The 57,671-nt window shown below is 40.3% G+C and carries 48 protein-coding genes and 1 rRNA gene (1 of these 49 running past the window's edge); 24 read left to right on the top strand and 25 right to left on the bottom strand.

From position 1 onward, the window contains the following. Nucleotides 1-403: the 5' portion of a DUF2721 domain-containing protein gene (locus AAEZ22_RS10080; RefSeq protein WP_011326794.1), read on the bottom strand. 68 nt of this gene lie to the left of the window's left edge; 403 of the gene's 471 nt are visible here — the first part of the coding sequence; the start codon lies at nt 401-403; the stop codon falls past the left edge of the window. Nucleotides 404-627: 224 nt separating this feature from the next. Between AAEZ22_RS10080 and AAEZ22_RS10075 the strand changes: the two genes are divergently transcribed. From AAEZ22_RS10075 to AAEZ22_RS10060, 4 genes are all read left to right on the top strand, one after another. Further along, nucleotides 628-4,089: a S8 family serine peptidase gene (locus AAEZ22_RS10075; RefSeq protein WP_352297146.1), complete on the top strand. Its 3,462-nt coding sequence runs from the start codon at nt 628-630 to the stop codon at nt 4,087-4,089. A 78-nt stretch (nt 4,090-4,167) separates the two neighbouring features. Next, the gene (locus tag AAEZ22_RS10070; RefSeq protein ID WP_352297143.1) at nt 4,168-6,342 is read left to right on the top strand and encodes a S9 family peptidase; all 2,175 of its coding nucleotides are present in this window, start codon (nt 4,168-4,170) and stop codon (nt 6,340-6,342) included. A gap of 155 nt (nt 6,343-6,497) precedes the next feature. Beyond that, nucleotides 6,498-6,863: a DUF4870 domain-containing protein gene (locus AAEZ22_RS10065; protein ID WP_011326797.1), complete on the top strand. Its 366-nt coding sequence runs from the start codon at nt 6,498-6,500 to the stop codon at nt 6,861-6,863. A gap of 83 nt (nt 6,864-6,946) precedes the next feature. Beyond that, complete coding sequence (locus tag AAEZ22_RS10060; RefSeq protein WP_089367541.1) at nt 6,947-7,381, top strand: YqaA family protein; 435 nt, start codon at nt 6,947-6,949, stop codon at nt 7,379-7,381. A 38-nt stretch (nt 7,382-7,419) separates the two neighbouring features. Here the strand turns inward: AAEZ22_RS10060 and folX are convergent, their stop codons facing one another. The 7 genes from folX to ycaO all read right to left on the bottom strand — a co-directional run bounded on the left by folX (nt 7,420) and on the right by ycaO (nt 16,025). Beyond that, the gene (gene folX, locus AAEZ22_RS10055; RefSeq protein WP_352297140.1) at nt 7,420-7,776 is read right to left on the bottom strand and encodes a dihydroneopterin triphosphate 2'-epimerase; all 357 of its coding nucleotides are present in this window, start codon (nt 7,774-7,776) and stop codon (nt 7,420-7,422) included. Nucleotides 7,777-7,779: 3 nt separating this feature from the next. After that, nucleotides 7,780-8,334, bottom strand: a complete 555-nt coding sequence (folE, locus tag AAEZ22_RS10050) for a GTP cyclohydrolase I FolE (protein WP_058372272.1) — start codon at nt 8,332-8,334, stop codon at nt 7,780-7,782. Between the two features lie 26 nt (nt 8,335-8,360). Beyond that, nucleotides 8,361-9,080: a dihydromonapterin reductase gene (gene folM, locus AAEZ22_RS10045; protein ID WP_011326801.1), complete on the bottom strand. Its 720-nt coding sequence runs from the start codon at nt 9,078-9,080 to the stop codon at nt 8,361-8,363. A 123-nt stretch (nt 9,081-9,203) separates the two neighbouring features. Then, complete coding sequence (gene nadE, locus AAEZ22_RS10040; RefSeq protein ID WP_011326802.1) at nt 9,204-10,040, bottom strand: NAD(+) synthase; 837 nt, start codon at nt 10,038-10,040, stop codon at nt 9,204-9,206. A 73-nt stretch (nt 10,041-10,113) separates the two neighbouring features. Then, the gene (locus AAEZ22_RS10035) at nt 10,114-10,743 is read right to left on the bottom strand and encodes a YceH family protein (RefSeq protein WP_193038736.1); all 630 of its coding nucleotides are present in this window, start codon (nt 10,741-10,743) and stop codon (nt 10,114-10,116) included. A 41-nt stretch (nt 10,744-10,784) separates the two neighbouring features. Next, the gene (locus AAEZ22_RS10030) at nt 10,785-14,147 is read right to left on the bottom strand and encodes an ATP-binding protein (RefSeq protein WP_352297137.1); all 3,363 of its coding nucleotides are present in this window, start codon (nt 14,145-14,147) and stop codon (nt 10,785-10,787) included. A 120-nt stretch (nt 14,148-14,267) separates the two neighbouring features. Continuing rightward, nucleotides 14,268-16,025, bottom strand: a complete 1,758-nt coding sequence (gene ycaO, locus AAEZ22_RS10025) for a 30S ribosomal protein S12 methylthiotransferase accessory factor YcaO (protein ID WP_193038738.1) — start codon at nt 16,023-16,025, stop codon at nt 14,268-14,270. A 156-nt stretch (nt 16,026-16,181) separates the two neighbouring features. On the opposite strand from ycaO, the gene AAEZ22_RS10020 reads away from it, so the two are divergent. The 4 genes from AAEZ22_RS10020 (at nt 16,182) to AAEZ22_RS10005 (ending at nt 21,620) form a co-directional block, all read left to right on the top strand. Beyond that, the gene (locus AAEZ22_RS10020; RefSeq protein WP_352297134.1) at nt 16,182-18,515 is read left to right on the top strand and encodes a penicillin acylase family protein; all 2,334 of its coding nucleotides are present in this window, start codon (nt 16,182-16,184) and stop codon (nt 18,513-18,515) included. Nucleotides 18,516-18,664: 149 nt separating this feature from the next. Further along, nucleotides 18,665-19,516, top strand: coding sequence for an MBL fold metallo-hydrolase (locus tag AAEZ22_RS10015; protein WP_352297132.1), 852 nt, complete (start codon nt 18,665-18,667; stop codon nt 19,514-19,516). A gap of 88 nt (nt 19,517-19,604) precedes the next feature. Beyond that, the gene (locus tag AAEZ22_RS10010) at nt 19,605-21,176 is read left to right on the top strand and encodes a bifunctional GNAT family N-acetyltransferase/carbon-nitrogen hydrolase family protein (protein WP_011326808.1); all 1,572 of its coding nucleotides are present in this window, start codon (nt 19,605-19,607) and stop codon (nt 21,174-21,176) included. 126 nt (nt 21,177-21,302) lie between these two features. Further along, complete coding sequence (locus AAEZ22_RS10005) at nt 21,303-21,620, top strand: DMT family transporter (protein WP_041454308.1); 318 nt, start codon at nt 21,303-21,305, stop codon at nt 21,618-21,620. Nucleotides 21,621-21,689: 69 nt separating this feature from the next. Here the strand turns inward: AAEZ22_RS10005 and AAEZ22_RS10000 are convergent, their stop codons facing one another. Further along, on the bottom strand, nt 21,690-22,568 hold the full coding sequence (locus AAEZ22_RS10000; protein ID WP_179807257.1) for an EamA family transporter: 879 nt from the start codon (nt 22,566-22,568) through the stop codon (nt 21,690-21,692). A gap of 221 nt (nt 22,569-22,789) precedes the next feature. Between AAEZ22_RS10000 and AAEZ22_RS09995 the strand changes: the two genes are divergently transcribed. Then, entirely contained in the window at nt 22,790-23,173 is a 384-nt protein-coding gene (locus AAEZ22_RS09995; protein WP_352297129.1) for an MAPEG family protein, read from the top strand. A gap of 36 nt (nt 23,174-23,209) precedes the next feature. On the opposite strand, the gene AAEZ22_RS09990 is transcribed toward AAEZ22_RS09995, so the two are convergent. Further along, nucleotides 23,210-23,899, bottom strand: a complete 690-nt coding sequence (locus AAEZ22_RS09990) for a pseudouridine synthase (protein WP_011326812.1) — start codon at nt 23,897-23,899, stop codon at nt 23,210-23,212. Between the two features lie 179 nt (nt 23,900-24,078). Between AAEZ22_RS09990 and AAEZ22_RS09985 the strand changes: the two genes are divergently transcribed. Further along, on the top strand, nt 24,079-24,507 hold the full coding sequence (locus AAEZ22_RS09985; RefSeq protein WP_089367548.1) for a GNAT family N-acetyltransferase: 429 nt from the start codon (nt 24,079-24,081) through the stop codon (nt 24,505-24,507). Here the strand turns inward: AAEZ22_RS09985 and AAEZ22_RS09980 are convergent. From AAEZ22_RS09980 to lptM, 7 genes are all read right to left on the bottom strand, one after another. Next, complete coding sequence (locus AAEZ22_RS09980; protein ID WP_011326815.1) at nt 24,504-24,860, bottom strand: HopJ type III effector protein; 357 nt, start codon at nt 24,858-24,860, stop codon at nt 24,504-24,506. The two genes, AAEZ22_RS09985 and AAEZ22_RS09980, sit on opposite strands and share 4 nt — an antisense overlap. Before the next feature lie 79 nt (nt 24,861-24,939). After that, nucleotides 24,940-25,644: an HAD-IA family hydrolase gene (locus AAEZ22_RS09975; RefSeq protein WP_350551275.1), complete on the bottom strand. Its 705-nt coding sequence runs from the start codon at nt 25,642-25,644 to the stop codon at nt 24,940-24,942. A gap of 11 nt (nt 25,645-25,655) precedes the next feature. Further along, complete coding sequence (locus tag AAEZ22_RS09970; RefSeq protein WP_011326817.1) at nt 25,656-26,603, bottom strand: tyrosine recombinase XerC; 948 nt, start codon at nt 26,601-26,603, stop codon at nt 25,656-25,658. Next, nucleotides 26,600-27,211 carry a DUF484 family protein gene (locus tag AAEZ22_RS09965; protein WP_179807254.1) on the bottom strand — a complete coding sequence of 204 codons (612 nt, stop codon included), beginning with the start codon at nt 27,209-27,211 and terminating at the stop codon, nt 26,600-26,602. Before AAEZ22_RS09965 ends, AAEZ22_RS09970 begins: the two co-directional genes overlap by 4 nt. Then, nucleotides 27,208-28,038: a diaminopimelate epimerase gene (gene dapF, locus AAEZ22_RS09960; RefSeq protein WP_011326819.1), complete on the bottom strand. Its 831-nt coding sequence runs from the start codon at nt 28,036-28,038 to the stop codon at nt 27,208-27,210. Before dapF ends, AAEZ22_RS09965 begins: the two co-directional genes overlap by 4 nt. A gap of 63 nt (nt 28,039-28,101) precedes the next feature. Further along, entirely contained in the window at nt 28,102-29,355 is a 1,254-nt protein-coding gene (gene lysA, locus AAEZ22_RS09955; protein ID WP_011326820.1) for a diaminopimelate decarboxylase, read from the bottom strand. Then, nucleotides 29,356-29,550 carry an LPS translocon maturation chaperone LptM gene (lptM, locus tag AAEZ22_RS09950; RefSeq protein ID WP_352297123.1) on the bottom strand — a complete coding sequence of 65 codons (195 nt, stop codon included), beginning with the start codon at nt 29,548-29,550 and terminating at the stop codon, nt 29,356-29,358. 147 nt (nt 29,551-29,697) lie between these two features. Between lptM and cyaY the strand changes: the two genes are divergently transcribed. The 8 genes from cyaY to add all read left to right on the top strand — a co-directional run bounded on the left by cyaY (nt 29,698) and on the right by add (nt 39,399). Then, a complete protein-coding gene (gene cyaY / locus AAEZ22_RS09945) occupies nt 29,698-30,021 on the top strand; it encodes an iron donor protein CyaY (RefSeq protein WP_011326822.1) in 324 nt (107 codons plus the stop codon). Next, nucleotides 30,018-30,674, top strand: a complete 657-nt coding sequence (locus AAEZ22_RS09940) for an alpha/beta hydrolase (protein ID WP_041454309.1) — start codon at nt 30,018-30,020, stop codon at nt 30,672-30,674. Before cyaY ends, AAEZ22_RS09940 begins: the two co-directional genes overlap by 4 nt. Before the next feature lie 22 nt (nt 30,675-30,696). Further along, complete coding sequence (locus AAEZ22_RS09935; protein ID WP_352297121.1) at nt 30,697-31,602, top strand: DUF2914 domain-containing protein; 906 nt, start codon at nt 30,697-30,699, stop codon at nt 31,600-31,602. 36 nt (nt 31,603-31,638) lie between these two features. Continuing rightward, nucleotides 31,639-32,577, top strand: a complete 939-nt coding sequence (hemC, locus tag AAEZ22_RS09930) for a hydroxymethylbilane synthase (RefSeq protein ID WP_011326825.1) — start codon at nt 31,639-31,641, stop codon at nt 32,575-32,577. Continuing rightward, nucleotides 32,577-34,427: a uroporphyrinogen-III C-methyltransferase gene (locus AAEZ22_RS09925; protein ID WP_306287655.1), complete on the top strand. Its 1,851-nt coding sequence runs from the start codon at nt 32,577-32,579 to the stop codon at nt 34,425-34,427. The genes hemC and AAEZ22_RS09925 overlap by 1 nt, the downstream gene beginning before the upstream one ends. Beyond that, nucleotides 34,424-35,530, top strand: a complete 1,107-nt coding sequence (locus tag AAEZ22_RS09920; RefSeq protein ID WP_339684903.1) for a heme biosynthesis HemY N-terminal domain-containing protein — start codon at nt 34,424-34,426, stop codon at nt 35,528-35,530. Before AAEZ22_RS09925 ends, AAEZ22_RS09920 begins: the two co-directional genes overlap by 4 nt. A 49-nt stretch (nt 35,531-35,579) precedes the next feature. Next, entirely contained in the window at nt 35,580-38,270 is a 2,691-nt protein-coding gene (locus tag AAEZ22_RS09915) for a CHASE domain-containing protein (protein ID WP_352297118.1), read from the top strand. Between the two features lie 127 nt (nt 38,271-38,397). Further along, nucleotides 38,398-39,399 (top strand): adenosine deaminase, encoded by a 1,002-nt coding sequence (gene add / locus AAEZ22_RS09910; RefSeq protein WP_352297116.1) that lies wholly within the window; start codon nt 38,398-38,400, stop codon nt 39,397-39,399. A gap of 96 nt (nt 39,400-39,495) precedes the next feature. On the opposite strand, the gene AAEZ22_RS09905 is transcribed toward add, so the two are convergent. From AAEZ22_RS09905 to AAEZ22_RS09890, 4 genes are all read right to left on the bottom strand, one after another. Beyond that, entirely contained in the window at nt 39,496-39,906 is a 411-nt protein-coding gene (locus AAEZ22_RS09905; RefSeq protein ID WP_352297114.1) for a CBS domain-containing protein, read from the bottom strand. Between the two features lie 175 nt (nt 39,907-40,081). Next, nucleotides 40,082-40,795: an NAD(P)H-flavin reductase gene (gene fre, locus AAEZ22_RS09900; protein ID WP_179807250.1), complete on the bottom strand. Its 714-nt coding sequence runs from the start codon at nt 40,793-40,795 to the stop codon at nt 40,082-40,084. A gap of 100 nt (nt 40,796-40,895) precedes the next feature. Next, a complete protein-coding gene (gene ubiD, locus AAEZ22_RS09895; RefSeq protein ID WP_011326832.1) occupies nt 40,896-42,362 on the bottom strand; it encodes a 4-hydroxy-3-polyprenylbenzoate decarboxylase in 1,467 nt (488 codons plus the stop codon). Between the two features lie 160 nt (nt 42,363-42,522). Next, nucleotides 42,523-42,804, bottom strand: coding sequence for an MliC family protein (locus AAEZ22_RS09890; RefSeq protein ID WP_011326833.1), 282 nt, complete (start codon nt 42,802-42,804; stop codon nt 42,523-42,525). 140 nt (nt 42,805-42,944) lie between these two features. On the opposite strand from AAEZ22_RS09890, the gene AAEZ22_RS09885 reads away from it, so the two are divergent. Beyond that, nucleotides 42,945-43,850: a DUF808 domain-containing protein gene (locus tag AAEZ22_RS09885; RefSeq protein WP_086997087.1), complete on the top strand. Its 906-nt coding sequence runs from the start codon at nt 42,945-42,947 to the stop codon at nt 43,848-43,850. A gap of 88 nt (nt 43,851-43,938) precedes the next feature. On the opposite strand, the gene AAEZ22_RS09880 is transcribed toward AAEZ22_RS09885, so the two are convergent. Next, entirely contained in the window at nt 43,939-46,014 is a 2,076-nt protein-coding gene (locus AAEZ22_RS09880) for a TonB-dependent siderophore receptor (protein WP_011326835.1), read from the bottom strand. 184 nt (nt 46,015-46,198) lie between these two features. Between AAEZ22_RS09880 and dbpA the strand changes: the two genes are divergently transcribed. After that, nucleotides 46,199-47,587: an ATP-dependent RNA helicase DbpA gene (gene dbpA / locus AAEZ22_RS09875; RefSeq protein ID WP_011326836.1), complete on the top strand. Its 1,389-nt coding sequence runs from the start codon at nt 46,199-46,201 to the stop codon at nt 47,585-47,587. A gap of 30 nt (nt 47,588-47,617) precedes the next feature. Here the strand turns inward: dbpA and AAEZ22_RS09870 are convergent, their stop codons facing one another. Further along, nucleotides 47,618-48,202 (bottom strand): DNA-J related domain-containing protein, encoded by a 585-nt coding sequence (locus tag AAEZ22_RS09870; protein ID WP_352297111.1) that lies wholly within the window; start codon nt 48,200-48,202, stop codon nt 47,618-47,620. Between the two features lie 73 nt (nt 48,203-48,275). Here AAEZ22_RS09870 and AAEZ22_RS09865 point away from each other — a divergent pair, with 73 nt between their 5' ends. Continuing rightward, on the top strand, nt 48,276-51,104 hold the full coding sequence (locus AAEZ22_RS09865) for a tetratricopeptide repeat protein (RefSeq protein WP_352297108.1): 2,829 nt from the start codon (nt 48,276-48,278) through the stop codon (nt 51,102-51,104). Nucleotides 51,105-51,204: 100 nt separating this feature from the next. Here the strand turns inward: AAEZ22_RS09865 and rho are convergent, their stop codons facing one another. Both rho and trxA read right to left on the bottom strand, forming a co-directional pair. After that, complete coding sequence (rho, locus tag AAEZ22_RS09860) at nt 51,205-52,464, bottom strand: transcription termination factor Rho (protein WP_011326839.1); 1,260 nt, start codon at nt 52,462-52,464, stop codon at nt 51,205-51,207. A 184-nt stretch (nt 52,465-52,648) separates the two neighbouring features. After that, nucleotides 52,649-52,975, bottom strand: a complete 327-nt coding sequence (trxA, locus tag AAEZ22_RS09855; RefSeq protein WP_011326840.1) for a thioredoxin TrxA — start codon at nt 52,973-52,975, stop codon at nt 52,649-52,651. 91 nt (nt 52,976-53,066) lie between these two features. Here trxA and rhlB point away from each other — a divergent pair, with 91 nt between their 5' ends. The 3 genes from rhlB to AAEZ22_RS09840 all read left to right on the top strand — a co-directional run. Then, a complete protein-coding gene (gene rhlB / locus AAEZ22_RS09850) occupies nt 53,067-54,344 on the top strand; it encodes an ATP-dependent RNA helicase RhlB (protein ID WP_041454311.1) in 1,278 nt (425 codons plus the stop codon). Nucleotides 54,345-54,389: 45 nt separating this feature from the next. After that, nucleotides 54,390-55,883 carry a guanosine-5'-triphosphate,3'-diphosphate diphosphatase gene (gene gppA / locus AAEZ22_RS09845; protein WP_089367558.1) on the top strand — a complete coding sequence of 498 codons (1,494 nt, stop codon included), beginning with the start codon at nt 54,390-54,392 and terminating at the stop codon, nt 55,881-55,883. Between the two features lie 531 nt (nt 55,884-56,414). Next, nucleotides 56,415-57,671 (top strand): 16S ribosomal RNA (locus AAEZ22_RS09840); the annotation flags it as partial.

Below are 57,671 nucleotides of genomic sequence, written 5' to 3'. Positions count from 1 at the left end.
CGCAAAGTAGCGACATAAAAGCAAATATAAGCAAAGCCATAGCAGCTACAAAACAGCTACCTATCGTTACGCCTAAGTTAACTGATTGAATATGCGATAAAAATAATAACATAACAACCGCACAAACCAACAATGCACTTAACACACTCAAGCTAAATGCAAGGTGTATACAACGAGAGCGCTTTAGCAGCGCTCTTAGCTCGGTGGTTAACGACAGATTAAAGTCATCATCAGTGCTTACTTTTAACCTGCGTTCAAGCAAACGAGCTCTATCTGTTATACGCGCTAAACGGTTTGATAAAACCCCTAAAGTGGCAGCAATACCTGTAATTAAAAAGACGGGAGCAACCGCGGTTTGAATCACTTTGGCCATGCTTAAAATATTAATTACTTCGTTATCCATTTACATCTCAAAATAAGTGTTGGTTGTTTACAATCATTCACAAACTTAATTTCTTTCTTTTCCCTTTGGAATCAGTTTGTTGCTAGTGTTTTCTCTGTTTTTATGCGTTGCTTGTAACTTAAATGTAACTAAGGTGTTGCTCACGTATGGGTTTAAGTTTTATATTTAAGCCCATGGTTGAATATAGTAAATACAATAATACATAACCTATCCTAGGGGAAATGATGTCTAAAAATATAATAAAGAAAACAGCAATTGCCACTGCTGTCTCAAGCGCATTTATTGCAACACTTGCAAGTGCAAGTAACTTACCTACGGCTAATATTACTTATCAAAAAGCTGAAGCAGTAAAAGAACAAGTTGCAGATAAAAAAGAACCATCGGCACATATGATTGTATTACGCGCTACAACATCAGTAGACGCCTATGTTGCAGGTACTTACCAGCAATCAAATAATCGTGAAATTACAGCTAATATAGAGCAACTTCAAGACACTATGACTCTTGAGTTAAATAGCTTAGATTTTGATGCGAAAATAATTGGTAAAACCAAAATATTAGCACCTACGTTAATCGTTCAAGCTTCAGCTGAAGCACTTGCTAAAATTGCTAAAGATTCACGAGTAGCAAAAGTATTACCTATGTTCGATAGCGAACTGCATGTTGCAGCAAGCTCTGACTATATTAATGCAAAACCACTTATTGTAGACGGTATTGCAAGCGGTAAAGGTCAGCGTGTTGCGGTATTAGATACAGGTATTGATTACACTCACCAAGCATTTGGTGGGGCAGGTACAGTTGAAGCATATTTAGCGGCGCAAGCCGATCCTACTACAGTGGCTTGGCCTCAAGGTGTTGTTAAAGGTGGTTACGACTTTATTAATGAAGACGCTGATCCGATAGAGAACGATCCTGCTAATTCTCCAGCAACAGGGGCTCCAACAAACCATGGTACTTCATCTTCAAACTCAGTAAATGGTATTGCGCCAGACGTTGAACTTTATGTTTACTCTGTATGTGGTGGCGGTTGTCCAAGTGCCGCACAGGCTGCAGCACTAGAAGCCGCAATGGATCCTAATGGCGATGGTGATATTTCTGACCGTGTAGATGTAATGAATATGTCTCTTGGTGGCGAGTTTGGCGACACATATACTGGCGGCGGTACACAATACTTAATTCAGCGTGCTGTTGAATTAGGCGTTAATATGGTTATTTCTGCGGGTAACGATGGTGATAACCCATTCCGTATAGGCGGCCCAAGTACTACACCTAATGCCTTATCTGTAGGTGCAATGACACACCCTACAACTGAAATAGGTGTTGCTACAGGCACTATTGCTGGTGTTGAAGGTGATATTCAGCCATCAGGTTTTGGTCCTCAAGAAGCTTATACAATAACAGGCGCAGATATTGAGTTAGTTTATCCAGATACCAATCAAGATGGCTGTGTTGCATTTGGGGCCGATGTTGATTTTACCGGTAAAGCTGTATTAATAGACCGTGGTGCTTGTGCATTTACCGACAAAGTATTAAACGCACAAATAAATGGTGCAGAGTTTGTGATGATTGCAAACAATACTGATGATGGTACACCAGCTCCTATGGGTGGTTTTGATGCTGCTGTAACAATTAAAAACGTAGGCATTAATTTTGCTGCAGGTGCGGCTTTAAAAGCACAGTTAGCAGCAGGTGGTCCGGCAACATTTGATATTAGCATTGACATTAAAACTACATCTGGCGCTGTAGCTACGTTCTCATCTCGTGGTCCTTCAATGGATGGTTTATTAAAACCAGAAATTACTGCACCAGGTACTAGTATTGATGTTGCAGCAGCAGGTACTCAAACTGGTACTAACCCAGTTTCAGGTACATCTTTTTCAGGTCCAATTACTGCTGGTGCTGTTGCGATGATTCGTGAAGCACATCCAGATCGTAATGCCTTTGAAATTAAAGCAACAATAATGAATGCGGCTAATTTAAATGTAACAAACGAGCCGTTAGCAATTAATCCTGCTTCAGAATTAGCACCTATTAGTATGATTGGCGCAGGTTTAGTTGATGTAGCTAAAGCGGTTAATTTACCGGTTGCTGCATGGGTAAATAACGCTAAGTTTAATACCAAGCAAGCAGCGCTTTCATTTGGCTTAGAAAGCATGACAGAAACTGCATCGTTAACTAAAACGGTAACAGTTAAGAACTTCTCAGCTGACGCTAAAACTTATAACTTACGTACAGAAGCGCGTTACCAGAGCGATATAGATACTGCGGCTATTAGTTGGGATTTCCCTGCATCTATTACTGTTCCTGCAGGCCAAGCTATTAATTTTGACGTAATATTAACCGTTGATCCAGCTAAGTTACCAGAGTGGAATTTAAATAACCCATTTAGCGCAGAGGATATTGCAGCAAGAAGTGCAGCATTAACCTCAGTAGAGTTTGATGGTGCTTTGGTGTTTGATGATGCCAGCACAGATACTGACCATGATTTACACCTTGTTTATCATGCAATGCCTAAAGCAGCTACTGAGCTAAGCGTTTCATCGCAAATCATCGATAGTGAAATGGCTCTTGTTGTTACAAATAGTGGCCTAACTGAAATTATGCCACAAGCAGAAAGCATTGTTGCTGTGGGTGTTGAGAAAACATTTGCAGAAGCTGAATTTAATATTCTAGCAACTACTTTCTCAGCGTTTGCTTTAGACGGATGTGATTCAGGCATATTTGTTACTTCATCGATTCAACTACGTGACCCACTAACGCATACCTTCCAAGCGGGTTATAGGTTGGAAGTTGATACCGATAATGACGGTGTGTATGACCACGTCATGCAAAACTATAATGACCGCGGCCGTGATACAGCGTTCCCTGGACGTAGCCGTACAGTAATAGGTGAGACAGATGGCGCAGGTAATGATTCACTCATGTGGGTAACTCCGCTATATCATTCAGCGGGAGAGGACACCATTACCTTCTCGGGTTGTTCTGAACTACTTAATATAGATGGGGCATTACTAGGCGAGCAGATGAACTTTAAAGCATCTGTGGGTTATGCTGCATATCAAAGTGGTGTATTTACAGAAACTGATAGTGTTACAGGTTCAACCGTATTTGGTATGCAACCTCAAGTAGCGTTTACCTCGCTCGAAACAGGTGAAGCAGTTACAACACTTAAACCAGGTGAGAAAGCAGTTGTTACAGCAAGTGGTCCATTTGCGCTAACACAGGCTTCAGGCTTAGATGTTGTTAAAGTAATGACAGCTGCTGATTTAGAGGTTCCAGATGTTTCAGCGCCAGCGCTTGTTGGTGGTGAGTTTACTGTTTCTGAAGATGCAGCAAACGGTACCGTAGTAGGTGCTTTAACAGTTACAGAGTCTGAATTTGATTTAGCTATTTCAGAGTACTTTGTTCAGTCAAATACTCACCAAGGTTTGGGTGTTGATGCCGATGGTCAAGTTGTTGTTACTAACACCGCTTTACTGACAGGTGATTCTTCAGCCCAGATACAAGTAGTGGCAATTGATACACGTGGTAATGTATCAGAGCCTGCAATGGTTACGGTTAGTATTACTAAAGTAGTACCACCGGTTGTTGTAACACCAGAGCCAGAGAAAAAATCTTCGGGTTCATTAGCTTGGTTATTATTTACTGCGCCGCTTGCATTTATGCGTCGTCGTAAGCAAAAGTAAGCTTATAACTTAATTGTTACTTAGAGGGAGCTTCGGCTCCCTTTTTATTTAGCTTCACTAAAATAAAGGCTTTATCTTATGAGACATACCCCTTGTGTTCTAGCTATATCATCTTTAGCTATTTTAAGTGGCTGCAATCAGGCGCCCGAAGCAGTCCAAACAAACGTTATAAGTACTACAGCAGAGCAGTTACCTCAAGTTGTTGCACCTATAGCTAAAAAAGTACCGCACGCCATGACTATTCATGGCGATACCCGCATTGATAATTACTATTGGCTGCGTGACGATGAACGCAAAGCAGCCGATGTTATTAGTTACCTTGAGGCTGAAAATAGCTATACAAATACCATGCTCGCTCATACTCAAGCGCAGCAAGCTAAACTTTTTGCCGAGCTTAAAGGGCGTATTCAAAAAGATGACGATTCAGTACCGGTAAAAAAAGGTGATTATTATTACTCGTCGCAAACTCGTGGCAATAACGAGTACACTACTTATGTGCGTAGCAGTGACTTTTCAGGAACTAACCAACAGGTTATTTTAGATATAAATGAACTTGCTAAGGCTCATGACTATTATGCTGTAAGTGGTTTAGATGTGAGTCCAAACGGTAACTTAATGGCTTACGGTGAAGATACTCTCAGTAGACGTATTTATACCGTTAAAATTAAAGATTTAAGCACCGGGAGGCTACTCGAAGATACGCTTGAAGGCACAAGTGGCAATCTTGTTTGGGCAAACGATAACAAAACATTGTATTACATTAAAAAAGACTTACAGACTTTGTTAGGCTACCAGGTTTATCGCCATACTTTAGGTACGCCGCAGGCCAATGACGAACTAGTTTACGAAGAAACAGACTCAAGCTATTACACAGGGTTAAGTAAAAGCAAAGACGGTACTGAAATTTATATTTGGCACAGTAGTAGCACTGCATCAGGTATGTCGGTGCTTAGCGCAAATAACGTTAAAGCAATGCCTCAACGCTTAATTAAACGCCAAGCGAATCTTGAGTATAGTATTTCTAAATTAGGTGAGAGTTATTATATTGTCACTAATTTAAATGCGGTTAATTTTCAGCTAATGAAAGTCGCTATTAATAAAGCCCATGATCAAGCAAACTGGCAAACGCTGATCCCAGCACGTGATGATATAAAGCTAGAGGGGATAGAGTTATTTAATGACTATTTGGTTTACCAACAGCGCGAAATGGGACAATCGCGACAAATAGTGCGCAATTTAAGCACCAATCAAGAGCAGTTATTATCTTTTAACGACAGTGCCTACACTATTAGTGCTTATGGTAATAACGATATAAACAGCGATAAGTTACGTGTTTACTACACGAGTATGACCACGCCGGGTTCATCTTACGATATAAACCTAAAAACAACGGATAAAACGCTTTTAAAACAACAAGCCGTGCTAGGCAACTTTAATGTTGATAATTACGCATCTGAACGTATATTTATTAACGCCCGCGATGGTGTAAAAGTACCCGTGAGCTTAGTTTACCGTAAAGATAAATTTAAAAAAGATGCGACGAACCCATTGCTACAATATGGTTATGGCTCGTATGGCGCCACTATGGATCCAACTTTTTCAAGTGCGCGTTTAAGTTTGCTTGATCGTGGTTTTGTGTTTGCTATTGCCCATGTTCGAGGCTCGCAAATGTTAGGCCGTCCTTGGTATGACGATGGTAAATTACTTACTAAAAAGAATACGTTTAATGACTTTATAGATGTGACAAAAGCACTGGTAGAGCAAAAGTATGGCGCTAAAGACAAAATATTTGCCCAAGGCGGTAGCGCTGGTGGCTTATTAATGGGCGCTGTAGCAAACCAAGCTCCTGAACTTTACAAAGGTATGGTTGCCGCAGTACCTTTTGTGGATGTGGTTACAACCATGCTTGATGAAAGTATTCCACTAACAACTAACGAATATGGTGAATGGGGAAACCCAAATGAAAAAGAATACTATGAGTACATGCTATCTTACTCGCCGTACGATCAAGTGTCTAAGCAAGCGTATCCTAATATGCTAGTAACTACGGGTCTGCACGACTCGCAAGTACAGTATTTTGAGCCAGCAAAGTGGGTTGCTAAGCTGCGTGACTATAAAACAGATGACAATAAGTTACTGTTTAAAATTGATATGGAAGCAGGGCATGGCGGTGCATCAGGGCGCTTTAAGCGCTTAGAAGATACCGCGCTAAACTATACATTTATGCTCGATTTAATGGGTATTAAAGAGTAAGCAAAGTACAACCATTGAGTAATAAGCTAAAGGCATCATTTAAAAGTGATGCATTAATTTATTACTAAGTTAGCTAAATAAGTTTATAAACTGAGTTATAGTTATGAGATACACACTTACACTCACGCAAAAATAGTAAATATAAGGATAGCGTTATGCATGATGAGCAACAGCTGGAACCCGTCAAAAAAGATGACCGCACATGGGCAATGCTTTGTCATTTAAGTGCCTTGTCTGGATTTATTGTGCCATTAGGCTCTGTAATTGGGCCGTTAATTGTGTGGTTAATAAAAAAAGATGACATGCCGATTGTTGATGTTCATGGCAAAAAAGCACTCAACTTTCAAATCACTATGATGATTGCTTACTTTGTGTGTTTTCTTTTAATGTTTGTTGTTATTGGTGTAATTTTACTGCCAATAGTCGCTATATTTTCGTTTGTAATGGTGATTATTGCCGCGGTTAAAGCCAATGATGGTAAAGAGTTTGACTACCCGTTAAGTTTAAATTTGATAAAATAGCAATGTCGGTTTGTTAATAGCGTATTTTAAACCCAGCTTTTGCTGGGTTTATTTTTTATTTACTTCCTATTGTTAAGGATACTATGCTTTATCTCACGCTATTTTTTAGCGCTTTTATATCGGCTACTTTATTGCCCAGCTCGTCAGAGGTGGTAATGGTAGCTATGATGACCCAAGGTAAAGTAAATTTATTGTTGTTATGGCTAGCTGCCACTTTGGGCAATGTATTAGGGAGCTGCGTTAATTACTGGTTGGGTACTCAAGTACTGCGCTTTAAAGATAAAAGCTGGTTTCCAGTGTCAGAGCAGGGGCTTGAAAAAGCACAAAAGCAGTTTAATAAATACGGTGTATATAGTTTATTATTTGCCTGGCTACCTATAGTTGGCGATCCGCTTACCGTAATAGGGGGAATATTTAAAGTGCGTTTTAGTACGTTTTTATTGTTGGTAACACTAGGTAAGGGGGCACGCTACTTAGCCGTTATCGCCCTTACCTTAGGTGTCGAAAAGCTTATTTAAGCTTTCTTATTTATTCTAAATCAATTGATCCACACGTATTATTTAGCCCAATCTAACGTCAAAGACACAGAATCGGCAAAGCGTAATGCATGCGGTTTATCTACGCGAGCCTTAGCATAATGAACACTTGGGTGTGAATGACAAACAGCAAGAATTTCAGCAACCAGTTTTTCGAGTAATAAAAAGTCGCCTTGTTCTACTAAAGTGATTACTTCTTTGGTAATTACTTTGTAGTTTAGTGCTTGATCTACTTCATCGGTTTTACAGGCGTCGTGTGCAGGGTAATGAACTTCTAAGTTAATCACTACATCCTGCTTTTTCTCGCGCTCTTCTTGGTTAAAGCCAATAAAAGTACGCAGTCGTAAATTGGTTACGTTAATAATTGCATTAGCCATAAGTTAGCCTTTTATTAGCTGCAAAAACTCATTACGTGTTTTTGGATCGGCTCTAAAGTTACCCAGCATTACAGAGGTACGCATACTTGAGTTTTGCTTTTCTACGCCGCGCATCATCATACACATATGTTTGGCTTCAACAATTACGCCAACCCCGGTTGCACCCGTTACTTCTTCAACGGCTTTAGCAATTTGATGAGTTAGTTGCTCTTGAATTTGAAAACGACGGGCAAACATGTCAACAATACGGGCAAACTTAGACAGTCCCAATACTTTACCATTGGGAATATAAGCAATATGACAACGGCCAGTAAAAGGTAATAAATGATGCTCACACATAGAATAAAGCTCTATGTCTTGTACTAATACCATGTCGTCTGCATCTGAGGTAAATACTGCGTTATTAGTAATTTCTTCTAATGTTTGACGATACCCTTGAGTTAGGTATTCCATTGCTTTAGCAGCACGTTTTGGCGTGTCGAGTAAGCCTTCTCTGTTAGGATCTTCCCCTACAGCGGTAATAATATTTTCATAGCTTTGTTTTAATTCGTTATGCATAAATTTCTCAGTTAATTTAGTTTGGTTTACTTTAAATGCCGACCACCATCTACAGGTATAGCGCGGCCTGTGATGTAGTGGCTATGTAATAGTAAATCAATACTATTGATTATTTCTTGGCATCCTGGTTCGATACCCATTAATGACTTTTTCAGCGTTTTAGCACGATATTGTTCATCATCATGCTCATTAAAAATAATTAACGATGGTGCAACCGAATTTACTTTAATATTAGGTGCGTACTTAGCACTGAACGACTTTGTTAAGTTATCAAGCGCTGCTTTACTTGCGGCATAAGCGACATGTTTTGGGCTACCTGTTTCTACTACGTAATCGGTAAGATGAATAATATCTGCGGGAGTATTCATCTCTGTTTGATAATTTAGTAATAACTCTGCACACAGTAAATTAATTAAATAAGGTGTTTTTGCATGAATTCGCATCATATTGTCAAACAGTTGCGCAAAGTTGGCGTTATTAGCTTCGCAGTCCCAACTGGAAGCATTATGCAAAATAGCGCGTAGTGAGTTGGTATGCTCTTTAAGTGCTTTAATAAAAGTGCTAATACCATCATCAGTACTAAAGTCTGCATAAATGCATACAGCGCCCTGCTGCTCCAGTAAATCAACTGCAGCGTGGCGAGTACGATAGGTAATAATTATCGGCTGCCCTTGTGCAATAAAATGTTTAGCTAAAGCAAGGCCAATGCGTTGCCCAGCACCTGTAATTAAAATCGGTGGTGTCATATATACTACAAAGCTCTCTTTTGGCAGGGGATCAGCGTTAATACCAATTTAATTAAAATCTTACGTAATACTTTAAGCGGTCGATCAGTCAAATTACTAAGGTATCGTACGATAATTACTGTATTAAAGCTCATCGTATATAGTTGGCACTGGTTGACGCTTATGTTGCGTACGCTGATAAATAGCGCTAAGTGTTTGTTCAACCTGTTGCGTAACCGGTTTACCTTCTAAAAAGTCATCAATTTGCTCATAACTTAAACCTAACGCTTCTTCGTCGGTAAGTCCTGGGCGATCACTTTCTAAATCTGCGGTAGGTGCTTTATTAACTAATACAGACGAAGCACCTAATGTACTACCTAAAGCGCGCACTTGGCGTTTAGATAAGCCAAAAAGCGGTGCAAGATCACAAGCGCCATCACCAAACTTGGTATAAAAGCCGGTAATATTCTCGGCACTGTGATCGGTGCCAACCACTAAACCTTGGCAAAATGCAGCAATTTCGTATTGTGCAATCATGCGTTGACGGGCTTTAACATTACCCTTAATAAAATCAATTTTTTCTTGCTCGGGGAGTGACTCACCGTTACCAACAATAGCCGCCATTGTTTGTTCGTGTAGCGCATCGGTTGCAGGCTTAATATTGACGGTCATGCGGCTGCTAGGTTGAATAAAATCAACCGCTAGTTGCGCTTCATTTTCGTCGGCTTGCACACCGTAAGGTAAGCGTACCGCAACAAATTTATAATCAGTAGTGCTTTGCTCTTGGTTAAGTTCATTAACAGCAAGTTGGCATAAACGACCGCACACTGAAGAGTCGACTCCACCACTAATACCTAATACCAAAGACGTTGCATGGGCTGCTATTAAGCGGGCTTTAATAAAGTTAACACGACGGCTAATTTCAGCATTTACATCAATAACTGGCTGCACTTTCATTGCAGCCATAATCTCGGCGCGCATGGCCAACTCCTTAGGGTTAAATAATTATTTCGCTCAGCAGAGCACTTGTATTATGTGATTTAGGGCTAACAAATTAAAGCCCTAAGTGAGCTTTAATTTTTTGTAACTCGGTTTTTAACTCGTCTACTTCGGCGAGTAACTCATTGAGTTCTTCACTTTTTAACTCATCAGTCGTTTGCTCTGCAGGGCGTGTTATTTCACTTATTGGCTGCTCGCCAAGCAAATGCATATAACGACAGTCACGTTTACCAGGCTCGCGCGCGAGTTTGGTTATTATGTCATTTTCAATTAATTTATTAAGTGCAAGCTCAACGTCATCTACACTATTAAAATTTGCTAATCGTGCGCATCGCGTTTTTAATTCTCCGGGAGTTTGTGCACCCCGTAACAGTAACAAGCAAATAATTGCGCGCTGCTGCGCACTAAATTTTAAGCTACTAAACTCGGTGTTACAAAAACGGTGGTCGTATTTATTTACTCGCCCAGAAAGCCCTTCATCAATGGTAACCAGTCGAGCATTTATTAATTCATCGAGTGCAATTTGCACTTCGCTGTCGGTTAAGTTTAAAACCGGTGCACGATTTGATTTTTGATTACACGCATTAGTTAGCGCATTTAACGACAAAGGGTAGTGTTCGGGAGTTGTACTTTGCTTTTCTAGTAAACAGCCAATAATACGCTGTTGATTTGCTGATAATTGCATAACTCATCTCAACTAATAAACTATATGATTAGCTTACACTTTTATTGAGTGCCAAGCCATTGCTGAAGTTTAGGGTGCAGTGCACTAAAATCGAGTGGCTTACTTAAGTAATCATTCATACCCGCTGCTAAGCACTTTTCTTTATCTCCCTGCATTGCATTGGCTGTTAAAGCAATAATAGTTATGTTTTGATAATGCTTACCCGAGTCGCCATTTCTAATCGCTTTAGTTGCTTGGTAGCCGTCCATTTCAGGCATTTGGCAGTCCATTAAAATTAACTGGTAAGTATTAGCGGGTTGCTCATTTAGTTGCTTTATCGCCTCACGTCCATTCTCAGCAATATCAAATGAAATACCGGCTTGTTTTAATAAAGCCCCAGCAACAACTTGGTTAATTTTATTGTCTTCTACTAATAAAACTTGTGGCTCATTTGTATTAACTAATGGCGTTTCAGTGAGTTTATTTTGTAGTTGTGCCTGTTGTTGCTGTTGTTCTATGTATTTATCATTAGCAAGAGAGTCAAATAAGTCTGAGGGCGTTAATGGCTTAAAAATCATTGAGTCTACTTTTAAACTTAGCGTAGAGTCATCTTTGGAATAGCTCATAGGTGCCATTATTATCAGCTTACAACTGTGCTTAGCTAGGTAATTTTTAACCTCAGTAATTTGCGATTGCGGCGCTTGTTCAAAAAAATAATAGTCGATTAAAATAGCATCGAGGGTTGTAGTTGCCTGATCTTTAAAATACGCACTTACAGCAGTGTAGTCGGTTAAGGTATTGGCATTTGCTTGCCATATTATCAGCTGCTTTTTAGCAATGGTTGAGTTTAATAAGCAGCTATCAATAATTAAAATATGTTTGTTTTTAATTAAATGGCTAGGTAGGTCTTGCTGCTTACTTAATTTAGGTTTTATTTTTATTGAAAACGAAAAAGTACTGCCTTCGTTTAGCATACTGGTTACGCTTACTTCACCTCCCATCAGTTCACATAACTGTTTCACAATAGCGAGCCCTAAGCCAGTGCCACCATATTGGCGTGTTGTTGAGGTATCTGCTTGGGTAAATGAGTCAAATAATGTGGAGTGTTTTTCTGGCTTTATGCCAATACCGGTATCAATAATGGAACAAACTAAAGATGTACCATCGGTTGTTTCATCAATTTTTGCGGTGACTACTATTTTTCCGTTAAATGTAAACTTAACCGCGTTACTAATTAAGTTACTTAATATTTGTCGTAACCGATTAGGGTCGCTAACTATTTCGCTGACGGTGATGAGGGTTGCATCTAAAATTAAGATGGTATTATTTTGCTCCGCTTTAAGCGCAAATGATTCAACAACCTCACCTAACAAACGTGGTAAATTAAATTGAATTTTTTCAATATCTAATTTACCAGCCTCTATTTTAGAAAAATCTAAAATATCGTTAATAATATTCAGTAATGATTGCGCCGACGACTGAGCAAGCTCTATGTGGTGCATTTGTTGTTGATCTAACTTTGTGTTTTTAACAATATTAAGCATCCCTAACACCCCATTCATTGGGGTGCGAATTTCATGACTCATGCTCGCTAAAAACTCACTTTTAGCAGCTACAGCTTGCTCTGCGGTTTCTTTGGCGGTTACTAGTTGTTGCTCTGTTTCTATACGCTTTTGGCTAGAGTAAAGGCTGCCAATAAGTGCTGCTACAGCAATTAAAAAGCTTTCTTCGTTGTGCGCCCAAGCGCGGGTTGTATTGCATTGCTCGGCGCAAACCATACCTATGATCCCACTTCCGGCAGGAATAACTGCACACAACATGGCATTTATTTTTAGTGGCTTTAGGTAGTGCTCTTTAATTGGCATTAAAATAGGGCACTGCTGTGCATCTGCTGCACTAAATATGGCTTTATGCTCTATGGCTTCAAAAAAATCAGGAATATCTTTTTGTAACCATGGTTCATTGTTGTTATTTGTTGTGGTGTTTATATTATGAAAGGCAATAGGCTTGAGCTGGGTTCTATTGTCGCTAAATAGCCAAATACTGGCTTGATCTACGTTGAGCGCCTGACAAATTGCTTGAGTAATCACACCTTTAGATTGGCTTAATTGTCCGTTTAAAATTTGATCGTTAACGGTTAAAGACGCCAAGGCTTCGTTAAATAACGATATTTTATTATTTTCTAATTCTATTTTTTTACGGGTATCAATATTTTGTAATGAGCCAAATATTCTTATACAGCGATCATTTTTATGCTCAGCTTCACCGTGCACCAATACCCAAATAATATTACCTTTAGCATCAATAACTTCAAGTTCAGCTTCGTAGCTCTCACCAAATTTAATTGCTCGTTCAATTAATTTAGCTGCTTTTTCTCGGCTTTTTCCGGGCTTAAAGTAGCCAAGATCCTTTGGCCATTGTGGTTGTTCGTCAGGTGAATATTTAAATATTTTTTTGGTCATATCAGACCAATACGCTTGTTTGTTTTCTAAATTAAACGACCAAGCGCCTACTAGAGCCAGATCGCTCATAACCTCTAGCATTTTTTCATTTTGTTGTTGGCGGTTAAACATTTTTAAAAAGAATAAAAACGCCCAAATTAATAGGCCGCATATAATTATTATAGCTACACGCAAAGGCCAAATAGAAGAACTTACAGGGCTCCAGCCCTTTTTAGGAGCAACATAAAGTTGCCAATTACCGCCTTGAAAACTTAAAGAAAACTCAAGAGGATCTTGCTCTATTATGGCGGGCTCACCGTAAAAAAAATCGCCTTTTGTGCCTAAGCCATGGCGTCCTTGAATAGCAACGTTGTATTGTTTTTCGAGTTCATTAATACCTGCGTTTGCATATACTTTTTCAAGATCTAATACCACAGAAAGCAGCCCCCAAAAGGATTTATCCGCTTTATAAACAGGAACGCGAGCAATGAGTGCAGAACCACCTTGTATTAACGTTAATGGGCCAGCCATTACAATTTTATTTGTGTCTCTGGCTCTAATTGCATCGATACGTTGAGCTTCATTGTCTAAAAAGTTAAGGCCTAGGGCTTGTTCGTTACCGGCAAGCGGATAGATCATGTTAATTACCATGTCGGGTGCGCCACCAATATTTCGTAGTTCGTTTGAGGTCTCAAATAAGGGGGCAGCAATTTGCGCAAAGCGTGCTTGCTGTAAATTTGGTTCTGCGGCAACAGCAACACCTAAACCACGAATTAGCTGAATATTAGACACTAAAATAGCTTCAAGTTGTGCTCGGTAAGTGCTTACTTCAGAGAGTATTTGTAATCGGTGTGCATCTTTTGCTCGGTTATAGTTAATCCGATCAAGTACAACACTTACTAATACAATAAGAGTAAGTGATAGCCAGAAGGTCAGCTTAAAATTATGAACTTTATTATTTTTACTATTATTCATTGGCGACATTAGCTACATTTTGCTTTTATATTAGACAGTATCCACTATAGCTAATTTATTGTACAAATAAAAATGGCGCATCAGATTATGCGCCATTTTATTTTTATAATTAATAGTTTAACTAAATTACTAGTCGCTAACCTCGCGTGCCCAATGCTGCTGTTTAGCTACATGGAGCTTGCGATAACCATCGAGTAATGCAGCATGCTTTGTAAAGCCAGTAAGCGATAAGCCTGGGAAGGTTAAACCGTTAAATAATTTACGGCCTTCGGCTATTTCAATTGCGAGCGTTACATTGGCAGTACCAAACATTAAGCCTAATGCATCTTGATAGTCTGCATATTCGCGTTCGTCATCGTATTTTATTTCTAAAATAGCTTTTAAACAGCGAAAGTGACGCATTGCATCTTCGTTTACTTGCCCGGTATGTAATATCCAGTCAACCCAATCAATGGCTTCTTCGTTACCTGCGGCTAGGCAAAGGTGCGCTTTTAGTTCACCAATACGCAGCGTATCCCAAGATGTATCAGGGTCGGTTACTAAACCAATAAACTCGGCAGCGCGAATGATATCGCTATGGCCCGCTTCCTCTAGTGAGTCATAAATTTCCATCCATTGCTCAACGTCGTACTGATCAAGTGATAAAAATGTTTCGCGGAACTTAGCGCCTTCGTTGTTGTTACGCCAAATTAGTTCATCAACTGGGTAAATGTCTGACATACCAGGGACTAAAATACGACATGCATATACGTTTAAGTGAGTGTAATCCATGATGTAAATATCATGCCCCATGCTATGGATTAAGTCGGTACAAAAGTTATATTCTTGCTCAGTTGTGCCGCTAAAGTCCCAATGCACAAAGTCAAAGTCGGCTTTTGCGCGGAAAAAGTCATGAGAAATTAAGCCGCTAGAATCAATAAAGTGCAGTTCAGTGTTTTCTGGAGAGGCAACTTCATCATTATCAAAAGTAGCAGGTTGGAACACATCAAGTTGATCTAAACGACGACCTTGTAATAGTTCTGTTACGGTACGCTCAAGTGCCACTTCAAATGATGGGTGAGCACCAAAAGAAGCAAATACAGAGCCATCAGCTGGGTGAATAAGGGTAACGCTCATTACCGGGTATTTACCGCCTAGAGAGGCATCGGCAATACGTAAATGAAAACCATGGCTGCGTAACTCTTCACACGCTTCATGAATTTTAGGGTACAGCTTAACGACTTCTTCAGGCACGATAGGCAGACACAAGCCCTCAGTAATAATGCGGCTTTTTATAGCGCGTTCAAATACTTCGGATAAGCCTTGTACCCGTGCTTCAAATTTAGTATTGCCGGCACTCATACCGTTAGATACAAAAATATTACCAATAACGTTAACCGGAATATACACATCTTGGTTATCGCTTTGGCGGGTGTATGGCACAGTACAAATACCACGCTTAACATTACCAGAGTTAAAATCGAAAAGGTGCGATGCATTAAGTTCGCGCTCTGGGTCAAAGTAGTCCCATAAGCTTTCATCCATAATGCCCTCAGGCACTTCATCGTTTGTTACTGTAAACCACTTTTCGGTTGGGTAATGGGTAAACTCTGCATGGGCAAATTCTTCACCTAAATAAAAGTCAGCAAAAAAGTAGTTACAGCTTAAGCGTTCAAAGTATTCACCTAATGCCGAAGCTAACGATGCTTTGTCGTTTGCGCCTTTACCATTGGTAAACATTACGCCACAGTCTTGGTCACGAATATGTACCGAATAACAGTTAGCTACAGGGTTAAGCCATAACGCTTCCTCAATATTAATATTAAGGGCTTTTAGCTTATTTTGCATAGTAGAGATCGACGATTCTAAATCGCGGTCTTTACCTTTTATAAATGTTTTATCAGTCATACTCATCTCAACTAGGGCTGCACAATATGTGGATTAGCTATTATCGTGGATTTTGAGGTTTATTTCATCCTTTGCGCCGCAGAATATGACTTTTTAATAGAAGGATAGTAAATATATGTTAATAATACTTTATTAGAATTTTTAAAGGATAGCTGGATGTTTAAAGTAATCAAGCGCTTGCTGCTGTTAGTAGTGGTTTTAGGGCTGGCCGGTACTGCGGTTGTTTATGGTGTACTTAGTTTGAGTTTACCAGCGCTTGACGGCAAAGGTCATAGCGAAGCGATTAATGAGTCGGTCATTATTTCGCGTGATGTACTTGGTCAAGCTGTTATAAAAGCACAAAGCCACAACGATGCCGCTTATGGTTTGGGGTATGCGCATGGGCAAGACCGATTTTTTCAAATGGACTTACTGAGGCGTAATGCCGCTGGTGAGTTGAGCGAAATTTTTGGTAAGGCGGCGCTAGCACTAGATAAAAAAATGCGTTTTCATCAATTGCGTAAACGCAGCCAAGTTATTTTAAAAAATCTTCCTGAGTCGGATAAGCAATTACTTAAAAGCTACGCTCAAGGGGTTAACGAAGGGTTAGCGCAAATAGGTTACTCAAGCTTTGAATATTTGCTCACTGGTGCACAGCAAAGGCCATGGCAAAGCGAAGATAGCCTATTAATAATTTTTAGTATGTATCTTGATTTACAAAGTGCCACCTTTGAGCGCGACCAAGCATTAATTCAAATTGAGCAGCAATACGGCAAACATATGCTCAAATTTTTAACGCAACCTAGTCAATACCAAGCTGCGCTTGATGGCAGCCAACTAGCACCTTACAGCGCAGGCATACCTAAACTACCAATACCCAAGCAACAAACGCAGCAATCATCCACTGTGCAATCATCAACACCAGCAATGTATGCATTTAATTCTTTTGCAGCAAGCCAAGAGCGCGGCAGTAATAACTGGGCAGTTACCGGCGCATTAACTACAACCGGAGCTGCTATGCTCTCCGATGACATGCACTTAGCAATGGCAGTGCCTGTTATTTGGTACAAAGCGCAACTAAATTATGTACATAACAATGTAAAAACCCAAGTTACGGGCGTATCGTTACCGGGTGCGCCAGCTATTGTAGTAGGCACTAATAATCATATCGCATGGGGGTTTACCAATGGTTATATTGATACCGCGGATTGGGTTGCGCTTACAAGTAACAATAAAGCGTGGCAAGTAGATGAGCAAATTGCATTACCTAATAATGAAGCCGAAACTTACACACTTACCCTGAGCGAATATGGCCCGGTAAAATATATTAACGGGCAAGCTTATGCACTGAGCTGGGCGGCGCATCAAAGTTATGCGGTTAATATGCAATTATTACAGCTCGAACAGGCTACCGAAGTTGATGATGCCCTTGCTATAGCCAGCGATGTAGGTATTCCGGTACAAAATTTAATTGTAGTTGATAGCCAAGGCAGTGCCGCATGGAAGTTAATGGGGGGGATTCCTGGGCGTAAAACACCCAGCGAGCTTAGTGTTAAAAGTACTGATTACTCGCCGCTTTGGTTGCAAAATGAAGCGCAGCGCCCCGTGGTTAAAAACCCAGTAAGTGGACGAATATGGACTGCAAACTCACGGGTGGTAAGTGCTCAGGATAACGAGCGTTTTGGTAACGGCGGATATTCACTTGGCGCGCGTGCAACACAAGTGCGCGACCGCTTGTTTGAAAAACAAAAATTTGTTGAAGATGATTTTTATCAATTACAGCTTGATAACCAAGCACGATTTTTAATTCCTTGGCACGCTTTATTGCTCAAGCAACTCAAAGCCGATGAAGGTAATAACGCCGCGTATATTAGCGCTGTTGAAAACTGGCAGCAGTGCGCGTGTGCAAGCTCAGTAGGTTATACCTTGGTAAAGCATTATCGCGATGAAGTGATTAATATTACCTTTAGTACGTTGCAGCAAAGCTTAAGTGAGAAAAATGGCACGTTGAGCTACGTAAGGCGTGACTTAGAACCGGCAGTTTGGCAGCTTATTAACGCGCAACCAAGTAGTTGGCTCAATCCACAATTTTCAACTTGGGAGCAGCAGCTGCAGGGGGCATTTAGTCAAACTATTGCTAAACTCAGTACGCAATACGGTAATAACATTCAAGGCTGGCAGTGGGGCAAAGTAAACGAGCTGGTTATAGAGCATCCGTTTGCTAAACAAATACCAATACTTGCCCGCTTTTTAAATATGCCAAAAACGCCAGGGTTTGGTGACAGTTACATGCCAGCAGTGCAGGGGCGTAGCTTTGGTGCTTCACAGCGCTTTATTGTACAGCCCGGACATTTAGAAAACGCCATTTTAACTGTGCCTGGCGGGCAGTCGGGGCACCCGTTATCAAACTTTTATCGTGCTGGTTTTAGTCAGTATATTAATGCAGAAAACACGCCATTATTACCACAAGCGCTAGTACATCAAATAATAATATCGCCAAAAGGCAAGTAACTGTTTAGTGAACTAAGCTAGTGCCTGTTTATCTTTTTAGGGTGAATTTACAGCCGTATGTTTGGTTTTTAGGTAAGGCAGAGTCTATGTCGTGTAGTTATTCTTCATAAATAGACGATAATTAATTATAAATATAAGTGAGCACTAAAATGAAAAAATTACTTCCCGCATTAATCACTGGTTTGTTGTTAAGTAGTGCGGCTTATGCCGATGAAAGTGTAGTTAAAACGCAAAAACTGAGCGAGCATATTTATATGTTACTTGCTCAAGGAGGCAATATTGCTGTAAGTGTCGGCGACGATGGTATTTATATTATTGATGATCAATTTGCCAAGCTTTCAAGCGATATTAAAAAAACGATTAGCGATTTACAGCCCGGCAGTACTGAGTTTGTAATTAACACCCATCATCATGGCGACCACACCGGAGGCAACGAAAATTTTGCTAAAGCAGGTGCCCACGTTATTGCTCACGATAATGTGCATAAGCGCTTAGTAGCGGAGCATGGTGAAGGGTCAGATTTTTTACCACGGATTAGTTTTAGCCACGATTTAAAGCTGCACTTTAACAACGAACATGCGCATGTAATGCATTATCAGCATGCACATACTGACGGTGACGCAGTCATATTTTTTAACAAGGCTAACATTGTACACATGGGCGACATTTTCTTTAACTTTGGCAGCTTACCGTTTGTAGATGTAGACAGTGGTGGCAGTGTTGATGGTATTTTAGCGGCTGTAGATGACGTAGTGAAACAAATTGACGATAATACAAAAGTGATCCCAGGACATGGTCCGCTAAGCGATCGTTCAGGGCTGGTGGTGTATCGTAAGCTGGTGCAAAAAGCCAAAGATGTTATGCTTAAAGCAATGCAAAACAAGGCGAGCTTAGAGCAAGTACTTAACGCCGACCCATTGGCAGAGCTTGGCCTTGAATACGCTAGCTGGTTACCTAAAGAGCGTGTAACTACACTTTTTTATCGTAGTTTAAAACAATAAAAATGAATTAAGTAATAGCACATCAACTATTTTATTAAGCTGGGCGTATGTTCGGCTTTTTTATTCCCCATTCCTCAAGGAGTTGTGTATGACGGTAGAAAAAACCCATCTCGAAATTTGTAATTTAACTAAAGAGCAATACCCACAAATTAAAACCTTGATGGATCAAGCATACCCAGATTTAGGTGGTGCATGGCCTAGCCATACAATTTTTAGATTAATAGACCAGTTTCCAGAAGGGCAAATAGGCATTGTGGATGATGGTGTGCTGGTAGGCTTAGCATTAAGCGTGCAAGTAGACTATGCCCGCTTTTCTAACCCCCATACATATGAAGACATAGCCGATGGTCATGACCGCGTATTTAGTGATACCGCTGGCGATGCACTGTATGGCTTAGATGTTGCGATTAGCGAAACGCACAGAGGTATGCGCCTTGGGCGTAGGCTGTACGATGCCCGAAAAGAATTGTGCCGCCAATACAACTTACGCGCTATTTTAGCGGGTGGTCGTATTCCGCGTTATTACAATCATAGTAATGAAATGACCCCAATGGAATATATAGCTAAAGTAGATCAAAAAGAGCTGTACGATCCTATCTTAAGTTTTCAGCTAGCAAACGATTTTCAAGTTAAACGCTTACTTAAAAAGTATTTACCCGAAGATCAAGAATCAGTAGGTTATGCCACATTACTGGAGTGGAATAACATATTGTACGAACCAACCGACACCGTTATTAATATAGTAAAGTCGATTGTGCGTGTAGGTGCGGTGCAGTGGCAAATGCGTAAGGTGGAGTCGGTAGAGGAAATGCTCAAGCAGGTCGAGTATTTTGTTGATACGGTTTCTGATTATCAAAGTGACTTTATTTTATTCCCTGAGTTTTTTAATGCCCCGCTAATGGGCTTAACTGAGCAAGTTAATCAAACCGAAGCGATCCGCAATTTAGCCGAGTACACAGAAACCTTTAAAAATGCTATGTCGCGTATGGCAATTGAATACAATGCCAATATTATTACCGGCTCAATGCCAGTAGCCGACGGGGATAAAATTTATAACGTCAGTTATTTATGTCACCGCAGCGGTAAAATAGATGAGCAACGTAAAATTCATATTACCCCGCATGAGCAAAATGACTGGGTTATTCAAGGCGGCGACAAAATAGCGGTATTTGAAACTGATGCAGGGCGTGTTGGTATTCAAATTTGTTACGATGTTGAGTTTCCAGAACTATCTAGAATTATGGCCAAAGAAGGCTTAGAAATTTTATTTGTACCTTTTTGGACTGATACTAAAAATAGCTATTTACGGGTACGTCATTGTGCTCAAGCACGCGCTATTGAAAACGAATGTTATGTGGTTATAGCAGGCTCTGTTGGTAACTTACCAGAAGTAGAAAGCCTAGATGTACAGTTTGCACAATCGGCAGTACTTACACCGTCTGACTTTTCATTCCCACATGATGCAACACTCAATGAGGCAACCACTAATACCGAAATGTTGTTATTTAGTGACCTTGATATGGATAAATTAAAAATTCTTCACAGCGAAGGGACAGTACGTAACTTAAAAGATCGACGTGAAGATTTATACGACATAATGCTAAAAAAAGTGAGCGACGATAAAAAGGTTAGTGCGGATAAGCAAAAAAGTAGCTTTTAATCACTACAAAATAGGTAGCTTATTAAAGTGTGAGCTGGTTAATTATCATTAATCTTGTTTATTGCTGTTAATGAATAAATTAGCTCGCTAAAATACCGCAAATTTTTAATAGAGTGAGTGCTTTAAGTGGCTTGGATGTATTTAATAATTGCGGGCTTGCTTGAAATTGGCTGGCCAATAGGCTTAAAAATATCGCAACAAAGTGACAGCCGCTGGTTAGGTATTGGCATTGCGGTTGCATTTATGGTGGTTAGTGGTTTTATGTTGTGGCTAGCCCAGCGTGATATTCCTATGGGTACATCTTACGCGGTATGGACAGGCATTGGCGCTGCTGGCACATTTATTGTGGGCATTTTGTTTTATGGTGATGCCGCCACTTTTGGCCGTATTGCCGGTGTATTAATGATTATTTGCGGTGTGATCACACTTAAAATAAGTCATTAAAAAGTAAACTCAACGCGGTTTAATCAAAAAAGCGCAGGCTTTTAATCCTGCGCTTTTTTTTGCTAGTAATTAATTGGGCAGCATGACTAAAATAGCGGCAACAGCAATGAGTAATAACCCGGCGCTGTCTTGTTTTTTAAGCGGTTGTTTTAGCCACAGTACGGCAATGAGTATGGTAAAAAACACCTCTATTTGGCCAAGCGTTTTTACATAGGCAACATGCTGCAAGCTCATGGCGCTAAACCAGCCAATAGAGCCCACACAGCTAAAAATACTAATCGCGACAGTTGTGCCCTTATATTGCCAAAGTTTACTGAGGGTGTGTGGCTCTTTTAATAATAAATAACCCAGCAATATTAGAGTTTGTAAGCTAATAACAAAAAGCAGTACCCAAGCAGCAGAGTGAGGAAATAATAGCCCTGAATTTAAACTGCCCTCACGTACCCATAATGAAGTAAGCGCAAAGCAAGTACCGCACGCAAGCCCTAATAAAGCTGTTTTGGCATCGAAGCGTTTAATGCTGGTTATACCGCTCATTAGCAGTACGGCAATAGCCCCTAAAAATACCCCCAACCAACCCAATAAGGTTAACGCCGAGCCAAAAAATAATACTCCTAAAATAGCGGCAACCAAAGCCTCACTTTTTGCAAGCCCAGCGCCCACAGCGTAATTATTCATTTTAAATAATTTAACCATTAAGCCAGTAGCAAGAATTTGCATAATACTTGCGCCAATAATAAAGCCCCAAAAAGCATTATTAAAACTAGGCATAGCGGTATCTTGGTATTGATATAAACCATACAAATACACAGCAGCAATAGGGCCTGCAACAATAAAACGCGATAGAGTAACGCCAGCTACGCTCACATTACTACTTAACTTACTTTGCAGTGCATTGCGCCACGCCTGCATAAAAGCGGCTAAAAAAGTGAAAAATACCCAAGTCATAATAACAATACAAAAATAATAGAGGGCGATAAGTTAACAAGGTATACAAAGTAAAGCGATAGTGCTTTAGGCTCAGCTGCGACAATATGCCGCAGTTTAACTGCCGTAAATTAGTTTATAGTTGGCTTGATGTTACTGTTTAGCCGTCAGGTGCTTATCTGGCGGCTTTTTTATAGTGGGTGTGTTATTTTAAATAATTAACAATAACAAAGAACCGTACTATGACTATTTTAATCGCTTGTGCTTTATTGGCCGTTGTAATGCCTTATTTAGCAAGAATACCCGCAGTAATCGAACTTAATAAATTGGGCGGCTACGACAACAAGCATCCGCGCCAACAACAAACTCAATTAACCGGTTTAGGAGCGCGCGCTTTAGCTGCACACCAAAACTGTTTTGAGTCGTTAGCAGTATTTGCCGTTGCACTTGCGGTGGTATTAGGCACTAATAATGTTAATGCGGTAACCGAAACCTTGGCGATGAGCCACATTGTAGCGCGTGTTTTATTTTGTGCTTTTTACCACCTTAACCTAGATATAATGCGCTCAATTATGTGGTTTGTTGGTATAAGTACAGCTATTGCAATGATTGCAGTGAGCTTTTAAATTTATTTTAAAACCCCAAAGCGTTTTAAAAGGCGCTTACTTTATAATATCGCTTTTATTAATTGCAATATATTGCCCTTGGGCAAGGTTTAGCGTTTGCAGGGTTAGCTCGCTAATTTGCTCGCGATACAAGTCAATTACCTTGTAACCACAATAGTGTGCCATTTTTCTAATTTGCCTATTAAGCCCTTGCTTTAAAATAATACTAAATTGTTTGTCTGCTATTTTTTCAACGCTACAGGGCAAGGTTATTTGCTTATCTACCGGTACACCTGCGGCCATTTTTGTACAAAACTCGGCATCAATGCTTTTATTAACGCTAACTAAGTAACGTTTTGGCTGGTGGAAGTCGGGATGAATTAGTTGGTTACACAACTCACCATCGTTGGTTAATATAAGCAAGCCACGGGAGTCTTTATCAAGACGGCCAATAGGGTAAACCCGCGTAATAGTAGGCAGGTGGTGATAAAGGCTAGCAGGGTCATTCTGATCAAGCTTGCAGTCAATACCTACAGGCTTATGATAAGCAAAATAAATTAACTCAGCAGTGCCTTTAATAATTTGCCCGTTAACTGTTATTTGGTCTTGCTCATCAACATGGTCAATATGATTAGCCGGGCGGTTATTTACTATCACTGCACCTTCGTCAATTAAGCGTGAGGCTTGTTTACGCGAGCAAACACCAGCATGGGCAATGTATTTAGCGAGTCGAATTTTGGTGCTCATAAATGGTTGCTGTTAGTCATTGGCAAAAGTGTGCAGCAGATTATAGCAAAGCTGCCAAGTAAACATTACTGAAGGTGGGTAAATAGCTATAAATTTAGTGTTAGGCGCTACAGAATATGCATTTTTATAAGCAGCTGTTGGTTTAATAATTTTTAATTTTATAAATATTAGAGGCGTTAATGTATCAATTATATGCAAATAATGACGATTGCTTAAATCAGGCGCTTCGTCAAAAAATAGTGGCGTTTAATAGCGCGCATTTTGATGCTGAGCGTATGTCTATTGGTTATCAGTTTTTAGACGCACAAGAGGAATTGGTCGCTGGGATTAGTGGCTGTGTATTTGGCAATTGGTTGCAGATAAATTGGCTTTGGTGCAGCGAGTTAGTACGTGGCAATGGCTTGGCGACTAAGTTATTAGTCGCACTTGAAGCGGCTGCAGTTGAGCTTGGGGCAACGAGGGGGCAGCTCGATACGCTTGATTTTCAAGCCAAGCCTTTTTATGAAAAGCACGGTTACCAAGTTAAGTATCAACTTAATAATTATCCGCGCACGGGTACTCGCTATTTTATGGAAAAATCGCTTATTAAACCCTTGCAGGGTGATTAAATAGCTTTAAGTGGCTCGCCTGTAAAGGTTACGCCTAAAAACGGGGTCACTTCAGGAGCAAGCATAAAGGTGCGAATATTCATATGATCGCTACCTTTGGGGTTGTTAAGCACATCTTGATGATAAAACTGACCAAAGCAATCGAGCGTATTTTGTTTACTAAGTTGGTTTAGTTTTGCAAAAGCGAAAATTTTGCAAGAACCATTGTTCTCGCTCGCAGCACTAAGTAAACCATGATTATTAAATGCGCAAGGGGTGAAGCGGTAATGTGTATCGATAATTGCCATAGTGTCGGTAAATTCGATGCTTTTTGGCTCATTTGCCAATTTTTCTAGGTAGTCACTTAGAGTCACTTTCTGTCCTTAGGATTATTTTTATACTTAACTCTAACCTATCTGTTTACTGATTTATATTAAACTAGTACACGTGCACTTAAATTAAGTGTGATAAGGCATTAATGTTAGTTATTTCAATATCGGCAAGGCCTTTGTAAGTATAGTTGGCAGCTTGGTTATTTAACCATACAGATTGGCAGCCGGCATTATTAGCGCCTTGCACGTCGCTATCTAGGCTGTCACCAATGTGTAAAATAGCTTTGTGTGGCACCTGTAAATGTGTAGCTGCTTGATCAAACAAGTTATTGTGCGGTTTAGCTTTACCGTGTAAACCCGCTTGCAGTACCAAGTTAAATTTATTATTTAAATTAAACTGGCTCACATCGGCATTGCCGTTGGTTATGGCTATAAGGGTAAAGCGAGTAGCGAGCTTATCGAGTAAGTTCAGTACGTCATCGGTCACGGTTATATTACTGCGAGCTTGAGCAAATACCTTGTACGCAGCACTTGCAAAGTGTTTTGCGTCGTTGGCATTAAAGCCTTGCTTAGCAAGAAGTAAGCCCAGTGTTTGCAAACGCCACTGCGTTACATCTTCAATTAATTTTGGCTGCTGTTGCAGTGCACAATCACGACAATGCAGCCATTGCTGCAAGCCCTGATGTTGATAACCCGGCAGGGTATTTAAATAATCAGTTTGCGCTTGTACGGCGGCTTTTATAATTGGGCGATTGTCGTAAAGGGTATCGTCTAGGTCGAAGCTTAATACCGACACAGGTGCAATGGCACGATTAAAGCGGATCATATTATGGTTTCCTAATCAGTTCGCTTTTTTGCCCTTGGGTGCGTGTTGTCGTACACCTTGGCTAAATGCTGAAAATCTAAATGAGTATACACTTGAGTGGCCGACAAACTACTGTGCCCGAGCAGTTCTTGTACCGCGCGTAAATCGCCAGATGACTCTAAAATATGCGAAGCAAACGAGTGGCGCAATTTGTGCGGATGCACTTGCGAGCTAATGCCTTGCTTGATGCCCCATTCTTGCATTCTTAAACGTACTTGGCGTACCGAAATGCGATTTTTTTTGCTACTTAAAAACACCGCCACTTCGTCAGGGTTTGCAAATTGAGGGCGTATTATGAGCCATTTTTTTAGCGCGTTTAACGCTTTACTGCCTACCGGAATTAAGCGTTCTTTATTGCCTTTACCGCGTACTAATATTTCACCATTTGCGGCGCTTATATCTTGTAGGTTAGCACCAACTAATTCGCTAATACGTAAACCTGATGAGTACATAAGCTCCATCATGGCTTTATCTCTAATGGCCAGAGGTTCGTCGTCGGGTATTTCGAGCAAGCGTGCCATTTGATCTACATCGAGATTTTTAGGTAAAGGCTTAGCAAACTTAGGCCCTTTTATGCCTACCGCTGGGTTATGGTAATGCGCTTGTTTAGCAATATTTTTGGCTTTTAAGAATTTATATAAACTGCGAATACAACTGAGCTTTAAACTAATAGTGCGGCCACTTAATTGTTTTGAGCGCAGTGCCATGCTGTAACGGCGAATATGCTCACCCTGTACACTAAACCAGTCGTCGCAGAGCTTACTAAAGTAAAGCGCTGCAAAGCCAAGTTGGCTGACATATTGGTTAACAGTGTGCGCTGAGTATTGCCTTTCAAACTTTAAATAGTCGCTAAATAAAGTAATAGGCGTGCGCCAGTTATCGCTTAAGTCGCTGATATTTGGCGCAGGGTTGTCACTCATGCAAGTTCCAGCAACCTTGACTGCAGAGCGACTACAAAGTCTAGTACAAAAAGGGTGTCTTGTGCGGGCTCAAAGTGGTTGGCGTTGTTGCTGGCAAAAGCCAAAATAGCAATTGGCTTGTTAATATCACCAATTAAATAAATAGCCGTTGATTGCGCCGTATCGCTAAATAACAAATCTCGTTCTTGCTGATTAATACGCCCTAAATAGTGCCCTGAATTACTCAGGCGATGCTCAACAAGTTGAGCATATTTAGTGTCGTACTTTACTAACCGACAGTCGCTAATATCTGGATTGCTACAAATAATATCTTGTAAGTTACTGGCAAGCGCATCGAAGTCGTTATTACTGCAAAGCTGTTGATGGCATAGGCTAAATAAGCGATACACTTGCTCATTTTGTGCAGCGTATTTGCTCATGCTGGCAATTTGATTTTTTAACAACGTATTGTGCTCGCGCAATTGCCGCTGCTGAATATGCACCAAAGATGTTGCACCTTGGGCTTGTTGTTGCAGCTCAAGCTGAGCAAGTAGCTCAGGGTGCTGAATTAAAAAATCAGGGTGGAGTTGTAAATAATCTACCACTTGCTGCGCGTTTAGCTCACTCATAGTGCCACTTGTCCATCAAACACATGCTCTGCTGGGCCGGTCATACGTACTGGGTGGCCTTCACCGTTCCAGCGAATTTGTAAACTGCCACCGGGTAAGTCTACTTGTACTGTGCTGATTAATTTATTTTGAATAAACCCAATAACCATTGCTGCACAAGCGCCTGTACCACATGCTAATGTTTCGTTTACACCGCGCTCCCACACTCGTAATTTAATATGCTCTTTGGAAATAACTTGCATAAAACCAATATTAGCTCGCTGCGGAAAACGCTCATGGTTTTCAAGTAACGGACCCAAAATATCAACTTGTGCGGTAGTAATATCGTCAACTTCTAATACACAATGTGGGTTACCCATAGAAACCGCGCCACTAAAAACAGTATGCTCTTCGGTACGAATAATATAGGTCAGTTCGCGCTTGGTTGCTTTGAGTGGGATTTTACTTGGCTCAAAATTAGGATGGCCCATATTTACAGTTACTTGGCCGTCTTTTTCTATGTATAGGGTTAAATTACCCGACTTAGTAGACACAGTGATTTTGTGTTTATTGGTAAGGCCTTTCATACGTACAAAGCGGGCAAAGCAACGTGCGCCATTGCCGCATTGCTCTACTTCGGTGCCATCGGCATTAAAAATACGGTAATGAAAATCGAGATCAGGGGAGTATGGTGCTTCAACCATTAGCAGTTGGTCAAAGCCAATGCCAAAATGGCGATCGGCCAGTTTTATTATTTGATCTCGCGACAAAAAAACGTTTTGTGTAATATTATCAATCACAACAAAGTCGTTGCCTAAGCCGTGCATTTTGGAAAAATTAACTAACATAGCGCTCTAATTCGGTTTTGCTCTGCGCTAATCATGCCACAGAGCAGGGACTTACAAAAACGTTTAAGGTAAAATTTTCTCACCTTGATACAGGCTCTCTATGGTTTCGCGTTCGCGAATAAGATGATGTTGACTGCCATCTACCATTATTTCTGCAACACGCGGACGAGAGTTATAATTTGAACTCATAGTAAAGCCATAAGCACCGGCACTTCTTTGTACCAGTAAGTCGCCTTGTTTAAGTGCTAACTCGCGGTCTTTACCTAAAAAGTCACCAGTTTCGCAAACAGGGCCAACAATATCAAAGTTATGAGTAGGGGTTTCGTCGTCGCGTACCGATACCGGAATGATTTTTTGCCATGCTTGATAAAGCGCTGGGCGCAGCATGTCGTTCATGCCTGCATCAACAATAGCAAAGTACTTATCTTGGTTTTGTTTAATAAATTCAACTTGAGTAACTAAAACTCCTGCGTTAGCAGCAATGGCGCGACCGGGTTCAAATATAAGCTCAAGGTGGCGATAATTAACTAGGCGCTCAGTAACTTGCGCTGCATATTCGCTAGGGTGCGGAGGTTGCTCGTCATTATAAGTTACCCCTAAACCACCGCCTATATCTAAATGGGTAAGCTCGATGTTACACGCTTTTAATTCATCTATTAGCGTTAGTAGCTTATCAAGTGCTTCAAGAAAAGGTCTGGTTTCGGTGAGTTGCGAGCCAATGTGGCAATCAACGCCAATAATGTTTAATCCAGGCAGTGAAGCGGCATGCTGATACACGCTCACAGCTGTTTGGATATCTATACCAAACTTGTTTTCTTTTAAGCCGGTAGAAATATACGGATGCGTTTTTGCATCTATATCGGGGTTAACGCGAATAGAAATAGGCGCTGCTAAATTTAGCTCACAGGCCACTTCTGAAATACGTTCTAGCTCCGAGACCGACTCAACATTAAAGCATTTAATTCCGAGCTTTAATGCATAGGCTATTTCGTCTGCTGTTTTAGCCACACCCGAAAACACCACTTTGGAGGCGTCGCCACCGGCTTTAATTACTCGCGCCAGTTCACCCTTAGATACAATGTCGAAGCCCGACCCTAAACGCGCTAATATATTGAGTACCGCAATATTAGAGTTGGCTTTAACGGCGTAGCACACCAGGGATTTATGATTTTTAGTAGCATTAGCAAAGGCTAAATAATGGCGCTCAAAGGTGGCTCGCGAATAAACGTAGCATGGCGTACCATATTGCTGAGCAATACTTGCAATGCTTACGTCTTCAGCAAATAATTGATTGTTTTTATAATTAAAAAAATCCATTTATTGCTCCTGCTTTGTAGGTGTATTAGTTTGCTCAGTTTGAGTTGCTGGATTAGCTACGTCTTGAGGTTTATTTTGTTCTGCTTTTTGCTCTGGCAAATAGAGCGGACCGCTTTGACCACAGCCAGCTAATGCGCTTAGCAGTACAGTGCTTATTAATAGTTGCTTAAATTGTGAAGTATGTATCGCTTTCATTAGATTAATAGTGTTGCTGGCTTTATAATCGCAGAGTAACAGAATATCTAAAAAATGCAGCTATTCGCGGATGATTTTATTCCTGTTACACTAGCTGTACAAAAACGCACCCACTATTAGGCGGCTCGCCTGCAAAGGAAATTAACCATGACTGATCATGAATATCACCAATTAGCCGAAGCACTTATGTTCACAATTGAAGAACAAGTTGATGATTGTGAAGCAGATTTAGATTATGAGTCGGCACAAGGTATTTTAGAACTAATTTTTCCTGACAACAGTAAAATTGTGATTAACAAGCAAGCACCTTTACACCAAGTATGGGTTGCGACTAAGTTTAACGGACATCATTTTGAATTACGTGGTGATAAGTGGATAGATAATCGCTCTGGCGCAGAGTTTTGGCAGTTTATTAACGAGGCATCAACTCGCCAAGCTGGCCAAGACGTTAAATGGCAATCATCGTTATGAGTTTAGAGTTTGTAGAATATCCGGCTCAAGGTGAGCATAAAGCAACCGTTATTTGGTTGCACGGTTTAGGTGATTCGGGGGAAGGTTTTGCACCCGTAGCACCACAGTTACAATTACCAAATGAACTAGGGCTGCGATTTATTTTTCCGCACGCGCCTGTGCAACCGGTCACCATAAATGGTGGCATGGAAATGCGTTCTTGGTATGATATTAAATCAATAGAATTAGATAAACGTGCCGATGAGCAAGGTGTAAGAGATTCTGCCGCTAAAGTAGAGCAACTTATTAACCAAGAAATAGCCAATGGTATTGCTGCTGATAAAATTATTTTAGCGGGTTTTTCCCAAGGTGGCGTTGTAGCTTTGCATTTAGCCCCACGTTTTGAGCAAAAGCTGGCGGGTGTAATGGCGCTTTCAACCTATATGTGTGTACCAGAAAAGCTGGCAGATGAAGCACTACACACAGATTTAAATATTTTTATGGCGCATGGCAGTCAAGATAATGTAGTACCGCCTAGTGCAGGTAAAAGTGCGTTCGAAGTATTAACAGCACTTAGCATGGATGTAAGCTGGCAAGAGTACCCTATGGCTCACCAGGTTTGCGCAGAAGAACTGCAAGCTATTCGCCATTGGTTAATTGCTCGCTTAAGCTAATAATGGAGCCGCTGAGGTTAAAATGAGTCAAAAAATAGTTATTAAAGCAAATGTTAAACGCGAACCACAAGAAAGTGTAACTACACTAACCTACGAGTGGAATTGGCGTCGTATTGTGAGTATTTCTATGCTGCTACTCATGACCTCTGCTGCCGTTATATATGGCTTAACCAGTGCCGTTAGTGCCGAGCAGGACGAACACCCCAATGAGCCAGAGGATAGAGTGTTGGCGCAAAGTAACGATATAAGCCAGCGTGCTGTTACTTCATTACAAACAACGCAAGTAGAGCTAAATACCTCGGCAACAGTTGCGTCACAAAACAGTGAAAGTGAGTTGTTAGTTGCGCCTATTAATTTAGTTGCAGAGCAAAAAGTAGCAGAGCCTGATAAAGTAGCAGCGGCAGAGTTACCCGTAATCCCGCAAGCTGAGATTAAAAACAACTCACCAGAGCTGGTTAATATTGAGCAAGTACCTACTACCGATTTATTAGTTGATACAGATGTTGCCGCTATTAGTGATACTGCACTCTCTAGCACGCAGGGCTTTGCCCCTTTAGCGCAGCTAGCGAGTGTGGCACTTGGCGCGCAAATAGATACCGATAAAATAAGCCGAGCAGTGCTTACACGTAAAGTAAGCAAGCGAGAGCCGGTAAATGTATTTGCTGCAGATATTCGTTTAAGTCAATTTGACGAGACGTTATCGTTTTTTAGTGAGCTAAAAAACTTACAAGGCCAACAGGTAAAGCATGTATGGTTTTTTGAGGATGATATTGTGGCTGAAATTGAGTTAGATATAACATCCTCTCGTTATCGTACGTATTCGACCAAGAATATAATGGACTCGCAAATAGGCCAATGGCGGGTTGATGTAATTGATGAGCAAGGCCAATTAATTGCTCAAAAAGAATTTAGAATATTAGCTGATTGAGCCAGCTAAATTGCAATTATTAAGTGAGTATTTTTTATGACCCAAACAACAAATATAGTGCGTATTGCTACTCGTAAAAGTGCATTGGCACTTTGGCAAGCTGAATTTGTAAAGGCGCAACTAGAGCATTATCACCCAGGTATTTTAGTAGAATTAGTGCCTATGTCGACCCAAGGCGATATTATTTTAGATACCCCTTTAGCTAAAATTGGTGGTAAAGGTTTATTTGTTAAAGAGCTTGAACAAGCCATGCTAGAAGGGTTGGCCGATATGGCCGTGCACTCGATGAAAGATATGCCTGTAGAGTTTCCAGAAGGGTTAACACTACACACTATTTGTGAGCGCGAAGATCCACGTGATGCTTTTGTATCAAATAACTTTGCCAATATTGACGAGCTGCCACAAGGTGCAATTGTGGGCACTTCAAGCTTACGTCGTCAGTGTCAAATACGCGCATCACGTCCAGATCTAAAAATTCATGACCTTCGCGGTAACGTAAATACACGCTTAGCAAAATTAGATTCAGGCCAATACGACGCAATTATTTTAGCAGCAGCAGGCTTGATCCGTTTAGAAATGAAAGACCGCATTCGTGCTTATATTGAGCCAGAAGTGTCATTGCCTGCCAATGGACAAGGTGCTGTAGGTATTGAGTGTCGTACTGATGACGAAGCAATAAAAGCATTACTTGCTCCACTGGAGCACAGCGAAACACGTATTCGGGTAAATGCCGAGCGCGCAATGAACCGCCATTTAGAAGGTGGGTGTCAGGTGCCAATTGGTGCTTATGCGCTAGTTAACGGCGATCAAGTGCACTTACGTGGTTTAGTAGGCGCAATAGATGGTAGCGAAATTTTACGTGATGAAGTTAGCGGCCACGTTAATGACGCAGAAAAACTAGGGGTTGAGCTGGCTAAAATGTTATTGGCTCAAGGTGCAGACAGAATATTAGCTGAAGTATATAGAGACGCGTAATGTTAAATATCTTGATAACTCGTCCCCAAGGAAAAGGCGCAGCCCTTGCACAACAACTTGAGCAAGCGGGTTATCAAGCGTCTTTATTTCCCGTATTAAAAATAGAGTATTTAACCCCCGATAGTATTGAGCTCAGCCCATTAACTAATGCCGATAAAATTATTTTTGTGTCGCAAGATGCGGTTTTGGCGCTGAGTGAATTAAAGCCAGATATTAATATAAAAGCGCAATTTTATGGGGTTGGCCAACAAACAGCCGACACTATTTATGAGGTGTTTGGCGTGCGAGCGGCTGTTCCTAAACAGCACGACTCAGAGGGGTTATTAGCGCTTAAATCGCTTGCCGATGTTGATAGCTGTAATATTGTATTGGTTAAAGGAATAGGTGGGCGTCCTGATATAGCTAAAACACTAAAGCAGCGTGGTGCCTTTTTAAATAACTGCGTAGTGTATCAGCGTACTCCCATAGACCCTGAGCCTAACAACTGGATAGACCACTGGCAAAGCCAGAATGTACACGGTATAGTCATAACAAGTAATGCGGCGGTTGATGCTATTTTTAAAAACCTTGCTGCACCCCAAAGACAATGGTTACAACAGTGCCGATTTTATGTAGCTAGTGAGCGTATAGGCGCTTATTTACAGCAGCATCAGGTAAGTTCGGCTAATATACATATTGCAGCAGGAGCTAGCGATAACGCTATGTTTACCTGCATTAATCAGCAAGGTAGCAAAATGAGCGAACAGTCAGTACCGTCAACGGTAGATAAAGCAGCGCAAAAAACGACTAATGCAACAGCCAACAATGGCAAAGCTACGGCTAAAAGCGAAACGCTTAAAGCAACTGATAAGTCTGGCAACACTAAGCAACGGGTAAGTAAAGTTGGGAGCTTAGCACTTATTATTTCATTAATTGTTGCCTCTGGAGTTGGCTTTGAGTTTTATCAAAAGCTCAACGCGAGCAAGACGCAAAGCTTAGCTGTTAATCAGTTAAATGAGCAAAATAAATTACTACAACAAGAGCTGCAAGCACTTAAGTTAGCTCAAGCTAATTTGCAACAGACACTATTAACGTCTGAGCAAAAAGTAACAGCTGCAATGCGCGAAAGTACTACAAAAAACCAGCAAGAACTAAAGGCTGCCTTACAACAAGCGCAGCAGCAAGGCTCGTCTTTAAATCCACAAGAAGTTACCAGCTTGCAACGCATGGCTGAGTTTAAGTTGTGGGCCGAAAACGACTATCAAGGAACTAGCGCTGTATTAAAACGTTTAGATGCTTTACTTAGCGATCACCCCGGTACTATTACAGTGCGCCAAGCCATTACACAAGATATACAAACCTTAGATGCCATAAAACCAATTGCCGTTGAAGCTATTTATTTACAGCTTAGTAGTGTGCTGAAAAATATTGATGAATTGGTATTTAATGCGGTGAACCTGCCTGAAGAAGTAGCAAAAATTGATGACAAGGTATTAAGTGAAGATCTTAGCGATTGGCAGCAAAACTTAAAAAATAGTTGGGATCAATTTTTAGATGGTTTTATTACTATTCGTCATCGTGAAGGCGTTGCTATAGAGCCATTATTAAGTGAACAACAGCGACACCTGGTAAATCAAAGAGTTAAGCTTTATATAACGCAAGCGCAAGATGCATTATTGAGCAAGCACGCCAGTGTTTACTTTGCAGCACTAAGCGAAGCAAAACGTTTAGTGGCTGAATACTTTAAACAAGATGATGATGTTACAAAAATGGTTTTAAAGTCGCTGTCTAATCTAGAAAAAGAGCAGCTAAACTTTAACCCTAAAGTAAACTTACAAAGCACGCAGCAAGTTAAGGAGTGGGCAAAATGATAGGGTTGATCATTTTAATTATTGCACTTGTTGTGGTGTTAGCAGCAGCCCCTTTTTTATTGGACGAAAAAGGCTATGTACTAATTTCGTTTAACAACACCACAATTGAAGGCACAATTGTTTCGTTTGCCGTGCTAACAATCGCAGTATTAGTCGTTAGTTATTTAACCTATAAACTCGTGCGTTATTTATTCTCTATTTATCGCAATACTAAGCATAGTTTTTTTGCTCGTAGCCAAGGGCGCAAGCAAGCTGCAATTGAGCAGGCGCTATGGAGTGTAATTAATGACGACTATGCACAAATAGAGCAGGCGCTATCTAGCAAGGTACCCGATCAGTATCAAGATATACGTTTAGCACTGCTTGCTAAGGCAGCACTAGCTAATAATCAAACCGACAAAGCCCTTGAGTACTTATTTGATATAAACCCAGAGCAGCAACTAAAAGTAGCAAAACTATGGCTAGCTAGTGGTAATAGTAGTGCTATAGAGTCGCAACTACGGGTTATTGCAGAATCGAAAAAAGCGACAGCACTTGAGCTAAAAATTTACACCGAAGTGCTAGTGCAGCAACAACATTTTAGTGCTTTAGAAGCATTTTTACCGCGTCTTTTACGCAAAAAAGTACTAACAAATGAGCAATGGCATCGCGTTTTTAATGCCTATTTTGCCTCATTTCCTGTTGATGAAGTAACAGCTAAATATAAGCAGTTACCTAAAAAGCTACATAGCTACGCCTACAGCGCTTATTTAACGCAAATGGCTGCTGCAGGGCAGTTAAGCGTAATTGAAAATGACTTAATAAAAATGGTTAAGCATGAAGAACAACATGCACAATTAGCTAACATATTAAGTAAAGCAACAACGGCAAATGCCCGTAAATTACAAACGAGTATTCAAGATCGACTTAAAAAAGATGAGCAAAATAACTCATTACTGCTCGCTTTGGCTTGTCTTGCTAATGCGCAAGGTGATTACGACCTAGCGGCAAAGGTGTTTGATAAAGCACTAAATAATGAAAATAAAAAACAATATATGCAGCAAGCAAAGTTAAGTTATGAAAAAAGTGCACAACTAGATAAAGCATTGGTACTTTATAAATAATGAGTTACATTTAATAAACACCATTTAATATTGCAAGGAGCAAAAGGCGATGAAAGGTTTGTTTAAATTGTCTTTTTGCTTAGCTTGCGCTTACTTTATTACAGGCTATTTTAGTAATTTATTGCTTGCTATAGATGGTTTCGCTGTGGCTTCTTGGCCCCCTGCGGGCATAGCTGTAGCAAGCTTTTTGTTATGGGGCCGTAAGTCTTTTTTAGGTATTTTTGTTGGTGCATTACTTACTAGCTTAATTCACCTTGATAATGTTGTTGATATATTAAACTGGCAAGTTTTTTTCCAAGCCGCTGCAATTGCTATCGCTGTTGTTTTTCAAGCATGGCTTGGCGCGCAAATAATAATTAAAGTTATTAAAGCCCCCCTCGATTTATCGTCACTAAAACATAGTGTACAAAGCTTAATTATAGCCGGCCCTGTATGTTGTATTATTGGTGCTAGTGTCGGCACCAGCTTACTTGTTTTTAATAATATAATTGCTCAACATGCCGCGCTAGATAGTTTTATTGCGTGGTGGATTGGCGACAGTATTGGGGTGCTCATTTTTACGCCATTGATGCTGGCTGCATTTAATTACTCAGTGATGCGATACCGGCTACAAGTTATCCTGCCTTCTTTACTTATTTACATTCTTATTAGTGTTAGCTTTTATGGTGCTGCCAGTGTTAAAAAAGAAAAAAACATTCAAAAACAAGAGATAAAAACATTAGCTGTACAAGACTCAATTACTCATAAATTAGATGAAATCTCTGCACACTTGGCTTTACTGGCTACTTTTTTTTCGAGCAGTGAAGATGTGAACTTTAAAGAGTTTCGGCAATTTACGGCAAAACAGTTAAGCTACAGCGAAGAAATATTGGCGTTTGAATGGGTACCGTATGTTCCTAAAAGTGCGCTGTTAGAATATCAAAAAATGACGCAACTAGCCGATGTTGAACATTTTTTTGTAAAAGAAAAATCACCAACCAACCAATGGCAAGCCGTTGCTGAGCGAGATGTATATTATCCAATTAGGTACGCATACCCATTAAAAGGCAATGAAGATGCTATTGGCTTTGATTTAGCATCAAACGACTTTATGCAAGAGGCATTAAATAAGTCAAAAACGCTTAACGAAATGGTCATTAGCCAACCGGTTAAGTTGGTGCAAAATCAGGCTGAGTTAGGGGTGTTATTTTTGCATCCTGTATTTGGAAGTATAGAGACTGAAGATGACTTTAAAGGTTTTGCCGTTGCGGTAGTGAGCTTAAAAAAACTATCGCAGTCGTTGCTTTTTGATCATGAAAACTTAGTTACAGCAAGCTTTTTAGATATTAACAATACCAATAATACCCACGCTATTTATATTGCCAACAACGAGTCAATGGACTTGTTAAAGTCCTACCAGCTACTCATTGGTAACCGTATGTGGCAGGTTGAGTTGCACGAGCCCTTAGTTACAACCTCCTGGTTAATATATTGGTTGGCACAAATAGTGGGGATGCTGTTTGTTTGGTTACTGGTAGCATTTTTAATTTCTGTTACAGGCACAAATGTTCAAATACGCGAGCAAGTTGCTAGGCAAACGCGCACATTACGCCAAGAAAAGCAAAAAGCTGATGAGGCGAGTCAAATAAAAAGCCAGTTTTTAGCGAATATGAGCCACGAAGTGCGCACGCCAATTAATGGTATTAAAGGCTTACACTACTTAGCGTTACAACAAAATGATTGGCAACAAGCCCGTACTTACATAGAGCAAGCTGATGGTGCGTTAGGGGTGTTACTTAGAGTATTAAATGACTTACTCGATTTTTCTAAAATGGAGGCAGGTAAACTTGATTTAATGCAAGAACCCGTAGATATAGGGCGCTTGGCTGAAGAGATAATTAACTTAATACAATTTGAAGTAAATGTTAAGTCGTTAGAAATAAAGCTAGATTATGATAAAAATACAAACTTGATGATTAACACCGATGCTATTCGTTTAAAGCAAGTGCTACTAAATTTACTCAATAATGCGGTTAAATTTACTGCTCAAGGGAGTATTACACTGAAAATTTGGCAATCAAAAACCATGACCTATTTAAGTGTAAGCGATACAGGTATTGGTATTAGTAAAGAGGCACAAAAGAAATTATTTAGGCCTTTTGCTCAAGCAGATAACTCTACGTCACGCCAATATGGCGGTACAGGGTTGGGCCTCAGTATTTGTAAAAAGCTAGTTGAGCTTATGGGTGGCGCTATAGATTTAAAAAGCACTGCAGGGCAAGGTTCAACATTTACCTTTAGTTTACCGCTTAACTCCCCTTTACCTAAAGTAGAGAAAAGTGAGCAAAGCTTTAGTGACGTGGATATAGAAAACGTATCATTTGCGAACAGCGCAGTACTTTTAGTTGAGGATAACCCGTTAAACCAACATGTAGCCACTGCCATTTTAAAAACCAAAGGGTGTGTTGCTGATATTGCTAATGATGGCTTTGCCGCAATTGAAATGTTAACTGAAAAAAGTTACGACATTGTCCTTATGGACATTCAAATGCCCAAAATGGACGGCTTACAAGCAACCAAGGTAATACGTAATGAGCTAGGCTTATTAGATTTGCCTATTATAGGTTTATCGGCTAATGCCCATGATGACGATGTTAAAAAAGCGCTTGCCTGTGGAATGAATAGCTATATAACGAAACCAATAGATGCGAATATTTTGTTTAAAGCTCTTTGGCATTATTTAGCGGCGATAGAAAAATAAAATCATCTGCTTTTTTGCATAAAAAGCAGACATATGGCCTCAAAAGTATATTTTAAATAAACTAGACTTGAATTATTACTATAGCTGCGTATTATGCGCGCAATTTTAACCTAACTGAGTTGCTACTATGATCAATAGAAAACTACCTTTGCTAGATATTCATCGCCATTTAGATGGTAATGTACGAGCGCAAACCATATTAGAACTTGGTCGTCAGTTTAATATAACTTTGCCTGCTGATAACGTTGCAGCACTTATTCCTCATGTACAAGTCATTGATCCTGAGCCGAACCTGATGGCATTTTTACAAAAATTAGATTGGGGTGTAACTGTATTAGGTGACTACGATGCTTGTAGACGTATAGCGATTGAAAATATTGAAGATGCACAAGCCCAAGGGCTTGATTATGTTGAGCTGCGCTTTAGCCCCTACTACATGGCACAAAGCCAAGGTTTACACCCTCAAGGTGTGGTTGAGGCGGTAATTGATGGCATTAAGTCGGCAACCAAAGGCGCTAATGTAAAAGCTAATTTAATTGGTATTTTATCACGCACTTATGGCGTAAAAGTTTGCCAACAAGAGCTTGATGCCTTACTCGCTTTTAAAGACGATTTAGTGGCTGTAGATTTAGCCGGTGATGAAATTGGTTTTCCGGGTGAGTTATTTGTAGAGCATTTTAAGCAAGTACACGACGCATACTTAGCAGCAACAATTCATGCCGGTGAAGCACTAGGTGCACCAAGTATTTGGCAAGCAATTAACGAGCTAGGTGCGAGCCGTATAGGCCATGGCGTTAAAGCAATTGAAGATATTGAATTAATGAACTATCTGCGCGATAAGCGTATTGGTATTGAGTCGTGCTTAACTAGTAATATACAAACCAGTACCGTAAGTGATTTAGCTCAACATCCGCTAAAACAGTTTTTAGATCATGGTATTTTGGCTTGTATTAATACCGATGATCCTGCGGTTGAAGGTATTGAAATTGAACACGAATACTTAGTGGCAGCGCCACAAGCTGGTTTATCACAAGCCGATATAGAGAAAGCGCAAGCTAATGCGCTTGAAATAGCCTACTTAAGTTACAGTGATAAAAAAGCACTGCTAACAATGGCAAGTGCGCGCTAATTTAATATTATTAGTATAAGAAATGCCGCTATTAATAGCGGCATTTTTGTATCTAAATAGCCTGAGTCTAGATGAAATATTTATAAATTAGTGTTTTTAGTGTGTTTGACAAGCTAGGTAGTTATCGTAAAGGGCTTTGAGAATATCGGCTCTGCTGATCATTCCTATTACTTTTTCGCCGTCTACCACAGGGTAGTTTTTCGGTTTACCGGGTCTCATTTGCTCAGCAAGTTCAATAATATTGGTATCGCCATTTACAGTCACGACTTCTGTTTGCATTAGTTGCGATACTTTCACCACCCCATCACAAAAATAACTGTTTTGCATGAGTGGTTTAAGTAGCTCTTGCTCAGAGATAAAGCCAACTAAAAATTTATTGCTATCGAATACTGGGGCACCAAGTAATTTAAATTTGTGCAGCTCTGCAATGGCAGTGGTCATTTCGGTATCTGGGGTAATGTTTGGCAACTTGTGTTGCATAAAGTCTTTTACTTTTGTATTTAGCATATGGGTCTCTCCCGCTGAATGTTCTATACAAAGTATGGTTTATAGATCGACTTTTAGGAAATTGTTTATGTTGATGATGTTGATAGATTTTAACTATTAATTATTTATTCTTATAAAAACAATTAAGGCACCTATTTAGATGCCTTAATATTTGAAATGAGAGCGTTAAGTGCAATTATTTAATAAATGCAAACGCATCTGCGTACATGTTTTCGCGAATAGCACCATGAGCAATAAAATCGTCACGAACTATGCCTATCATGTCAAAACGTCCAGCCATGTAAATATCGTAAGGCGCTAGCGATACTATATCTTGCATTACGGCTTTGTGTACATAACCGGTATGTCCTTGCCAATCAGCCGATGGGTTTTCTACTACCGGAATAAACTGAAAGTTTTTGTGGCTATCGGCCCACACTTGCATTTCGCGGTGTGCATAAAGTGCCGATTCTTCTCTTACGCCCCAGTATAATAATACCGGGCGGTCGCAGCTAATTTCAGCTAGGTGATCAGCCATTGATTTTGCATATGAAAACCCAGTACCGCCAGCAAGTAAAATAATTGGACGTTCACACTGTAAACGAAGTTGCGATATACCTAAGCCTGCTTCTATCTCTATTAGCTGCTTTTCGTTAAGTGCATTGCGTAAATGTTCAAGCGACTGCATTGCATATGTATCGGTTCCCGAAGCGCCAATATGTAACTCTATTTGATCGCATTGTGAAGGGCGGCTGGCAATCGAAAATGCACGCTTGTCATTTTCGCTCAATACAAGATGCATGTATTGGCCTGCTTCAAACGAAACCGGTTGTTGTGGTTTTAAAATTACTTTATGAACAAATTCTGTAAGTGGGCTGATAGCAACAACTTCAGCTTTTAATGTTTGCATTTTTTACCTTTTAGCAGCGCTTTTCATAGCAGATACGCAATAGAATGTGTTGATTCTAGCATATCTGCAGGGTTGTTTTATAGCCTATTGGTCTAGGATATTAGAGAATGTTGAGGCTCTGCCAAATGTCGTCTACGCGATCTTTGGTGGCTTTATCCATCTCAATCGGCTCGCCCCATTCACGGTTTGTTTCGCCAGGCCATTTGTTCGTTGCATCCATACCCATTTTAGAGCCAAGGCCAGAAACCGGTGACGCAAAATCTAAATAATCAATTGGTGTATTTTCTATTAAAGTGGTGTCGCGGGCGGGATCCATACGCGTAGTAATTGCCCAAATAACATCTTCCCAATCTCGGGCGTTAATATCGTCATCGCACACAATAACAAACTTGGTATACATAAATTGACGTAAGTAAGACCACACTCCCATCATTACGCGTTTTGCATGACCAGGATATTGTTTTTTCATGGTAACAATAGCCATGCGGTACGAGCAGCCTTCTGGTGGCAAGTAAAAATCAACAATTTCAGGGAATTGTTTTTGTAAAATAGGTACAAATACTTCGTTTAATGCCACCCCTAAAATAGCAGGCTCATCAGGCGGGCGGCCGGTAAAGGTACTGTGGTAAATAGGGTTTTTACGGTGGGTCATATGGGTTACTGTCATCACCGGAAAGTCATCAACTTCGTTATAATATCCAGTGTGATCGCCATACGGACCTTCAGGTGCCATTTCACCTGGCATTATGTAGCCTTCAAGTACTATTTCGGCGCTTGCGGGTACTTGTAAATCGTTTGATATTGATTTAACTACTTCAGTTTTACTGCCGCGCAGTAAGCCTGCAAAAGCGTACTCGCTTAATGTGTCGGGTACAGGGGTTACTGCACCTAATATAGTCGCCGGATCGGCGCCCAATGCCACAGATACCGGGTACGGTTGGCCTGGATTTTCTTTACACCATTCTTGAAAATCAAGCGCGCCGCCACGGTGAGACAACCAGCGCATAATAATTTTATTTTTGCCTAACAGTTGTTGGCGGTATATTCCTAAATTTTGGCGCTTTTTATAAGGCCCTTTAGTAACGGTAAGGCCCCAAGTAATTAACGGTGCAGCATCACCTGGCCAGCAATGTTGAATAGGCAGCTTAGTTAAATCGACCTCATCACCTTGTAAAATAACTTCTTGGCAGGGGGCTTTTTTTACTTCTTTTGCTGGCATATTAAGCACTTGTTTATAAACAGGTATTTGCCCTAGCGCTTCTTTAATGCCTTTTGGTGGCTCTGGTTCTTTTAAAAAAGCCAAAAGCTTGCCAACTTCACGTAATTCGCTTACATCTTCTTGGCCCATACCCATGGCAACACGCTTGGGTGTGCCAAATAAGTTAGCCAATACCGGAATATCGTAACCTTTAGGGTTTTCAAATAATAACGCAGGGCCTTTAGCACGTAATGTACGGTCGGCTATTTCGGTCATTTCAAGATACGGGTCGATTTCTTGAGTGATGCGTTTAAGCTCACCTCTTTTTTCAAGTAAATCGATAAAATCACGAAGATCTTTGTATTTCATTGTGGGCCGCTATTAAGCAATAAAGTTAAAAGTATTATACCCAAGTAACGTAAAATTGCATGCTCAGTTACTTAGCTATTAGCACTTGGAAAAATACAGTTACTTTGTATCACTAAACTTGCTTTATCACGGTTTAATTTTATTAGTTTTATTGTACTACCTACTGTTGTAGGCAGTGGTATTTTGTCCCTTCAATAATAAGCATGGCTTCGCTATCTTTACTCCAAAACAACACATTTTTATTTATGTATTTATTACCTGAGGCGCTTTTTTCTCGGCTAAGCTGATAAGTATTATTATTAAGTGTTAGTGCTGCTGTTTGCTCATTGATAACGCTAAGCGTGGCTTCTTTTTGATTACATAGATAACGAGTGTTAATTGTGGGCTCATTACAAGCAGATAAGCCTAATACAGTTAATGCGATTATCAGCAGCGCTTTCATTTATATCTCCAGTGCAAACAGCAAGTAATTATCGATATTTGCGTATTAATTTTAATCAGCATAGCAAAGCAAAATTAACCGTTGGTGAAAATTCGGCTTTAAGTTATGTTAATAATATTATTTTTAAGCTAGGTATTTATATGGCAGGTACTAATCTTTTAACCTTATTAGACGACATTACTGTGCTACTAGATGACATTGCAACTATGAGTAAAGTTGCTACAAAAAAAACAGCGGGTGTATTAGGTGATGACTTAGCGCTTAATGCTCAACAAGTTACCGGTGTAGCTGCAGAGCGTGAGCTACCTGTGGTGTGGGCGGTAGCAAAAGGATCGTTTTTAAATAAAGCAATATTAGTACCTGCGGCGTTATTAATAAGTGTGTGGTTACCTTGGTTAATTACGCCTTTATTAATGTTAGGTGGATTATTTTTATGTTTTGAGGGCGCAGAAAAAGTATTTGCCAAGTTTTTGCCTCATGATGATAAAAGCGAAAGTGAGGGCGACAAATTAGACCTAGTAGAATACGAGAAGCAAAAAGTTAAAGGTGCGATTAGAACCGACTTTATACTTTCTGCTGAGATCATAGTAATTACGCTTGGCACAGTTGCAGCTGCTACATTAATAAATCAGGCATTGGTATTGTGTGTTATTGCCATAATTATGACTATTGGCGTTTATGGCTTAGTTGCAGGAATTGTGAAGCTTGATGATGCAGGTCTATATTTACTTAATCAATCTAAGCTATCGGCTAATAAATTTAAAGAAATACTAGGCAAAGGGTTGTTAGCGGCAGCACCACGGCTTATGCAGTTTTTAGCATTTGCAGGTACAGTTGCAATGTTTTTAGTGGGCGGCGGCATTTTAGTGCATGGCATTAAAGCTTTGCATCATATTCAAATAGCGGTAACCAATTATGGGCAAACAATTGTAGGTACTACAGGTGAAGTGCTGGCACCACTTATATTTGATGGCTTATTAGGTGTTATAGCAGGCTTAGTTGTTGTGCTTGTACATTTAGCTTATTTAAAAATATTCAAAAAATAGCGCTAATTCACACCTTACAATTATTGCCTGTTTAACAACCGTATAGTTAAATAAGCCCATACAGTTAAATGTGTATGGGCTGTATTAATTAAAAGCTAAATTGTGCTGCTAAGCGTACGCTCGCGCCTTCACCTATGGTTACATTATTTAAACCACCGCCTGCTAGGTAGTTTGTATCAAATAAGTTTTCAATATTTAGGCGTAAGTTAACGTCGGTATTGTTTAAGTTTATTTTATACGTTGCACCCACATCTACGCGGGTGTAGGCATCTTTAGTAACGGTATTGGCATTGTCGGCAAAGCGTTCGCCTTCGTAAAATGCACCTGCGTTTAATGCAATTACGTCGTTTAATTCATAACGCGTCCATAGTGATGCAGACCATTTAGGGGCATCGGTAGGGCGCTTACCTTGCAATGTTGCGTCGCGCTCGTAGTTGGCATCTAAGTACATAGTTGATGCCATTACAAATAAGCGATCAGTTGCTGCACCTTGCGCCGCTAATTCAAAGCCTTTATGGCGCTGCTCGCCAGCTTGAGTAGTGATGCTGGTTATATTATCAACAGGGTTTACAAGATCTTCGCTCACTAAAGTGCCTGTTTTGCTAATATCAAATAATGCGCCACTGAGCATTAATCGATCGTCAAACAGCTGCCATTTAATACCAATTTCTTTTTGCTCAGAGGTAATCGCATCGAGCTTCATGCCATTATTAACATCGTTTGTATTTACTAGCGTTTCGTTTTGCGGCTCAAAACCTTCAGAGTAACTAGCGTAAATAGTGGCCGAGGCATTAGGGTGATATAGCACACCCACTTTAGGAACAAACGATTCATTATTACTATTTTCTTTACTTTGCTTGTCGTAACGACCGCCTAAAGATAACTGCCATTCTGGTGAGAACGAAATGAGATCTTGCATGTAAATACCGTAATAGTCATAAGCAGATGAGCTAACAGTGTCATCTGTTTTATAGCTTATAGCTGGGCGAAATGGTTCGTTTTGCCCGGCGCTAAAGTCAAATGATTCGGCATTAGTTTTTAATTGGCCATAATAATAATCAAGCGAATTTGCGCCAATTAAAAATTGGTGCTGAATACCAAAGGTTTCAAATTCACCAATAAAGTCAACAAAGGCGGTTTTAAACTGCCAATCATCAAAACGATCGTAAGGGCGTGACGCGTAGCTATCACCTTCGATAAAGTTACTTGGTTTACGAGGTGCTGACTCAAAGCGTTGACGCTCAAATGTTTGCTCGTTGTAACCAAGTTTTACTTGCCAGTTTTCGGTTAAAAACACTTCTAGGTCAACACCTAGGTTTTCTACCGTTATATCTGTAAACGCCCAAGACATATCGCGAATTGTTTTATCGTCGCCAATTACATTGGCATTACTATCAATCCAGGCACCCGTATCTAAACCGGCTTCGTCATCTGTGCGGTCGTAATGTACGCGTACTAAGGCGTTATCGCTAATATCGTAATCAACAATTAATGCACCTAAAAAGCGATCGCGTTCACGGTTTTCACCATTTTGGTATTCACGCCAATAATCAACATCTTGCTTTACTAAAATACCGCGAGCACGTAAATCTTCCGACTCAGTAAGTGCACCGCCCGCATCCAGCATAAAGCGAGTTGAACCATGTTGATCAACATCGGCACTGGCTTTAAATAATGTTTGTGACGTGGGTTTTTTAGTGACCATATTAACCAAGCCACCAGGACCCGATTGGCCATATAAAATACTTGATGGGCCTTTAATAACTTCAACTTGTTGTAATATTTCGATAGGTTGTTGGTAGTGCGACCAGTGCTGATGGCCGTCACGCAAGTAACCTGTAGATGAACTCAGTTCAAACCCACGTAAATTAAATACTTCACGGTTACGTTGCTTTGAACCTGGCGTTAAGCTGGCATCGTTAGTAAGTACTTCACCTAACGTAGTTGCGAGTTGTTCATTTACTATGGTGTCGGTAATAACGGTAACCGACTGTGCGGTATCAAGTAACGAAGCTGACGTTCTCATTGCGCCATTAGCATTGTCTACTTTATAGTCATTAAAATAACTTCCTTTTACTTCTATATGTTCTATATCTGTTGCGTTTGCATAAACACTCGCAGTAGTACTTGCTAGCAGTGCGATAAAAAGTGGGCTTAGTTTCATTAGTTGTTTCCGGGTTGATAGTATTAATGCTGAGTTAATCTTAATGAAAACCAGTATCATTTGCAATGCCTTTTAGTGTGTTTTTTTATAATGCTTAATGGTTGCCAATTAGGAATTCTGCTATTATTAGCAGCATATTGAGTGGGGCTTTTCCCCATGTTATTTTTTTGTATTGGGATTTACTGTGACCACAACTGCTTTTTCATCTTTGGCTTTACCTTCTGGGTTAGTTGATAACTTATCAACACTCGGCTACACCCACATGACACCTGTTCAGGCGCAAAGTTTACCGCCAGTACTGGCTGGAAAAGACATTATTGCTCAAGCAAAAACGGGGTCAGGTAAAACTGCGGCGTTTAGCTTAGGCGTATTGGCTAAATTAAACGTAAAACGTTTTCGTATTCAATCTTTAGTATTGTGCCCAACACGTGAGTTGGCAGAGCAAGTAGCTGTAGAAATGCGCAAATTAGCGCGTGGCATCCATAATATTAAAATACTTACTTTATGTGGTGGTGTATCAATTGGTCCACAAATTGGCTCACTTGAACATGGCGCACATATTATTGTTGGTACACCGGGGCGAGTTGACGATCATATTCGTAAAGGTACTTTGCGTTTAGATGATGTAGAAACGCTCGTATTAGATGAAGCCGACCAAATGCTAGATATGGGTTTTCAAGATACCTTAGATGCAATTATTGAGCGTATTCCCACTAACCGCCAAACATTACTATTTAGCGCTACGTTTCCACGTGCAATAGAAGCTGTTGCAAAGCGTGTGCTTAGCAATCCAGTAATGGTTAAGGTAGAAGAAGAGCAAGCTAAAAGCACTATTAAGCAATACTTCTATAAAATGGATAACAATAAACAACGTTACCCAACACTTAAATTATTGCTGCTTAAATTTACCCCGCAAAGCTGTGTCGTGTTTTGTAATACTAAAGTAGAAACACAGCAATTGTGTGATGATTTAGTTGATGAAGGCTTTAGTGCGGTATCTTTACATGGTGATTTAGAGCAGCGTGATCGTGAGCGTACGTTAATTCATTTTTCTAATAAAAGTGCATCAATACTAGTGGCAACCGATGTGGCCGCGCGTGGTTTAGACATTGACGATATGGATATGGTGATTAACTATCACTTAGCTCACGACACACAAACACATGTGCATCGTATTGGTCGTACCGGTCGAGCGGGTAAAAAGGGTATTGCATGCTCTATTTATGGTGAGGCAGAAGCATTTAAAATTGCACAAATTGGTGACCATTATGAGCGCGATGTGATCCCAGAGCCAATGCCATCGTTTAGCTTATTAGAAAAACCACCATACAAACCAGAAATGGTAACCTTAATGCTTGATTCTGGTAAAAAGCAAAAAGTACGCGCAGGTGATATTTTAGGTGCACTTACCGGTAAAGACGGTATTGCGGGGCGTCAAGTTGGTAAAATAAACGTACTCGACAACGTTGCGTTTGTTGCCGTAGAGCGTAATTCTTCAAAACCGGCACTGCGTAAATTAACCGAAGGCAATATTAAAGGCCGTAAAATACGCGCTCGTCGCCTTACGTGCTAATAGTGTATTGAATAACTAATTCAATAATTACTAATCTACTGAGCAGCTTGCCCTAAGCTGCTCATATTCACACTTTAACTGTTTAAATTTTTCTGCATTACCAACTGCTTTATCTGGGTGACACTGTAACGCCAGTTGCCGCCAACGCTTTTGTACTTCTTTTAGCGTGCTTTGCTGAGATAGTTGCCACTTTATTAATAGCTGTTTATGAGTGTCTAGATCTATTATTTGTGCAGATTTACTGTGTTTGGTAAAACGCTGCCAAAACTGGGTTAAAAGAGTATCGATTTCGGCGCTAGAGGTTTCAAAGTTTTGCCAATCAAGGTAGTAGTCTCGTAGCGGATCGGTGTTTTTTATGAGAGTGTTACTGGCTGTGGTAATAAATTGTATTTGTAAACCACTAATAAGGAGTTGCTGCTTAGGCATAATTTGCTGCTGTAGCTGATAAAGCGCGTTCATAATTAAAAAGTTACGTTTGAATAAATCACGATCAGGGGCAACATCAAGCGTGTTAATCATTTTACGTTGTTGTAATTCTGCTGCTAAAGTATGTACCATCCATACTTTCTTTTGCAAAAGTAACTCAAAAATCTCATCTATCAGTGGGTTAAGCATTGTTTACAATCTAGTTATTAGTGTATCTTGGGTAAATTATCATAGTGGCTACAAAAGTTTCAAGGATGTAATTATGCAGGGTTGGTTACAACGCTTCTTTTTTGTTGGCTTTATGGCTGTATGCAGCATTTTTTCTACATTGAGTTTTTCTGTTACACCAGCCGACTTATTTGAACAATTTAAGTCTGCTGAAAGTTGGTCAGATAAACAAAGCTTTGCCTCTACACTGTTAGCTAAAAAAAACTTACCACACCAACAGCGCATTGCTATATATAGCGACTTAGCTGAACTTGCCTTTAATGCCAACGACCTTCCCCATGCCTTAGAGTATTATAAGTTATTAGAGAGTAGCATCACCTTTAATGAGTTGCCCGATCTGTATTTTAGAGCAATAAAAATGCAAGGTGTGGTGTTGTATTATCAAGGGTTTGTACAACAAGCTGTGGTTGATTATAGCCGGGCTTTAGGGTTAGCCATACGTTTAAAAGGCTCATTAAAACAAGCCAATTTATTAAGTAATATAGGCTTGGCTTATTTTGATATGTATAACATGGAATTAGCACTAGATTATTATCAGCAAGCAAAACTGATCTACGAAAAAGAGGGCAGTGCGCAAGACAAAGCCGATATTTTGCACAATATTGCCGGGATATATATTCGCCTTTCTCGTTACGAATCAGCACTTGAAATGTATCGTGAGGTATTAAAGGTATTTCAACAACTTGGTGATGAAGATGGTGTAGCTCAAGTCTATGGCAATATGGGAGTAGCCTATACTGAGTCAAAGCAATACCAGTTGGCACTGCATTATAATCAGCTGGCACTGCGTTACTATCAGAGCATAAATAATGCATTCCAACTCTCTACTAAGCACGCTAATTTAGCGAGTATTAATCTGCACTTAAATAAATTTGATGTGGCCTTATATCATGCAAAGGCGGCGCAGCAATTTGCACTTGATGCAGGGAATAAATCGTTATTAGCGGCAGCACTGCATGTGCTTGCCACTGCGCAGTTTGCTCAGGGCGATATTGAAAATGCAAAAACAACGTCAGAGCACTCAATTGCATTAGCAAAAGAATATAAAAATGGCATGCGCATTAAAGACGGCTTAGGTATTGAGGCTTTGATTTACTCAAGCTTAGGCGACTTTAAACAAGCGCTGCAATTGCATCAGCAGTATGTTGACTATCAACGTAGTATAAATACAGAAGAGGCTTCAAAGGCAGTTAGTATTTTTCAAACTCAATTTGAAGCAGATAAACTAAACCAAGAAATTAAACAGCTAAAACAACAACAACACTTACAACAACTGCAAATATCTAAACGTTCACAGTTAACTATTCTGCTTGGCATTGTAGCAATTCTTATTTTAATTACAGTAATAGCAATTTACCGTCGCAGAATAGAAAGTAATGCAAAATTACAACTAACAGAGCAAGTAGAGCAACGCACGTTAGAATTACAAAGTGTGGCGCAAGAGCTGCGCGAAGCAAACGATGTTAAAAGTCAGTTTTTAGCAAATATAAGCCATGAAATTCGCACCCCACTCACCGCTATTTTAAGCCAAACCGACGACTTAATTAATGGTTTGTATGATCCTGAGCAGTTACAAGATGAGCTCAAAGTTATTCAGCGTCAAAGCGAGCATTTGAAAAGTTTAATTAATGATGTGCTCGATTTAAGTAAAATAGAAGCAAATCGATTGGAGCTGTCTATTTCTTGTTTTGATATTGTACAAGTGCTGAATGACATACATGGGATGTTTAGCGTACAAGCAAAAGCCAAAAACTTATCCTTGGTATTTGACAACCAACTCGGTAATGAACTGTATACCAGGCTTGATTTAACCCGAGTAAAGCAAATATTAATAAACCTGTGTGCTAATGCAATTAAGTTTACTCACAGTGGCCAAGTTACGATTGTGGCTAATAATACCGAGCAAGGGCTAATGCTTACGGTAAAAGATACCGGAATAGGTATGAATACAGCGCAGCTAAAGCTTATTTTTGAATGTTTTAGCCAAGCAGATAATAGTATTAGCCGTCGTTTTGGTGGTACTGGTTTGGGACTTAGTTTGTCACAACAACTAGCTGCCATGATGGGGGGATATATTAGTGTGCAAAGCGAATTTAAAAAAGGCAGTCAATTCTCATTCTTTGTACCGTGCGTACCAGTAGATAAAAGCGAATGTGCAGTTACAGCTAAAGACAATATAAATGGTGACTATAAAGCGCTAAGCGCTAAAGTGTTACTTGCTGAGGATCATGACGATAATCGCAGATTAATAAGCCGTTATTTACGCGCCATGGGGCTTGACGTTATTGCAGTTGAAAATGGCGAGCAAGCTGTAGAGCAATGTTTAAAAGAGTATCCTGATTTTGTGCTGTTGGACATTCAAATGCCTATTATGGATGGCATTACTGCTTTTGAGTTGCTCAGGCAGTGCGGTTATGAGCAGCCAATATTTGCCTTAACGGCCAATGCAATGAGCCATGAGATCGAGCAGTATTTAGCACTTGGTTTTACTGATTACTTAGCTAAACCAATTGATAAAGAGAAGTTTTATAGCACTATAGCTGAGCATCTCGCATCAATAAAAAATGAGCAAAACAGCACAAGCGTAAATATAGATATGAGTGACTTAGTGACTAGTTTCAAACAAAGCTTATCAATAGAAAGTGAGTTAATTAGCCAGCACTTTAATAGTGGCGACTTTGTTGCGTTACAAAAAGATAGCCATCGTATTTTAGGGGCAGCACAAATGTTTAAGTTGTGCGATATTGCAGACGCTGCAAAAGCGTTAGATGATGCGTGTAAAAGCCCAGAAGAAGTACAAAAAATTGCAGTGTTAGTTGATAAATTACAAGCCTTATTTTTGCACTACAATGAGCATGGTTAAAGCGGTACAGCGCTACTTTTTTGCAGGCAAATAAAAACGCCTAATAATTGAATTATCAATTATTAGGCGTTGTTTATAAGCTTTTAAAACTTATATGGAATTACTGGCGTTTCATCGAATCAAAAAACTCATCGTTGGTTTTGCTCATCGATAATTTATCAATTAAAAATTCCATTGCGTCAATTTCTGACATGTCATGAACAATTTTACGCAAAATCCACAGCTTTTGTAGCTCATCTGGTTTTGTGAGTAACTCTTCACGACGAGTGCCTGAACGGTTAAAGTCGATAGCTGGGAATACACGTCGTTCCGCAATTTTACGGTTAAGATGTAGTTCCATGTTACCAGTACCTTTAAACTCTTCGTAGATAACTTCATCCATTTTAGAGCCGGTATCAATAAGCGCAGTAGCAATAATTGTTAAGCTGCCGCCTTCTTCAACATTACGTGCAGCACCAAAAAAACGTTTCGGTTTATGGAGTGCGTTTGCATCAACACCACCGGTAAGTACTTTACCAGATGATGGAATAACGGTGTTGTAAGCACGGGCTAAACGTGTGATTGAGTCAAGTAAGATAACAACATCTTTTTTATGCTCTACTAAACGTTTTGCTTTTTCGATAACCATTTCGGCTACTTGTACGTGGCGAGAAGCAGGTTCATCAAATGTTGATGCAATTACTTCGCCTTTTACAAGACGCTGCATTTCGGTTACTTCTTCCGGACGCTCATCAATTAGTAATACCATTAATGTTGCATCTGGGTGATTGTGAGTAATCGATTGCGCAATATTTTGTAGTAGCATGGTTTTACCCGCTTTTGGCGGTGCTACTAATAAACCACGTTGACCACGACCAATAGGAGAGGCTAAATCAAGTACTCGGGCTGTAATATCTTCTTTACTACCGTTACCGCGTTCCATACGAAAACGTTCGTTTGCATGCAGTGGTGTTAGGTTTTCAAAAAGAATTTTAGTGCGAGAGTTTTCAGGTTTATCAAAGTTAACTTCATTTACTTTAAGTAAAGCAAAGTAACGCTCACCGTCTTTAGGTGGACGAATAAGGCCTGAGATTGAATCGCCAGTACGCATACTAAAACGGCGAATCTGGCTAGGTGAAACATAAATGTCATCTGGGCCAGCTAAGTAAGAGGCTTCTGATGATCTTAAAAAGCCAAAACCATCTTGCAAAATTTCTAATACACCGCCACCGAAGATATTCTCTCCGCCTTTGGCATGTGATTTTAAAATAGCAAAAATGATATCTTGCTTTCTTAAGCGGGCTACGTTTTCGAGCCCCATGGACTCAGCTAAGTCTACAAGCTCTTTTATAGATTTGTCTTTTAGTTCGCGTAAATGCATATTGGTGGGTTCTTTATTACAGTTGTCATACTCAAAATCGCTTTGTTTGATCGTTGAGTGAGGTTTGTTGAATATAACTAAGGATTAGTTGGCTTTATAAACTAGCAGCTCATTGACACAGCGTCCAGTGTTTATACAAAAAAATAATAAAAAAAGGGCATTAAGCCCTTTTTATTGTTTAAATTTAAAGATTGTTTTCTAAAAACTCGATTAATTGAGTTTTTGAAAGTGCGCCAACTTTAGTTGCAGCAACTTGGCCATCTTTAAAAAGAAGTAATGTAGGGATACCACGAATACCAAATTTAGGCGGTGTACCCGCATTTTGATCGATATTAAGTTTAGCTATGGTAACGCGACCATCAAATTCCTCAGCAACTTCACTAAGGATAGGGGCGATCATTTTACAAGGTCCGCACCACTCAGCCCAAAAGTCTACTAGTACAGGCTTGTCTGATTGTAATACGTCAGCTTCAAAGCTATCGTCAGTAATTTGGATTATTTTCTCGCTCATTGCGCTCTCCGGTTTAGTTAGGCGAAATATTTAGTGCGTATTTAAACACTCTTGTTTCTTATTGCAAGTTTAAACGTTATGCTTAAACGCTATGACTAAGACACATTTGACCGATAAAAAGTTTTCAGACTTTGCTATTGCACCGGAAGTGGTTGCCGGTTTAACCGAAAGTGGGTTTGAATATTGCACACCCATTCAAGCTAAATGCCTACCTTTTATTTGTGAGGGTCGCGATATCGCAGGCCAAGCACAAACAGGTACAGGCAAAACGTTGGCGTTTTTAACTGCCACGTGCCATCGGTTATTACAATCTAGCAAAGCCCCTAGTAAACATCCAAGAGCCCTGATCATGGCCCCTACAAGGGAGCTGGCGATTCAGATACACAAAGATGCAAAAATTTTAGCGCCGCACTGTAATCTTAACTTAGGTTTAGTATATGGTGGCGAAGATTACGAAAAACAACGTGCACAACTAGAAAAAGGCGTTGATATTTTAATTGGTACTACAGGTCGTTTAATTGATCTGTATAAGCAAGGCTGTTACACCCTTAATGAAATTGAGGTAGTCGTGCTTGACGAAGCAGATCGTATGTTTGATTTGGGCTTTATCAAAGATATTCGTTATATGTTCCACCGTATGCCAGATACATCAAAGCGTTTAAATTTATTATTCTCTGCAACGCTATCGTATCGTGTACAAGAACTTGCGTTTGAACATATGACCAATCCTGAGCACGTACAAATTGAACCAGACGTAAAAACCGGTAAACGCATTCAAGAAGAGCTATTTCATCCTTCACAAGAAGATAAAATTAAGCTGCTGCTGACGTTAATTGAAGAAGAGTGGCCTGAAAAAGCCATTATCTTTGCTAACACTAAGCATAGTTGTGAAACCGTATATGCCTGGTTAAAAGCCGATGGACATCGGGTTGGCATGCTTACCGGTGACGTAAATCAGAAAAAACGTCAATCAATTTTAGCTGAGTTTAGTAAAGGCGACTTAGACTTTTTAGTGGCAACAGATGTTGCAGCACGTGGTCTACATATTCCTGAAGTAAGCCATGTATTTAATTTTGATTTACCAGATGATTGCGAAGATTACGTACACCGTATTGGCCGTACAGCCCGCGCTGGCGCGTCTGGTCACGCTATTAGTTTTGCATGTGAACAATATGCTTATAACTTGCATGAAATTGAAGAGTATATAGATCACAGTATTCCTTTATCACATTACGATAAAACAGCATTACTGGATGATTTAACTAAACCTACTATTCATAGAAAGCGTAACTTTTCTACAGGCCCACGTAATCGCAGTAACAACAGCGGACGTCGCCCAAATAATAGTTATCAAAAAGGACGGTCATAAACGACCGTTAGTTTAACTGTAATAGTAATTAGAGGTTTTTGAACGGTGGGGCAACTTAAACCGCAAAAAAATGTATATGCAGTTATTGATTTAGGTTCAAATAGCTTTCATATGCTTATTGCTAAATCAATAGCTGGCGGCCTGCAAACCATAGGTCGTGTTAAACGCAAAGTAAGGTTAGCTGCAGGGCTTGATATAGACAATGTATTAAGCTCAGAAGCAATGCATAGAGGATGGGAGTGCCTAGCGTTATTTGCTGAGCGCTTACAAGACATCCCTAAACAAAACATCACTATAGTTGCCACCGCCACATTACGTTTAGCTAGTAATGCTGATGTATTTAAAGCGCAAGCAGAAAAAATCCTCGGTCATAAAGTTAATGTCATTAGCGGTGAACTAGAAGCGCGCACTATATATAAAGGCGTTGCTCATACCTCATCTTGTACCGGTAGTCAGCTTGTTATCGATATTGGTGGTGCTAGCACTGAAGTGATTATTGGTAAGAACTTTGATGCATTACTTTACAAAAGCCTGAACATCGGGTGTGTTACCTACCTAGAGCGCTATTTTAAAGATTGCAAATTAAGCAATGCAAACTTTAACACCGCAATAAAAGCCGCACGCACTGTCATTGATGAAATTGCATCAGAGTATAAAATTAAAGGCTGGCAAATAGCCTCAGGTGCTTCGGGTACAGTACAAGCAATTCAAGAAATCATGATAGCGCAAAACCTAGATGAGCTATTAACCCTTGAAAAACTCTACACTATCAAAAAGCAATCAATCGCTTATAAAACGATTGCCGCATTAGACCTACCAGGGCTAAGTGAAGATCGCCGTTTAGTATTTGTATCAGGGCTTGCCATTTTAATTGCATTATTTGAATCGCTCGAGATCGAAAAAATGGGATTAGCAGGTGGAGCACTGCGTGAGGGTGTTTTATACAGCATGCTACCAGAGCTGCATAATAGCGATATTCGTAAACGTACAATCGATGGCTTTATCGATCGTTACCATGTTGATCAAAAGCAAGCTAGCCGCGTCGCCAGTCTCGTATTAAACTTAGCATCAGAAGTAAATGAAAGCTGGCCAATAAAAACACTTAATGGGTTGCCTTTATTAACGGCAGTTGCACAGCTTCATGAAATTGGTTTATTGATAGAGTATAAGCAGTATCACAAACACAGTGCTTATATTTTAAAAAATACTGAAATGCCAGGTTTTTCGCAGTCAGAGCATAAAGTCATTGTTGCGGTAGCTAAAGGGCATCGCTCTGATCTTCAAAAAGGCTATTTTGATTCTCTTGGTGCAAATAGTGTACTTGCGCAGTATTTAGTAAGACTAATACGTATAGCTGTCATTTTATGTATGCGTCGCCAAGATGATGTACTCCCTGAGTTTGCGATAACTGTTAAAGACGATGTCTTAAATCTGCAGTTTGAAAATGACTGGTTGAAAAACCATCCATTAATGGCAAGCGAGCTGCAACAAGAATCTAAGCAGCAAGCGAAACTTGGCTGGAAGCTCATAGTAAATTAACTAAACAGGCCCATAAGGGCCTTTTTAGTGTTTAAAATAACCACTTGGTTTAAATATCAAGCGAACAGCGTTTTATTTTAAGTTTTCTTTAAAAAACGCTTGCGTAAAACTGGCTGCGCCCTATAATGCGACCCCACTGAGACGGCAGACAGCAACGCTTAGCGAGGCAAGAGTCAATCAGTGAGTCGAGTAAAACTTAAATTTAGATTTTTATAAAGTTTACATTTAAGTGTTGACAAAAAAATAGGAAAGCGTAATATGCGCAGCCCTAGCGAGATAAAGTTTTACTTTATTGTCGCAACGTTCTTTAACAATATAAAGCAATCATCTGTGTGGGCACTCGTACAGATTGAGTTCTAACAGCCAAGCTTAGTTCGCTAAGTAAGGCAAACAAATTAGAGTCTCAATTGAAAACTGAGTGACCAACAGAAGTAACTTATTTATAAGTTGCTTCGGCACAGTCAATTCAATATCGAAAGATATTAAAATAAATTCAGAATTCATTGAGCTGTCGAAAGACATAAAACTTTTTAATTGAAGAGTTTGATCATGGCTCAGATTGAACGCTGGCGGCAGGCCTAACACATGCAAGTCGAGCGGTAACAGAAAGTAGCTTGCTACTTTGCTGACGAGCGGCGGACGGGTGAGTAATGCTTGGGAACATGCCTTGAGGTGGGGGACAACAGTTGGAAACGACTGCTAATACCGCATAATGTCTACGGACCAAAGGGGGCTTCGGCTCTCGCCTTTAGATTGGCCCAAGTGGGATTAGCTAGTTGGTGAGGTAATGGCTCACCAAGGCGACGATCCCTAGCTGGTTTGAGAGGATGATCAGCCACACTGGGACTGAGACACGGCCCAGACTCCTACGGGAGGCAGCAGTGGGGAATATTGCACAATGGGCGCAAGCCTGATGCAGCCATGCCGCGTGTGTGAAGAAGGCCTTCGGGTTGTAAAGCACTTTCAGTCAGGAGGAAAGGTTAGTAGTTAATACCTGCTAGCTGTGACGTTACTGACAGAAGAAGCACCGGCTAACTCCGTGCCAGCAGCCGCGGTAATACGGAGGGTGCGAGCGTTAATCGGAATTACTGGGCGTAAAGCGTACGCAGGCGGTTTGTTAAGCGAGATGTGAAAGCCCCGGGCTCAACCTGGGAACTGCATTTCGAACTGGCAAACTAGAGTGTGATAGAGGGTGGTAGAATTTCAGGTGTAGCGGTGAAATGCGTAGAGATCTGAAGGAATACCGATGGCGAAGGCAGCCACCTGGGTCAACACTGACGCTCATGTACGAAAGCGTGGGGAGCAAACGGGATTAGATACCCCGGTAGTCCACGCCGTAAACGATGTCTACTAGAAGCTCGGAGCCTCGGTTCTGTTTTTCAAAGCTAACGCATTAAGTAGACCGCCTGGGGAGTACGGCCGCAAGGTTAAAACTCAAATGAATTGACGGGGGCCCGCACAAGCGGTGGAGCATGTGGTTTAATTCGATGCAACGCGAAGAACCTTACCTACACTTGACATACAGAGAACTTACCAGAGATGGTTTGGTGCCTTCGGGAACTCTGATACAGGTGCTGCATGGCTGTCGTCAGCTCGTGTTGTGAGATGTTGGGTTAAGTCCCGCAACGAGCGCAACCCCTATCCTTAGTTGCTAGCAGGTAATGCTGAGAACTCTAAGGAGACTGCCGGTGATAAACCGGAGGAAGGTGGGGACGACGTCAAGTCATCATGGCCCTTACGTGTAGGGCTACACACGTGCTACAATGGCGCATACAGAGTGCTGCGAAC

This window comes from Pseudoalteromonas sp. 20-MNA-CIBAN-0454 (assembly GCF_040308685.1).
Lineage (GTDB): Bacteria > Pseudomonadota > Gammaproteobacteria > Enterobacterales > Alteromonadaceae > Pseudoalteromonas > Pseudoalteromonas nigrifaciens.
Note: the sequence above shows the minus strand (reverse complement) of the source record. Positions and strands in the feature narration are given on the sequence as shown.

Bases quoted from the DNA above. Each gene is read 5' to 3' on its own strand.
- AAEZ22_RS10065 (WP_011326797.1), top strand. From the start codon at position 6,498: ATGCATGATGAGCAACAGCTGGAACCCGTCAAAAAAGATGACCGCACA.
- AAEZ22_RS09975 (WP_350551275.1), bottom strand. From the start codon at position 25,644: ATGATCCGCTTTAATCGTGCCATTGCACCTGTGTCGGTATTAAGCTTC.
- dapF (WP_011326819.1), bottom strand. From the start codon at position 28,038: ATGTTAGTTAATTTTTCCAAAATGCACGGCTTAGGCAACGACTTTGTT.
- AAEZ22_RS10070 (WP_352297143.1), top strand. From the start codon at position 4,168: ATGAGACATACCCCTTGTGTTCTAGCTATATCATCTTTAGCTATTTTA.
- AAEZ22_RS10015 (WP_352297132.1), top strand. From the start codon at position 18,665: ATGAAAAAATTACTTCCCGCATTAATCACTGGTTTGTTGTTAAGTAGT.
- hemC (WP_011326825.1), top strand. From the start codon at position 31,639: ATGACCCAAACAACAAATATAGTGCGTATTGCTACTCGTAAAAGTGCA.
- AAEZ22_RS09890 (WP_011326833.1), bottom strand. From the start codon at position 42,804: ATGAAAGCGCTGCTGATAATCGCATTAACTGTATTAGGCTTATCTGCT.
- rhlB (WP_041454311.1), top strand. From the start codon at position 53,067: ATGACTAAGACACATTTGACCGATAAAAAGTTTTCAGACTTTGCTATT.
- AAEZ22_RS10020 (WP_352297134.1), top strand. From the start codon at position 16,182: ATGTTTAAAGTAATCAAGCGCTTGCTGCTGTTAGTAGTGGTTTTAGGG.
- AAEZ22_RS09915 (WP_352297118.1), top strand. From the start codon at position 35,580: ATGAAAGGTTTGTTTAAATTGTCTTTTTGCTTAGCTTGCGCTTACTTT.
- fre (WP_179807250.1), bottom strand. From the start codon at position 40,795: ATGCAAACATTAAAAGCTGAAGTTGTTGCTATCAGCCCACTTACAGAA.
- AAEZ22_RS10060 (WP_089367541.1), top strand. From the start codon at position 6,947: ATGCTTTATCTCACGCTATTTTTTAGCGCTTTTATATCGGCTACTTTA.
- AAEZ22_RS09970 (WP_011326817.1), bottom strand. From the start codon at position 26,603: ATGAGTGACAACCCTGCGCCAAATATCAGCGACTTAAGCGATAACTGG.
- AAEZ22_RS09905 (WP_352297114.1), bottom strand. From the start codon at position 39,906: ATGCTAAATACAAAAGTAAAAGACTTTATGCAACACAAGTTGCCAAAC.
- folM (WP_011326801.1), bottom strand. From the start codon at position 9,080: ATGACACCACCGATTTTAATTACAGGTGCTGGGCAACGCATTGGCCTT.
- AAEZ22_RS09865 (WP_352297108.1), top strand. From the start codon at position 48,276: ATGCAGGGTTGGTTACAACGCTTCTTTTTTGTTGGCTTTATGGCTGTA.
- AAEZ22_RS09940 (WP_041454309.1), top strand. From the start codon at position 30,018: ATGAGTTTAGAGTTTGTAGAATATCCGGCTCAAGGTGAGCATAAAGCA.
- AAEZ22_RS10030 (WP_352297137.1), bottom strand. From the start codon at position 14,147: ATGTCGCCAATGAATAATAGTAAAAATAATAAAGTTCATAATTTTAAG.
- rho (WP_011326839.1), bottom strand. From the start codon at position 52,464: ATGCATTTACGCGAACTAAAAGACAAATCTATAAAAGAGCTTGTAGAC.
- nadE (WP_011326802.1), bottom strand. From the start codon at position 10,040: ATGCGCGCCGAGATTATGGCTGCAATGAAAGTGCAGCCAGTTATTGAT.
- ycaO (WP_193038738.1), bottom strand. From the start codon at position 16,025: ATGACTGATAAAACATTTATAAAAGGTAAAGACCGCGATTTAGAATCG.
- AAEZ22_RS09885 (WP_086997087.1), top strand. From the start codon at position 42,945: ATGGCAGGTACTAATCTTTTAACCTTATTAGACGACATTACTGTGCTA.
- cyaY (WP_011326822.1), top strand. From the start codon at position 29,698: ATGACTGATCATGAATATCACCAATTAGCCGAAGCACTTATGTTCACA.
- trxA (WP_011326840.1), bottom strand. From the start codon at position 52,975: ATGAGCGAGAAAATAATCCAAATTACTGACGATAGCTTTGAAGCTGAC.
- AAEZ22_RS09935 (WP_352297121.1), top strand. From the start codon at position 30,697: ATGAGTCAAAAAATAGTTATTAAAGCAAATGTTAAACGCGAACCACAA.
- AAEZ22_RS10010 (WP_011326808.1), top strand. From the start codon at position 19,605: ATGACGGTAGAAAAAACCCATCTCGAAATTTGTAATTTAACTAAAGAG.
- folX (WP_352297140.1), bottom strand. From the start codon at position 7,776: ATGGCTAATGCAATTATTAACGTAACCAATTTACGACTGCGTACTTTT.
- AAEZ22_RS09965 (WP_179807254.1), bottom strand. From the start codon at position 27,211: ATGAGTGAGCTAAACGCGCAGCAAGTGGTAGATTATTTACAACTCCAC.
- ubiD (WP_011326832.1), bottom strand. From the start codon at position 42,362: ATGAAATACAAAGATCTTCGTGATTTTATCGATTTACTTGAAAAAAGA.
- lysA (WP_011326820.1), bottom strand. From the start codon at position 29,355: ATGGATTTTTTTAATTATAAAAACAATCAATTATTTGCTGAAGACGTA.
- AAEZ22_RS09920 (WP_339684903.1), top strand. From the start codon at position 34,424: ATGATAGGGTTGATCATTTTAATTATTGCACTTGTTGTGGTGTTAGCA.
- lptM (WP_352297123.1), bottom strand. From the start codon at position 29,550: ATGAAAGCGATACATACTTCACAATTTAAGCAACTATTAATAAGCACT.
- AAEZ22_RS09880 (WP_011326835.1), bottom strand. From the start codon at position 46,014: ATGAAACTAAGCCCACTTTTTATCGCACTGCTAGCAAGTACTACTGCG.
- folE (WP_058372272.1), bottom strand. From the start codon at position 8,334: ATGCATAACGAATTAAAACAAAGCTATGAAAATATTATTACCGCTGTA.
- add (WP_352297116.1), top strand. From the start codon at position 38,398: ATGATCAATAGAAAACTACCTTTGCTAGATATTCATCGCCATTTAGAT.
- AAEZ22_RS09990 (WP_011326812.1), bottom strand. From the start codon at position 23,899: ATGAGCACCAAAATTCGACTCGCTAAATACATTGCCCATGCTGGTGTT.
- AAEZ22_RS10000 (WP_179807257.1), bottom strand. From the start codon at position 22,568: ATGACTTGGGTATTTTTCACTTTTTTAGCCGCTTTTATGCAGGCGTGG.
- AAEZ22_RS09995 (WP_352297129.1), top strand. From the start codon at position 22,790: ATGACTATTTTAATCGCTTGTGCTTTATTGGCCGTTGTAATGCCTTAT.
- AAEZ22_RS09925 (WP_306287655.1), top strand. From the start codon at position 32,577: ATGTTAAATATCTTGATAACTCGTCCCCAAGGAAAAGGCGCAGCCCTT.
- AAEZ22_RS10075 (WP_352297146.1), top strand. From the start codon at position 628: ATGTCTAAAAATATAATAAAGAAAACAGCAATTGCCACTGCTGTCTCA.
- AAEZ22_RS09985 (WP_089367548.1), top strand. From the start codon at position 24,079: ATGTATCAATTATATGCAAATAATGACGATTGCTTAAATCAGGCGCTT.
- AAEZ22_RS09870 (WP_352297111.1), bottom strand. From the start codon at position 48,202: ATGCTTAACCCACTGATAGATGAGATTTTTGAGTTACTTTTGCAAAAG.
- AAEZ22_RS10035 (WP_193038736.1), bottom strand. From the start codon at position 10,743: ATGCAATTATCAGCAAATCAACAGCGTATTATTGGCTGTTTACTAGAA.